The organism is Peribacillus sp. NPDC097895 (assembly GCF_050277555.1).
Lineage (GTDB): Bacteria > Bacillota > Bacilli > Bacillales > DSM-1321 > Peribacillus.
On sequence record NZ_JBNNSH010000001.1, the window covers coordinates 1797739 to 1855409 of the forward strand.

A 57671-nucleotide genomic window follows, 5' to 3' on the forward strand; every position below is an offset into this window, starting at 1 on the left:
TGGGAAGTGTTAACGAACGATATTTAACCACACACTTTTTAGAAAAAGTAATCTTAAATCAGTAGAATAATAAAGGTTAATCTTTGACTTCAGTTAGTATTTTTTAGTTAAAATCTGAATTTTTTGTTATAATCACATTAGATAAATGAACCCTTTATTCATTGAAACTGTAAACTTCCTTAATGTTTTCATGAAGGATGACGGAACAATAAAAAGACATGGATAGTCTTCGGGGGACTCATTAAATGTATTTCAATATTAGCATAAAAAAGGTGTGCTAGAAACGGTACCATTCAAACCGATTTCAGTCTAGCTTCATGGTTTTCGCGGTATACATGGCCAGAAGAATTCTTTAGATGCAAAACGCGCTAGGGCGACTGTTCGTTACTGTTTGTCCTGTTTCTTCTATATTAGAATTATTAAGGCATTTTAGCCATGGCTTACTCCCTTTTTTACCATATCTGATTCCGGCCAAATTGGTCGGTTTCTTTGTTATCGTAAGCACTATTTCCATACATGTGTAGTACTTTGCCTCCGTATCAGCAGCTTTTCATGTGTTCATTTTGTTTCGCTAAGGGAAACTATGGAAAAATTAACAGATTTTCAAAAAACAATAATTTATGAAGTGCAAGAAAACAAAATCTCATATAGAATGATGTTATTGATATAGTATTTAAAATTCCGCAAGGGGATGTGTGGTCACGAGTATGGAGTTGTCATCTGAAAATATGAAGTATAAAAAAGTATTGATTCATTATCTGGAAGAAAATCAATCCTTATTTTTAAATGAATGGAACGAGACCATTAAAATCAATGAAATAGATCCCTACAAAGACAAGATTAAAGAAAATGGATATGGCATGTACTCCATGGTCATCCAAACGTTTAAGGAGGCATTGTCTGAAGAAGTGCTGATAAAATTGGCTCATCAGGTAGCCAAAGAACGTCTTGAAGCGAATATTAACATCGGGGATTTTCTATATAATATTAATTTAGGAAGAAATATCATAATCAGAAATGTTTTTGGGGCCAATATTCCCATTGATTATATGAAGAAATTCATTAATGCCATCAACTTGCACTTTGATACTTTCAGCTATCATGCTGTAACAAAATATACGAATCTTACAAATGAATTGATTGAGGAAAAGAAGTCTTACATAAGTGAAAATCATAAAGATAAATTAGCGGTACTGGGACAAATATCATCAAGCTTTGTACATGAGTTCCGTAATCCGCTTACAGCTATCATGGGTTTCAATAAATTACTGAAAAGGGAGAACCCAAACTTGAAATATTTGGATATCATTGATTATGAATTAAATCAGTTGAATTTCAGGATAACCCAATTCCTCCATACCTCTAAATCTAATTTTAATGAGGAACAAAGAGAGGAAGTTTCCGTGTTAAAGTTAATTGAAGAAATTCAAGAACTGACTTATGCAAATATTGTGGATGCCAGCGTTAATGTAGAAATCGAGATTTATCCAAACTTAGTCATGACAGCGAGTAAGGACGGGTTAAAACAAGTATTTCTAAATCTCTTTATAAATTCCATTGATGCATTAAAGGATAAAGAACACCCGAGAATATTAAGGATTCAGTCTTTAATAGAGGGGAACGAACGAATAATTCGTATTTCAAATAATGGACCTGCCATTGCCAGTGAAATGATCGAATCAATTTTTGAGCCCTTTGTCACGACAAAAGAGTTAGGAACGGGGATCGGGCTATACGTATGTAAAAAAATCATTGAAAGTAATGATGGGTATATGAATTGTGAATCCAATGAAAATTTAACCACATTCAGCATCCATTTCCCAATCGACCGGTACTAAATTTTTATAAGGCGCTTACTTAACGAAGCTTTACATTCTTTTATTCATACATACTCGTATTACTTTTTTAGCCTGTAACTAGATCTATAGCGGAGGAACCTCTCGGGGGTTGCCGAATCATTAACTTAAAAACTAAACCATCTGGAAGATGTCAATATTCATCATTTGAATTTAGGCATCTTCTTTTTATCTCCTTCGTCTATTTTTATTTTCCACTACATCAAGATTAATGAGAAACTTTCCTTTCCTAGAACCTTTCACGCATTTCCTTACCTCATCAAATTTAACTTGAGCTAAGTCAGTAGTGAAATGCGTCGAATTTTAAAAAGAAATCAATTAATTTGAGGTTTTTGATTCAAATTTGAATCAAAAAATGAAAATAATTAATATATGAATCATAAAACGCCATAATAATTCAATAATGGATCGTATTTAATGATTACACGCGTTAAACCCTTATAAACTACCTATCCTTTTTTTGGCATGGATATTGCTTTTACTATAAATATATAAATAAAATTTTAGAGAGAGGGTGCCTTAATAAATTTAAAGGGTAAATTAGGAAAGGGTTAACATAGGATGATGTAAATAATGATAAATAAAAGGACACCATTTTGTCATAAATGGCATGAGGAATCACTGTAATTCCTATGGGTTTCGTTTATGGGCTTTGACAGCTATTGAGGAATTTTTAATTGAAAGCGATTACTAGTAAATTATAATGCTTTTCTTTTTTAACGAATGTACATATAACACTTTAATTATCAATTGTGAAATTTATCTTGTTTATAGTATTGGAGAAACAGGTAGATAGGACTGCATGAATTCTTTTTGAATGAAAGATTTCTACTAGGGTACCCATGAGCAAAAAAAAGGAAATTTAGTTTTTTTGCTTGCAAAACGGCATATTGACAGTTTTAAAGGATGGTGACAATAGTGGCTTTTCAAACAAATGAACTGAAACATGGTCTCAAGACAAGACATGTAACAATGATTTCTATTGGTGGTGTTATTGGGGCAGGCCTATTTATAGGGAGTGGAACAATAATTGGTTCCGCAGGGCCTGGTGCTATTTTATCGTATATAATCGCGGGGTTAATGATCGTGCTAATAATGCGGATGCTTGGTGAAATGGCTGTGGTAAATCCCGATAGTGGTTCCTTTTCCACTTACGCCCATCAAGCTTTTGGTCCTTGGGCCGGATATACGATCGGTTGGTTGTACTGGTTCAACTGGGTTATCATTATTGCTATTGAAACAACTTTATTGGGTAGTATGGTTCATGATTGGTTTCCTGCGATACCAATGTGGGTCGCTAGTTTATCTTTCCCTATTTTAATGACAATAACGAATATTTATTCCGTCAAAGCTTATGGGGAATTTGAATACTGGTTAGCTTTTATTAAAGTGTCTGCCATTGTAATATTTCTAATTCTAGGTGCAGCCATGATTTTTGGGTTTGTTCCTGGATTTGATTCACCGGGCCTTTCCAACATTTCTGGGGATGGTTTTTTTCCAAATGGTTTTCTTCCTGTACTCCTAAGTGTAATATTTATTACTTTCTCTTTATCGGGAAGTGAAGTAGCTGCCATTGCAGCAGGTGAGTCTGAAAACCCTGAAAAAAATATTATAAGAGCGATTAACGCTGTGGTATGGCGTCTCCTTCTTTTCTTTGTTGGCTCAGTGGCCGTGTTAGTTATCGTGATTCCGCAGGGGGCAGAAGATTTACTGAAAACCCCTTATGCCAGCGTATTTGATATGGCAGGCCTTCCAGCCGCCGGTCAAGTGATGAATATCGTAATCTTCACATCATTGCTTTCTGTTTTGAATTCGGGTCTATATACAAGTTCACGTATGTTATATTCTTTATCAAAAAAAGGCGATGCTCCCAAAATTTTATCCCGAGTGAATAAGAGGGGGATTCCGATTTGGGCGTTGATGGCAAGTGTTTTCTTTTCCTATGTGTGTACGACATTTAAATTTGTATCTCCTGATAAATTGTTTGCTTTTCTCGCAAATAGTTCGGGAGGAGTCACTATGATCATGTATATTTTTATCGCCTTTTCTCATCTGTACTTAAGGAAAAAGACTGAAAAAGAGAATCCGGGAACACTCAAAGTGAAAATGTGGCTATTCCCATACTTAACCTACGCAACTATTGCAATGTTGTTTATTATCTTTGTTGCTCAAGCTTTTATTGATTCCATGCGATTACAATTTTTACTAACAAGCCTTCTTACGATTCTAGTTATAGGTTCATACTTTCTGTTTTATCATAAGAAACAGGTTATTAATCCTGAACTAGATGAACAACTAAAAAAAATTCAATAATCAAATATTGATAAAGAAGTCAGATGTAAAGAAGTACAGTGCAACTGTAGACAAACTCGATAATAATTGAGTTTGTTTACAGTCTTTTTTAGAGTGCTTGTAAAATTTGAACGTTGATCTACACCCCAGGCGCTCGCTATCCGAGGGTGGTCCGCCCTCGGCGCTCTTTGCGCCTACGGGGTCTCCTTTGGACGCGTATTCCGTATGCGTCTCGCACACCCGTTCCAACCAACTTTGTATTGAAAAATGGAACCTCTTTTGTCAGCAATCTGGGCTGCTCTTAGTGAGCAGCTTTTTTGATTTCAACATGTCCTGGCATTTTTTTAGAACGGACGGTTGAATATGATTCGCATTCATTTGCAACTTTGAATTCCTTTGCTAGAATATAATCTATAGAAAAGATTAGGAGTGGTGATTATGGCTGAAACTCCAGCTGAAGATTTGATTCATTATATCGCACCAAAAGGAGAGTATATCCCTTTTTTAGATGATACGGACTATATAGCTAAAGGAATGGAATGGAAATTATTCACTGCCCGATCGGTAAAAAGAGAACTATTATATAAAAACGGCAGTTTTCAAGCAAAAGTCAAATTGGCAGGTTATGAACAATATGGCAACGGTCTAGACACTGTAGTCGTTGAATTTGAAAATGGTAAACTAAGTTGCATTAACCCTTCCTATTTAAAGGAAATGCAAAGCTCCAGTTTCGGAAAAGAATTGTTGAGTGGACCGGTTTCCGAACCACCCGCTGTTCCAAGTGAAACTGAGCAGGTTATAGAAGCTCCCATTACGGAAAACTCCGATCAGCTAAGTGAACAACCAAAAAAAGCAAAAACCAAAACCAAAAAGACGACAGCAAAACCTAAGTTGGACTTACCTGGAGAAAAAGTGCATTTCACCGCAACCGTCAAGGAGTTCACGGCGAAAATGAACCATTTCACTGGTGAAGAAGATGAAGTCATACTCTTGGAGAATGTCAAAGTGACAACGGAACCTGAACTGACAATCGGAGATGCTTGGTGTGGATATAGCAAGACATTAAAAAAAGCTGAGCTCGAAGAAGGGGACTCAATCGAATTTGATGGAAAAGTGGTCGACAAAAAATACAATAAAGAAATACGGTATAAAGTAAATAATCCATCTAAGTTAGTAAAAAAGGAGATGGAAGCTTAAACGCTGGAGTTCTTGCATGAAAGGGAGTAAGCCGCCGCTTACTCCCTTTTTTGTTGCATTAATCATTTACCTACCGCTCATTGTGAACTTATTAGAATAGATGAGGCCAACCCTGGAATATATTCGTTTGTGGGAGATTCAACTTATAGCCTTCTTCACTCGTATATCGTGGGGTTTCGCTTTTGTGGTTTCATATATTCCAGTGTTGGGGATAATACATTATGATAATGGATTTATAAAAAGATTAGGGGGGATTTTTATATGAAAGAATTATTCCGGTTATTAAAACAAGGTAATAAATCGGCGTTCATTGCTGCCTGTGTGAATAGTATCATCGCTGTGCTAAAGGGGATTGCTTATTTCATGACAGGGAATGTCGCTATGTTTGCTGAAACTTTACATACTTTGGGCGATGCTGCGAATCAGTTTTTCGTCTTCATTGGTTCTGCACTAAGTAAAAAGTCACCAACTGATCGATTCCCTGATGGTTTTGGACGATTGGTTAACCTTGTTTTATTAGGGGCAGTATTGGTTGTCGGAATCATGTCTTATGAAACGATTAAAGAAGGGTTCCATCATATTATGCACCCTGCAGAATCAACTGGGATCCTTATTAACTTGTCCGTCCTTTCGTTAGCCGTTGTGTTGGAATCATATGTATTATTTAAGGCGATGAAAGAAGTGGTCCATGAGACTGGAATCGAAGCTAAAGGAGCAGCAGTCATATTTAAGAGCTTCTCTGGTTTAAAAAGAGCTAAACCAGCGACGAAATTAGTATTCATGGAAGATATGGTAGCAACCGGCGGTGGATTACTTGCGATACTTGCGATTCTATTAGCAAACTTCACCCCGTTCATACAAGCAGAAGGGGTTGCTTCTGTCATGATTGGTCTGGGGATGTTTTATGTGGTTGGAAGGGTTTTTCTTGATAATGCAGCGGGTGCACTAGGGGAAGCGGATATAGAAATGCGTCAAAAAATTGGAACCATGGTCATGGATGATCCGGATGTTAGAGATATCCAGAAACTGGCTGTAATAAAGGAAGGGGAAGACTTTCATGTCGAACTTGAGGTAGAACTTGATCCCCATATTTCAATCGCCCAGGCTGATGACATAAAGGATCGTCTGTTTGATGAAATATTCAAGGAAAGAGGTGTAACGGATGTGATTATAGAATTTGATGAAAATGATGGTGTTGCTAAATGGGAAGATCAGATAAAAAAAGAATTGAATCAACTGGAAAAAGAAAAGGAATAGCAAGTATTCAGTTCAAAATTTTAAATGATTTAAATAGTATCAAACGTATTAAATCACATTTTTTCCATTCTCAATCATTAAAAACATTCGGTTTCTAAATTTCTTTATCTTAATGATGCTTGTCCCCATGGCAGCGCATACATCTTCTTTTGGAATTGAAAATTTCAACATTCCTTTACATGATAGGACCTGTTCAATTTTTCACGTTCTTTCCAAGAATATGAAAAATAAGCTATCATGTAATCAGGTACATATTGATAGATTATGAAAGGGTGAATAAAAATGAAGAAGCCGGATATTAAATTAGTTGCGCTTGACATGGATGGCACGCTTTTAAATCTCGCAGGAGAGATTTCTGAAGTAAATCGGAGAGCGATTAAAGATGCCGAAAATCAGGGGGTATTTGTTGTATTGAGCACAGGGAGATCATATGCGACATGCAGTGATTTTGCAAAGTCAATGGAACTTCAATCATATCTGATTACGGTAAATGGAAGCGAAATTTACGATAATCAAGGAAAACTGGTGGAAAGGAATATCGTCGATAGTGAGTCTATACAATGGATGTGGGAATTAAGCCAAAAACATGGTACACATTTTTGGGCAATAAGCTGTGATAATATTTACAGGGCTGAAATGCCAGAAAAAATCCATGATTCTCAATGGCTTAAATTTGGTTTTGATACAGATGATGAAGCGATCCGCCAAATCATCATGGATGAATTGGTATCAAAAGGTAATTTTGAAATTAGCAATTCAAGCCCTACGAATATTGAAGTGAATGCTATGGGCGTAAATAAAGCGAAAGCGATAAAGCTTGTTTGTTCATTGTTAAATATTACGATGGATAATGTAATGGCAGTAGGAGACAGCCTTAATGACCTAGCCATGATTTCTGAAGCTAAAGTGGGAGTAGCGATGGGGAATGCCCAGAAAATAGTGAAAGAAAAAGCGGATTGGGTCACGGTAACCAACGAAGAAGATGGTGTGGCGAAAGCCATTCATAAATGGGTGCTTACAAATTAAATCGAAACTGTATATGGAGTGCTTTCCATATGCAGTTTTTTTTATAGATGCATTCTGCGTAATGATGAAATTAAGCCCCCGGAATTAATTCTTGAAAATTGTGAATGTAAGAAGTATGATAATCTTGTAGTGTTATATTTTGGTAATATATTAAAAATGGGAGGTTTCATAGATGAGAAGAACTTTGCCTGAACATTGGTGGAATCAATTATCTTTACCAGTTATTTCAGCACCTATGTTTTTAATATCCGGTCCTGAGTTAGTGAAAGAATGCTGTTTGAATGGCGTGATAGGCTCTTTTCCAGCGCCGAATGCACGGCCGATAGAGGTACTGGATCAATGGATGGGTGACATAAACGGCACATTGATCGCTGCAAAGGATAAAGAACCAGACAGAAAGATTGCTCCATGGGCAATGAATATGGTTGTCCACCGTACTTATAGCCGCCTTGAAGAAGAGTTGGAATTGGTCAAAAAGCATCAGCCTCCCATCGTCATTACATCATTAGGTTCCCCAAAACACGTGGTCGATGTCGTACATAACTATGGCGGGTTGGTCTTTTCGGATGTCAGCAGTGTGGAATTTGCAAAAAAAGCCGCTGATTCAGGTGTGGATGGATTGATCTTAGTTGCTTCGGGGGCTGGTGGTCATGCGGGTGAGATAAATAGTTTTGCTTTCGTGGACAGCGTAAGGACATTCTGGGATGGTATCATTTTGCTGGCTGGTTCCATAAGTACAGGCCATAGCATCTTAGCTGCTCAAGCTGCAGGAGCTGATCTAGCCTATATGGGCACACGTTTTATCGTTGCGAAAGAGAGCAGGGCAAATGATGAATATAGGGAAATGCTTGTCGATTCGGATCATGATGATATCATCTTGACTGATGCATTTTCAGGAGTGAATTGTAATATGCTGAAACCGAGTATAAGTAAGGCAGGCATGGACCCTGAACAATTAACCAAAAAAGAAAATGTCGATTTTGACAGCATGTCCAAATCATCTGAGTCTAAAGCGTGGCGTGATATTTGGTCTGCAGGGCATGGTGTAGGGGCAATAAAAAAAATAGATACCGCTGCCGGCATCATTAAACAACTAGAAAAAGAGTATCAGGAATCTCTAGAGAAATTGACCGGGCAGGCGGATAAATTAAAAGGAATCATCTCCAAGTGATATGAAAGCGCTTCATTTAGATATTTGAATATAGCTTATTATAAGTGGAAAAAGGGCATCCATAATGGATGTCCTTCTTTGCGTGTTATATCAGGGTTGAAAATAGTAAATTCAGGTTGTAAAAAGTGAAAAAATATTGATAAAAAGGGTGATAAATGTTATATTACTTTCGTGTTAATGACCGAATGAACAATATAGTCATTAGTCATTTTTTGTTTGGAAAGTAATATATATAAAGGGTCAAGAAAAAAATCCAAACTATATATTGCAGAAGCAAATGACTTAATTCATGTATTCTTCAATCCATTTTTCACTGATGAAAATTATTAAATTAAACGGCATATTCGTCGTTAAGGAGGACTTGGTAGGTGTGTTAAAATCTTTAAAGGGTGAATTCTTAGCAATAATAAAACATCCTATGATACTCATTTCCATAATAGGGATCATCATGATTCCCTTGCTATACAGCGGAACGTTCCTTTGGGCGTTTTGGGATCCATATGGTAAGGTCGACCAATTGCCTGTCGCCATTGTCAATATGGATGAGGGTGCCGAGTTTAATGAATCGGAACTGACAATAGGAAAAGACTTAGTGAAAGAGCTCAAGGAAAAAAAGGATTTCGATTGGCATTTCGTCAGTCAAAAAGTAGCGAATGAAGGTCTGGAAAATCAAGATTATTACATGAAAATAGAAATCCCGAAAAACTTTTCGAAAAATGCAACGACCTTGCAAGAGGACAATCCGGAAAAACTCGATTTAATTTACACGTCCAATGAAGGGTTTAACTATATATCTACTAAGATTGGTGACGCAGCTTCCGAGAAAATCAAAGGGGAAGTTTCGGCAGCCGTTACGAAAACCTATGCCGAATCAATGTTCGACAATTTGAACGAAGTGGCTGACGGACTAAAAAGTGCAAGTGATGGTGCGGGAAAATTGAAAGATGGTACCGATACAGTGAAAAATGGTTCGAGTGAACTTGGAGATGGGATTAACTCTGCTAAAGAAGGTTCCAAAAAAGTGGATGAAGGAATAGATTCCGTCCATTCAGGTTCTGTTGAAATCCACGAAAATCTGGAAAAACTAGCTGAAAAATCACTGACCTTTTCCAATGGAGTCGGTTCGGCAGCTATGGGATCAAAAGAGCTAAATCAAGGGTTACAGCAATTTAGCACTGGTGTTGGACAAATGAAAGATGGGCAAACCAAGCTCTTACAAGGAGCCCAAAAATCTGAAGCGGGAACTGGTGAATTGGCCTCTGGACTGCAACAATCATTAGAAGGATTCAACCAGATAGAAGAAAAGCTGCCAGCCTTGACAGAGGGAGCAAATGGGGTAGCTGCTGGCGCTAGCCAGCTTTCAGGTTCATTGTCTGAATGGAGTGCAGCTTCGAGTGAAGCGAAAGCAGGAGCTTCTGAAGTTTCGGCAGGCTTGGAAGAAGTTATTTCAGGATTAAAACAACAATCCGGAGCTACGGATGATCCTGACGAGAAAGCACGTTTGGATGGAGTGATTGCTTCTCTGTCTCGTATTAGCGAAGGTAGTAGAGGTGTTTCTGAAGGGGTAGGGAAACTCTCGGCGAGTGCTTCTGAAATTGCTAAAGGCGGAAACAGTCTAAGTGATGGAGCAGAACAATTGGGAGAAGGCACAAGTGCGCTAAGCGGTGGTTTCACTCAATTAAAACAAGCTCAAGATAAACTTGCAAATGGTGCGAATGAACTGAAAAACGGTCAAGGTCAATTAGTGTCAGGATTGACAACATTTGGCGGTAGCATAGATTCAGCTCAGAGTGGGCTTGGACAGTTAACCGAAGGCAGCAATAACTTAGTCAGCGGGCTTGATCAGCTAGAAGATGGCTCCAAGCAATTATCTAGTGGAACCTCACAGCTTTCTGAAGGTTCGAAAAGCCTGATTACAGGAACAGATAAGTTGAAAGAAGGTTCATCCAGCCTAACGAGTGGTATGGGAGAACTGGCGAATGGAGCCATTAAGCTACAAGATGGAATCGCCAAACTTTCTGATGGATCGGAAGAATTACATGACGAATTGAAGGATGGGGCCAACGAAGCAGGCAATATAAAATCCAATGAAGATGTATATGACATGTTTGCAAGTCCAGTGAAAGTGGATAAACTGCCAATAAATAATGTACCTAACTATGGCACTAGTTTTGCACCATATTTAATTTCATTGAGTTTATTTATCGGGGCTATCGTTCTGACGATCATCTTCAAGTTAAGAGAGCCTGCTGTTAAGCCTGCTAATGGATTCAGCTGGTTTATTAGTAAATACAGTGTCATGGCTCTCATAGGAATCTGTCAAGCCATATTGGTGGACTCCATATTAATATTAGGACTTGGAATCAATGTCACGAGTATCCCGTTATTTTTTGCAGTAAGCATCCTTGCAAGCTGTACATTCATGGCTATCATTCAGTTCCTAGGATCAGCCCTTGATAATCCGGGTCGGTTTATAGCATTATTAATTTTAATTCTTCAACTGACGAGCAGTGGCGGAACATTCCCGAATGAATTGGTTCCCGGCTTCCTGCAAGGTTTCACACCATTCTTACCGATGACTTATTCGATAAATGCTTTTCGAGCAGTCATCTCAACAGGAGATTATAGCTTCATGTGGCATAATCTTAGCATATTAGCCATATTCCTTGTTGTGGCATTAGTATTATCACTTCTTTACTTTATTTATCGATTTAAAAAATTGAACGATGCAATGACCGAAAAACAGGAAGATGCAACAGTATAATAAAAAAACGGCGCCCCCTACGGGACGCTGTTTTTTATTATGATCGTGTTGTCTTTTGTAAGAATTTTTCACATCCGTCGTAATGAACTTTTTATATGTACTTCCGTCCTCTATGAAGGAACCATTTTATAAAAAAACGGAATGTGTCATAACTGCGTCCAACGTTTACGAGAGATTGTAAAATTAATGCAACACTACACCCTCGATTTTTGGGAAGCAGGTGCGTATTTCTTCATCGGATTTTTAGCAATGACATCTTTTAAATATGGATGACCGGAAGGACCCGGTATTTTCATAAGTTCCATAAGGTAAGATATATCGTCCATTGCCCTGTGAGTTTGGAAATTGGTGATATTATGTGCTTGCAGCAAGGTTAACAGTTTACTATTTTCAAAGCCGTATTGCTTCCAAGGTACATTCCGCATTGTGCAGAACCACTTTTGGTCATTGATTTCCGGATACATTTGGTAAAGAAAACTTCTATCGAATGAGGCATTATGTGCGAAAATCGAATCAGTACGTGCTATGAAAGATTTAATTTTTTCATCGTGAAATTTTTTTCCTTCGACTGAACTGTATGGAATACCATGAATCCTATACGCTTGATCATAATTTCTTCTTGCTTGATAGGAGAGAGGCTCTCTTAAAAACGATTCTTGATCAATAAGATTAATAATTTCCCCTGTTTCACTGCTATAAGTGAACAGTATAAGGGCAAGTTCGATAATTTCATCAGAAGTGGGACGTAAACCTGTCGTTTCTACGTCTAGCACTAAACCTAATCTATTAGACAATTTATTTTCCTCCAATTGGCTTCATTTATCTATTATAGCTGACATATGATAGCGTTTGAAAGTGTGAGGCATTGTATTAAATGGTCTTGTTGGAAAGATCCAGGTAAAGATTTCTACAACACTACTTAAAACACGGTGTAACAAGCTAGTTAAAGAAGAGATAGAACGGCTAAGACTGTAAGCAAAAGGAGTTCTATCTACCTGTTAAACAAAGTTGATTAGAACGGAATGTACGACACTCCTGGGGGAAAAGCAAGTCCAAGGGAATCCCCCCCAAAAAAACTGTAGGCAAAATCAATTATTATCGAGTATCTCTATCTTTTTTTCAATAATGAGTAAACGATACAAGCACAGCTAAATGCTATCTTGTTCTATATGTATATCTTCTTCCTTTTTTTCAACGCTGAAAATATTTTGGATTGAATTATTTTGAAAGGAAGCTGGAGATTTGAAAGGGAGGGATAAAGATAAAAAAAGAAGCGGCAATTTGCCACCCCTCACGAATTTTTATTTTCCAATGAATTGCTGGGTCCAATAGTGGCTGTACTTTCCTCCTGTCGCATGTCCAATTCCAATTTTGCTATAGTTCTTGTTTAGAATATTGGCCTTGTGTCCCGGACTGTTCATCCATGAACTCATGACGGCTTCTGCACTAGGTTGACCTGCTGCAATATTTTCCCCTGCATAATTATAGCTGACTCCAAAGGATTTCATCATTTCGAAAGGCGAGCCATAACGCGGACTTGTATGATTGAAATAATTATTATCACGCATATCTTCAGATTTCAGGATGGCAACATGGGAAATGGCTGAATCCATTTCAAGGGAAGGGAGTCCCTGTTTTGAACGTTCTTCGTTAACTAAACGAAGTATCTGCTGTTCAACTGATTGACTGTTCTCTTGGTCTGTTGTAGGAACTGTTTGATTGCTCTCATGTTTTGTTGTAGGAATAGTTATGTTTTGTCCAACTTTAATTTGATTAGAATCCTTAATTGTAGAGTTTGTTTTAAGTAAATCGGAAAGGCTAACTTCATATTCAGCTGCTATTTTCGTTAGGGTATCACCACTTGCTACTTGGTAAGTATTGGCTCCTAGGGCAACTGTCGGAGAAAATAAGGATAAGGACAGTGCTGATAAAAGGATGATTTTCTTCATTTTGTTTCCTCCTAGTAAGATATCTGGATTGGAAGTCTAGTATCCTATAAAAATCGGTGTGTGTAAAATTAGGTATTTCTCATTCTTTATCGGAATGGGAGAAAGGTATCGAATGAAAACGTACAGGATGGGGGTCCATATAACCTGAAATAAGAGTCTGGTTATGATAATAATAGGGCTTTTTGATAGAACTGAAGATTTATAACATGTAGAAAAAGAATCATTTTTACGTTTGCCAGCTATGTTTGTCAGGGTAAATAAGAAGGGTGTTAAAAACGTTAAGTAGCAATATGGACCTAAATAATGATGGAAATGATAAATCGTCGTAAAGGTGGAGCTCATATGGATTTAAAAGCAGGAAAAGTATTTTGGAAGGATACATTTAAAGAACATAGGACATATCCCATTTTGGAAGAGGATCTATCATGTGATGTATGTATTGTAGGTAGTGGATCATCGGGGGCACACTGTGCATATTTTTTAGCTGGAACAGGTTTAAATGTGATCCTGATTGATAAACGTGATATAAGTGAAGGCAGTACGGTAGCAAATACTGGACTTTTACAATATTCAAATGATAAAACATTAACGTCCCTTATTCATAGTTTTGGAGAAGATGTGGGTACACGCCATGTTCAGCTTTGTTTGGATGCCATTCGGACACTTGAGAAAGAGGTTGTTCCGAGTTTAGATGGAAATCCGGATTTTAAAATCAGAAAAAGCTTGTATTACGCATCCAGCCTTGAGGATGTATCGATGCTGAGAGAAGAATATGACAATCTTAAATCTCGTGATTTTCCAGTAGAATATTATGCAGAAAAAGATATTGAAAGTAAATTTTCATTTTCGAAATTAGCAGCGCTGGTTACAGGAAATGATGCTGAAATAAATCCATATAAACATGCACATTTCTTGATTGAAAAGGCATATCAGAAAGGCGTACGGGTCTATTCAAATACTAAAATCAATGGAAAGATTTTAAAAGAGAATCAAACCCATCTTTTTACCGAAAACGGGCATATGATACGAGCACAGTCGGTCATTTTCGCTACAGGGTATGAGGCCCAAGAAGAGGTGAGGGATAAAAATGCAAAGATTCTTAGTTCATATGCCATCGCAACGAATCAAATTGCCGATCAAGCTAAATGGCATGAAGATATGATGATATGGGAAACGGCGCGACCATATTTATATGCGAGAAAAACATTTGATAACCGGATAATCATAGGTGGTCTGGATGAATCAACGAAATATCTGGAGAAAAGGGATTCAATGATTATACGTAAAAGAGATGAATTATTGAAGCAGCTTATCATTTTATTTCCTGAATTAGAGAATCGGATCCAGGCTGATTATTATTGGGGTGCTTTTTTTGGAGAGACCCATGATGGTTTACCGACAATAGGAATATACCCTGATCACCCAAATTGTTATTTCTTATTGGGTTATGGCGGGAACGGGACGGTTTATAGTGTCATTCTTTCACAAATCATTAGGGATCTAATTACAAAAGGAGGGCATCCGGACTCCGCATTGTATCTTAAGGAGCGAAATTTCTCGAAAAGTATTGTCCATTAAGACAGGTATCTTCTCTTCTTAAATAGAATATATAGTCAGCTGAATTAACGGGGGGATTCTTCGATGGCGTTTAAGGCATTGGAAACAGAAAGACTGCGTTTAATCGAAATAGGCCACCAGCATACAGAGAGTCTGTTTGAAATTCTCTCTAAAGATGAGGTGACCAAATATGATGGGATAGAAAGTTTAATTCTTGTTGATGATGCCCGTCGCTTAATCGACTTGTTTAAAAGTGCGTATTTAAATAAACGTGGGATACGGTGGGGAGTTGTTTTAAAAGATTCCGAGAAATTCATAGGCACCGTTGGACTTAATCAATTGAGTCTCACCAACAAACGCGCAGAAATCGGGTATGAAATCCATCCGGATTATTGGAGAAAACATTTCACATCCGAAGCAGTCAATGAAGTATTACGTTATTCATTTCAAGAATTGAAATTAAATCGAATGGCTGCTTTAATTTTCAAGGATAATTTGGCATCAGCAAACCTATTGAAGAAATTTGGTTTTAAAGAGGAAGGCAGTCTCCGAAGTTATATATTTCTTCGTGACCAATCGCATGATGCCTTGGTATTTTCCTTGTTATGTGAAGAATATTTGCAGCTGCGTAATCCGGTTTAGTGTCTTATTCCATTTTTAAATCAAGGTAATAATAGATGATGAACTGGCCAATATGGTCAGTTTTTTTATTAAAGAAAATCCCATTCGTGATTGGTCATTTTAATTAAATCAGGGACAAAATGTATATTCATCATGTTAAAATTAGGGAGCGATTTCATAATCAGTCCGGGTGGACATGAAAAGGAGCATAATCATTGTGAAAATCTTATTTCCGTTGCTTGCAGTCCTAGGGGGTATCACCATTGCCATTCAAGGACAAATCAATGGTGGTTTAGGGAAAAAAGTTGGGGTCATTGAAGCCTCATTCATTTCGTTTGGAATCGGGACACTGGCTTTATTATTCATTGTTTTGTTTGCAGGGAATGGTAATATTTCAGCCATAGCGACTGTGCCTAAATGGCAATTGTTAGGTGGCATATTGGGAGCGTTTTACGTCATTGTCATTGTCCTGGTCGTACCTCGGATTGGAGTGGCCCCTGCAATGGCTGGGGTTATTGTAGGCCAAGTACTGATTGGGGCCGTCATTGACCACTTCGGTTTATTGGGAGGGGTACGCATCCCGTTGGATGTGAAAAAGGTGGCAGGAATATGTTTACTTTTCGTGTCACTATATTTATTTAATCATAAATGAAGTAATGAAAGGGGCATTATTGTAAATGAAGGGCGATTAGATAGGGGAATATACCCATCGAGATCATGAGAAACTGAACATGAAAGAGAAAGATACTATTTCTATTCCCCTATAGTGTTTTCCCTTTATATGGAATTGATTAATGAATAATTCGTTATATATTTTGGTACATGCATTATTCTACCAAAATATATAATTTGAATGAAAACAATTTTCTAGGAATCTTGTCTTAAAGAAAGATTCATCTTCGTAATTTGAATATTCAGAAAAAATTAATCATTTGATGTCGAGCGAATATATATGGATCCTGGGGTATTCATGCGAAAAAAAATATAGGAAGTAAAAGGTAGATTGGGTTATACATTCTTTTTACCTATCATCTAGATCGAAATGATTAGCAATTAATTATTATCTTGTGAAAAAGTACTCACTGGTTTATTGATTTTTTGATTTATTCGTAATATACTTAAAATTCAACATCTTTAATTCGAGGTATAGTACCCTTAGCGAGGTTTGAAAGTGGGTGGTTTTTAACTAGTAAACTACTGTAATTAGTATTTTTTTAGGAAGAAACGTAGATTTATGCAAACGGTTCGCTAGTTGTTTTGGTTGAATTTCTGCAATGAATGCTCCTGACTGTCCTCGCTGACATCAAACATGTACTATACGAAGGATTAATAGGTGGTAGAAGGATAATCCCTTTAATGGAATTATTCGAATAAAGATTAAAGATGAGGGGGAATATTTTTTGAAAAAGTCTAAATTTTCAGTGCTTGCTCTTCTTATGGCCATCATGCTAATGCTAGCGGCATGCAACGGCGGCTCGAAGGAAACTTCGAATGAAAAAGAAGGTGGATCAGGTGATTCAGCGGAATCAAAAGTATTAAACGTAAACAACTCGAGTGAACCTGGTTCGCTACACCCTGCAAATGCGCAAGGTACTCATGAATCATGGATCCTTGAACACACGTTTGAAGGTCTGACAAAGAAAACAGAAGAAGGTAAAATCGTACCAGGTGCTGCAGAATCATGGGAAATCAGTGATGATGGATTAACATGGACTTTTAAATTGAAAGATGGTTTGAAATGGTCAAATGGGGATCCGCTTACAGCGAATGATTTTGAATATGCTTGGAAGTATGCATTGAAACCAGAAACTGCTGCTGATTATGCTTACCAACTTTACTACCTTAAAGGTGGGGAAGCCTACAACAGTAACAAAGGTAAGGAAGAGGATGTAGGAGTTAAAGCGACAGACGACCTTACATTAGAAGTTACATTGGAGCAGCCTACACCATATTTCCTAGATTTGACTTCCTTCTATACTTTCTATCCAATCGATAAAAAGGTACAGGAAGAAAATCCTAAATGGGCATTGGATGCAAAAACTCACGTATCAAACGGTCCATTCAAATTAACGGAGTGGAAACATAAAGAAAGCCTGAAAATCGAAAAGAATGAAAATTACTACGATAAAGATAAAATCAAATTGGATGCAGTTAACTTTGCTCTAATTGAAGATGAAAATACAGCTTGGCAAATGTACCAGAGTGGTGAATTGGACATCGCTTATCCACTTCCAGTGGACGTGCAAGGACAATTGGTTAATTCTGGCGACAAAGAATTCAAAAACGGCGCAGAACTTGCTGTTTACTATTACAACTTTAATACAGAAGTAAAACCTTTCAACAACGCAAAAGTAAGGAAAGCGCTTTCAATGGCTATCGAACGTAAAAAAATCACGGAAAATGTTGCTCAAGGCGGCCAGAAGCCTGCCTTTGGAGTAGTCCCTCCGGGTATTCCTGATGCAACTGGAGATTTCCAGGAGAATACAGGCAACTTGTTTGAGGAAAATGTTGCTGAAGCTAAGAAATTGTTAAAAGAAGGTCTTGCTGAAGAAGGCATGAAAGAATTACCTGATTTTTCAATTTTGTATAATACATTGGATTCACATAAGAAAATTGCAGAAGCCGTTCAAGGTATGTGGCGCGATAACCTGGGTGTTGAAGTGACACTCGAAAATGCTGAATTCCAAGTTAAGCTAGACCGTGAAAAAGCTGGTGACTTTGAAATTTCCCGTGCAGGATGGGTTGGTGACTATGTTGATCCAATGACTTTCATGCTTTGGGAAACGGACGGAGCCTATAATGATGCTGGCTGGTCAAATAAGGAATATGATAGTTTACTAAAAGAAGCAAAATCTACAATGGAACCGAAAGAACGCATGGCTGCTTTACATAAAGCAGAGAAAGTTATGATTGACGAAATGCCGATCCTTCCGGTTTATTTCTACACAAAACCATATATGGTTAAATCGAATGTTACTGGAGTTTATGCACCGATAAACGCTTATCCGAACTTTATTTACGCGGATAAAAAATAACAGAAGGATTAAAGTGAAATGGAAGGTATGTCCAATTAGGACATACCCCATTTTCAATTGCGAATTTGAATATTTCATGAATTCATTTCCGTTTTCAACTCCTTAGAAAATCGATGATTGGGGTGATTACCATGTTGAGATATACATTAAATCGTTTTAAATGGGCGATTATTACTTTGTGGGCGGTTATTACATTAACGTTCATCATAATGCATACGATTCCGGGAAATCCATTTGCGAAAGAGGGAGCAATGCCTCCAGCTGTTTATGAAAATCTTCAAGTCCACTATGGATTGGACAAGCCTTTGTTGACCCAATATGGGAATTATTTATTGGAAGTCGTTCAATTTGATTTTGGCCCATCTTTGAAATCCTCATCCATATCAGTGAATGATTACATTTTGAAGGGTTTTCCAGTGTCCTTGCATTTAGGGGCGCAAGCTTTGGTGATTGCCATCTTCTTTGGGCTCATCTTGGGTGTAGTGGCTTCGTTGAAACGAAATAAATGGCCTGACTATCTATCAATGGTCATTGCCATCGTAGGGATTTCCGTTCCAAATTTTATTTTGGCAACTATATTAATCAATTATTTTGCAATAAAATGGCACATTTTTCCGGTAGCTACATGGGCGACATGGCAGCATACCATTTTACCATCCATTGCCCTGTCAATGATGCCACTTGCTTTCATCGCTAGATTAATGCGGACGAGCATGCTCGAAGTAATGGGGCAGGATTATATTTTGACAGCAAAGGCAAAAGGGTTGAAACGGAGCGGTGTCATAATCAAACATGCGATTCGGAATGCGTTATTGCCGATTATTACGATTCTAGGTATCCTTACTGCTAATATCGTGACAGGAAGCTTCATTATTGAACGTATTTTTGGTATTCCGGGCATGGGAGATATGTTCGTAAAGGGAATATCCAACCGAGACTACCCGGTCATTCTTGGCTCCACAATTGTGTATAGTGCAGTGCTTATCCTATTGATATTCATCGTTGATATAGCCTATACGTTGATTGATCCAAGAATTAAAGTGACGGGGGAGAAAAAATAATGGCAGATAAAATGCATTTTACTGAAGATATGTTCCAACCCGCTGAAGGAAACTTTAAGGAAGCTGAAAAAATTGCAAGACCAACGGTTTCATACTGGTCTGACGTCTGGCGTCGGTTTAGAGAAAATAAACTAGCAATGACCGGATTTGTTCTAATAATCCTCTTGGTCTTGCTGGCGATTTTTGGTCCATATATTAATGGATATACTTATTATGGTCAAGATTTCGAGAAAAAGAATCTTAGCCCCAATGCCGAGCATTGGTTTGGTACGGATTCATCAGGAAGGGATTTATTTACGCGAGCTTGGTATGGTGCGAGGATATCCTTGTTCATTGGTTTGATGGCAGCGTTGATAGACTTCTTGATTGGTGTCCTATATGGCGGAATTTCAGCCATTCGTGGCGGGCGCACAGATAATATAATGATGCGATTTGCAGAAGTGATTTATGCGATTCCTTACCTATTGATGGTTATCTTGATGATGGTCGTTTTAAAACCTGGTATATTGCCAATCATCATAGCCATGTCGATTACAGGATGGATTCCTATGGCACGACTAGTAAGGGGACAGGTTTTGCAGCTAAAAGAGAATGAATATATTCATGCAGCAACCATCTCTGGTGCTAATACGAGCTGGACTCTTAGAAAACACATGATTCCAAATACAATGGGACCCATCCTAGTCAATTTAACGTTGACTGTACCTACTGCGATTTTTGCTGAAGCTACACTAAGCTTTTTGGGACTTGGAGTTCCAGCTCCTCAGGCAAGTTGGGGAACCTTGACAAGTGATGCCCTGGGAAGCATTTTGGTAGGGAATTTCTATCAACTTTTAATCCCGGCAATATTGATCTCCTTAACCATGTTCGCGTTCAATGTAGCTGGTGATGGACTGCAGGATGCCCTGGATCCAAAACTACGGAAATAAATGAGTCCTAACACAAAGAATTGATATTACTAGAATAGGAGGGACGATGATGGAGAACCTATTAGAAGTGAATGATTTACACATCACCTTCCATACGTATGCAGGAAAAGTGCAGGCTGTGCGCGGCGTGAACTTTGAAGTGAAAAAAGGGGAAGCCGTCGCCATTGTTGGGGAGTCCGGATGTGGCAAAAGTGTAACTGCGAAATCAATCATGAGATTATTGGAAACACCTCCAGCAGAGTATGGAAAAGGGTCAATAAATTTTGGCGGTAAAGACCTTATTAAAATGAGTGAAAAGGAAATGCAGAAGATCCGTGGAAATGAAATCAGCATGATTTTCCAGGATCCGATGACTTCGCTCAATCCAACGACAAAAATTGGCAGCCAAATTATGGAGGGTATCCTAAAGCATAATAATAATATCTCCCGAAAAGATGCATATGACCGAGCGTTAGAAACCCTTAAACTAGTAGGGATTCCTCAGCCTGAAAAAAGGATGCAGCAATACCCACATGAGTTTTCAGGTGGTATGCGCCAGCGGGCGATGATAGCGATGGCCCTAGCCTGTGAACCGAAATTATTAATTGCGGATGAACCTACAACGGCATTGGATGTAACGATACAAGCGCAAATTTTAGAACTGATGAAAGATATCCAACGTAGAATGGATACTTCCATCATTCTAATCACTCATGATTTAGGTGTGGTTGCGGAAACGTGCGAACGTGTAGTCGTAATGTATGCAGGTAAGGTTGTGGAAACCGGTACAGTGGAAGCAATATTTTCAAACCCGCAGCATCCATATACAAGAGGGCTGCTTAAAACGGTGCCAAGGCTGGATATGGAAAAAACGGCTCCATTGGTACCCATTATCGGATCACCACCGGATTTGTTGGATCCGCCTAAAGGATGCCCATTTTATCCAAGATGTGAATCAGCAATGAAAGTGTGTAAAGATCATGATCCGGAACTTGAGGTAGTGGAAGATGGACAGACAGCTGCATGCTGGCTTCACCATCCAATGGCAAAGGCAGCACTGGCACAAGCACAGACTAATGTTTAAAGGAGGAGAGACAATGGTTTCACTAAAAAATAAGTCAGTAAAAGAAAAGGCATTCAACGAAAATTCTCCTCTTGTTGAAATAAAGAACCTGAAGAAATATTTTCCAGTTGGTTCTCAGTCGCTAAAAGCGGTTGATGGTTTGGATCTCAAAATCTACCCAGGGGAAACTGTTGGTCTAGTTGGGGAAAGCGGATGTGGTAAATCGACTGCAGGGCGTACAATCACCCGTTTGTATGAACCGACGGAAGGAGAAGTTCTTTTTCAGGGGAAAAATATTTTTGATTACAAACCGGGGGAAATGTCACATATCCGCCGTGAAATTCAAATGATTTTCCAAGATCCGTACGCATCCTTGAATCCAAGGATGAAGGTCGAGGAATTGATTGGGGAACCGCTTGCCATTCATGGGATATCTAAGGGTAAAGAGCGAAAAAAACGGGTGGAAGACCTGTTAAAACTTGTTGGTTTAAGTCCGGAACATATCACTCGTTTTCCACATGAATTCAGTGGTGGTCAACGCCAGCGTATTGGTATTGCAAGGGCATTGGCATTAAATCCTAAATTCATCGTTTGTGATGAACCGATTTCTGCACTTGATGTATCGATTCAAGCTCAGGTAGTTAATTTATTAAAAGAGCTACAAAAAGAAATGGGCTTGACTTATTTATTCATTGCCCATGATTTATCAATGGTCAAGTATATTTCTGATCGTATTTTAGTCATGTACCTTGGGAGAATGATGGAACTTTCGGATAGTGATTCTTTAACGAAGGATCCGCTTCATCCATATACACAAGCCTTGCTCTCTGCCGTTCCGATTCCAGATCCGACTATTAAACGGGAAAGAATCGTACTAAAAGGAGATGTGCCAAGTCCGATCAATCCGCCGAGTGGCTGTGTATTTCGAACTAGGTGCCCTAAAGCGATGGAGATATGCTCAAGTGCTGTACCAGAATGGAAAGAACAAAAACCCGGGCATTTCGTTGCTTGTCATTTATATTGGTAAACAAAAAAACCAGTTGCATATTGCGGCTGGTCTTTTTTTTACATCTAACATCGCTTTAAATATAAGTGATATTCTTGCAAACTTAAAATTTTTATCGGCTTATTAAAATAATAGCTAGGAATATGAAAATAAAACATATAAAATGTAATTATATGTAAAAATAGAAAGTTTGTAAAGTGTGTTCAATTTGTGAGAGAAGGAGGGGCTGATATTGTATTCCACGATAACAAGTGAAATCGTCAATCATGTCATGATTGTTACTCTTAATCGTCCAGAGAGAATGAATGCTTTCAATGAAAAGATGTGTCAGGAATTAATTCAAGCTTTTGATGAAGCGGATGAAAATGATGACGTACGTGCTGTTATATTAACTGGCGCCGGAGATGCATATTGTGCAGGAATGGATTTGGAGAAAGGCGCAGAAACCTTTATGGATCACACTCCTTTGGTTGAATACCGCGATGGTGGTGGGATTTTGTCTTTAAGGATTTTTGAGATGAAGAAACCCATGATAGCGGCGATTAATGGAGCGGCAGTCGGAATTGGAATAACCATGACTTTACCAATGGATATTAGAATTGCTTCAACTGATGCAAAAATGGGTTTTGTGTTTGCGAGGCGAGGAATTACAATGGAGGCCTGCAGCGGGTGGTTCTTACCTAGACTTGTCGGGATGGGTAAAGCTTCCGAATGGATTTTTACTGGTAGAATGATCACCGCCAGCGAGGCGTATGAAGGCCGGCTGGTAAACAAGATTGTCGAGCCGGAAGAATTGATGACAGCGGCAATGGAAATCGCATCAGAAATTGCAGAAAATACATCTTCCGTCTCAGTGACGTTATCCAGGCAGTTAATGTGGACCATGCTAGGTGCTAACCACCCAGTTGAATCTCATAAAATTGAATCGAAAATGATTCATTGGACAGGAAAACAAGCGGATGCACAAGAAGGGATCGATGCTTTCTTGGAAAAAAGGAAAGCTGATTTTAAAATGAAAAGCAGCTCGGATATGCCTCCGTTTTATCCATGGGGCACGGATCGAACCTATGAAGTCGATAAGAAATAAATGATTGATGCATTTAGGAAATCGGTGTGGAAGTGCTTGATAATTTTTACTTTTCGGATAAATTAGGGTTTCCATTCTTAGTGTGTTATACTGTGTTTACCATTTACTAAACTTGTTTCATGTTCCCTATTCCTTGTGAATGGGGCTTTTTTATTTGGATTTTTTTTATTTTATAAAACAAAAAAACAGACCCTACAAGTAGAGTCTGTTATATATTGTATTTAAAATTATGCTTTTTGAACGTTTGTAGCTTGAGGTCCACGTTGACCTTGCTCAACTTCAAAAGTAACTTCTTGACCTTCGTCTAATGATTTGAATCCTTCGCTTTGGATAGCTGAGAAATGTACGAATACATCGTCTCCGTTTTCGCGTTCGATGAAGCCAAATCCTTTTTCTGCGTTAAACCATTTTACTTTACCTTGTTCCATTGTTGTTGCCTCCTAGTGTGAATCCACACATTGTGTTACTACCCTTGCTCAATCATTAGACGAAAAGTGTTTCACTTATCAATCTTCCCGAACAAAAATAATTCTTATTAAATATAACAGATAATGTCGGAATCTGCAAGTAAACAAAGCAGAATATTTATTGTGAACCTAAGAAGAATAGGTATTAATAGCCTTTTTTGTAATCAAGTAAATTTATTGAAGGGTTTTTACAGTCCAGATAGTCCTTTAAATTCGGGATGAAAATATCCTGAATCAGCCGTTGATCGTAAAATTCCGTATTTCCGGATGTATGTGGCGTAATGATGACATTGTTCATTTCCCATAACGGACTTTTCTCCGGAAGTGGCTCCGTTTCAAACACATCCAGTCCAGCTCCTGCAATTTGATTGTCGTTAAGCGCATGGACCAATTCGTTTTCGACAACGAGATTTCCTCTGCCTATATTAATGAAAAAAGCGGAAGGCCTCATTAACTGGAATTCGGTTTTGCCGAACATCCCCTGTGTTTCTGGGGTCAAGGGTAAAGTCACGACGATATAGTCGCATCTTGGAAGGAGAGTGTTCAATTGTTTCTGTGTGAACATCTCGTCGACATATTCTTCAGATTTCCCAGAATGGCGCATTCCCAAAACAGTCATACCAAAAGCTTTTGCAATCTTAGCTGTTTCCTTTCCGATTTTTCCAACTCCGATGATTCCTATGGTCTTCTCATGAATTTCCTGCTTCATATTCGCATGATGCCAAGTCTTTTCCTGCTGTTGCTTTATATATGTATCTATTTTTCTAGTTAAGGAAAGCATTAGCGCAAAAATGGTTTCTGATATGGGATAGGCGTGAACGCCATTTGCCGTTGTAATCCGCACCTTCCTTTGTTTTAACGTTTCCAAAGGTAGAGCATTAACTCCAGCACTCCATGTCTGGATCCATTTCACTTCGCTTGTGTGAACGGACGCAGACATGGACGATTTCCAGCCAGCGATCACTTCCGCATCAATTATATGTTCCTTCCATATTTCCGGTGATCTTCCAGTGATAACAGTCCACTCAGGGATCAATTCTTTAACTTTTTGTAATAAAGGTTCATTCAAATTTTGGCTGATTACGAGTTTTCTATTTGACATAAGCATCCTCCTTCGTCATTTTTCTGAATTATACGTAGATTTAGATTATTTTTCAATTGGGAACTGTGATTGTTTATCAATCTTGTTATAATACAAATAAATGGAATGGGGTGTTATCATGAATGTGAAAGAAATATATGGACGTTTGCCTACTATAGAATCAGAACGTTTAGTTATGAGGAAAGTCACCATGAATGATGCCGAAGGAATGTTCGCTTATGCATCCAATAGGAAAGTTTCCCGTTTTGTCACATGGGAAGCACATCGTTCCTTATGTGATACTAAGGACTTTATCCAGTTTGTCTTACAGAGCTATGAGGATCAGAAAATCGCACCATGGGGGATACAACACAAAGAAAGTGGCAAGCTGATTGGAACGATTGACTTCGTTTCATGGCAGGTGAATCATCATAGTGCTGAAATAGGGTATGTGCTGGCACCCGAATACTGGGGAAGTGGCTTGATGACAGAGGCAGCCAAAACGATAATCGCCTTTGGTTTCGAAAATATGAACCTTGTGCGCATACAAGCACGATGCTTTGTTGAAAATTTGGCTTCGGAGCGTGTCATGCAAAAGGCTGGAATGTCTTTTGAAGGAATCATAAGAAAAGGGATGTTTGTTAAAGGGAAGCATGAGGACCTTAAGCTATACTCCATCATTAAATGAAGCGTTCGAAATCCTGATTTAGTTTGGGATCGGATGAATGAGGATTTCATCCCATGATTCTTATGAATATAGGAAAATCAAAAAACAAACAATATGTGCAAATATTGAATCAAAAACTATACAAAACGTCTAATGAAAAATATTCAATTGAAAAATATAATAAAACTATGAAATCGGGTTGAAAATGGAGGGTTTCAAAATGGCCGTTATTAATGATGTAGAAACGTTGAAAAATTATATTGGTGGAAAGTGGGTAGATTCCACAACGTCCAAACATGAAGAAGTGCCTAATCCTGCAACAGGAGAAGCATTGGCAATCGTACCTCTTTCCACAAAGGAAGATGTCGACCAAGCTGTGCAGGTTGCAAAAAAAGCATTTAAAGAGTGGAAAAAGGTAGCCGTGCCTAAAAGAGCACGTTTCTTATTCCGTTACCAGCAGTTGTTGATCGAAAACTGGGATGAGCTAGCAAAGCTTGTCACGATCGAAAACGGAAAAAGCTATACAGAAGCATATGGGGAGGTCCAGCGTGGAATTGAATGTGTGGAGTTTGCCGCAGGTGCACCTACACTAATGATGGGTAGCCAACTTCCTGATATTTCTCCAGGAATTGAATCTGGAATGTACCGTTATCCATTGGGAGTCGTTGCAGGGATAACACCTTTTAATTTCCCAATGATGGTGCCATGTTGGATGTTCCCGCTTGCGATAGCTTGTGGAAATACATTCATCTTAAAACCATCTGAACGTACGCCGCTCCTTGCCAATCGTCTTGTGGAATTATTGACGGAAGCAGGTGTCCCGGATGGTGTTGTCAATATTGTCCACGGTGCTCACGATGTCGTGAATGCGATTTTGGAACATGAGGACATTAAAGCGGTATCTTTTGTTGGATCCCAGCCTGTTGCTGAGTATGTCTACAAAACGGCAGCTGCCAATAAAAAACGGGTCCAGGCTTTATCGGGTGCGAAAAACCATTCTATCGTAATGCCTGATGCCGATCTCGACAATGCCGTAACGAACATCACGAATGCCGCCTTCGGATCTGCAGGCGAGCGTTGCATGGCTGCTTCGGTCGTAGTGGCAGTAGGAGAAGTGGGAGACTTGCTTGTTGAAAGATTAAAGGCTGCAGCCGATGACATCAAGATCGGAAATGGGATGGATAAGGACGTTTTCCTAGGACCTGTGATCCGTGATTCTCATAAAAAGAGAACAGAACAATATATTGAGATCGGGGAAAAAGAAGGAGCTGTTCTCCTTCGCGATGGCAGGAATGAAGGAGATCAGGAAAATGGCTATTTTGTTGGGCCAACATTATTTGATCATGTAAAAACAAATATGAAAATATGGAAGGATGAAATTTTTGCCCCTGTCTTATCCATAGTACGGGTTAATACCCTAGAAGAGGCAATTGAATTGACCAATCAATCCGAATTTGCCAATGGTGCCTGCCTCTATACGGATAGCGCAAAAGCCATCCGGGAATTTCGTGAAGAAATTGATGCAGGGATGCTTGGTGTTAACCTTGGTGTACCGGCACCGATGGCATTTTTTCCTTTCTCCGGCTATAAAAGTTCATTTTATGGAGACCTTCATGCCAATGGGAAAGACGGCGTGGAATTTTACACTAGAAAGAAAATGTTAACGGCAAGATACTGATATGGAAAAGGGGGTCGGCGCAATCTTTGGTCGACCTTCCTTTATACATTATTTTAGGAGGAGTGTGGCTTATGCAGGTTGAAAAAAAGGGTCAGGATCTTAAAACGACGGATGGGAAATATATTTGGCATCATATGAAAGGGGCTGAACCGAACCCTGGGACAATGGTGGTCCAAAAAGGGCAAGGAGCATGGATTACCGATATTGATGGGAATCGGTACCTAGATGGGATGTCAGGTTTATGGTGTGTCAACGTTGGTTACGGTCGGACTGAACTTGCGGAAGCGGCATACGAGCAATTGAAGGAACTTCCTTATGCCCCTTTAACGAACAGTCATATCCCGGCTATTAAACTAGCAGAAAAGTTAAACGATTGGCTTGGCGGGGATTATGTCATTTTTTTCTCCAACAGTGGTTCAGAAGCAAATGAAGCTGCTTTTAAAATAGCTCGCCAATATCATAAGCAAAAAGGCGAACATGGACGTTATAAAATCATTTCCCGCTATCGCGGGTATCATGGGAATTCAATGGGAGCCCTGGCTGCTACTGGGCAGGCACAACGGAAGTATAAATATGAACCACTTGCCCCTGGATTTCTTCATGTATCGCCACCGGATTCTTACCGAAACCCAGAGGATGAAAGCGGTGAAAAAAGTGCGGCGGAAATTGATCGTACCATTACATGGGAATTGAACGAAACGGTTGCAGCGGTCATTATGGAACCAATCATCACTGGAGGTGGAATTCTGATGCCACCTGATGGATATATGAAACGGGTCAAAGAAATTTGTGAGAAAAATGGTGTCCTTCTTATTGCCGATGAGGTTATTTGCGGTTTTGGGCGAACAGGAAAGAAATTCGGCTTTATGAATTACGATGTAAAACCGGATATCGTCACAATGGCTAAAGGGATCACCAGCGCTTACCTGCCATTATCCGCGACAGCAGTCAAACGTGATATTTATGAAGCATACATTGGTTCTGATGATTATGACCGCTTTCGACATGTGAATACATTCGGTGGTAACCCTGCTGCATGTGCAGTAGCTTTGAAGAATATTGAAATATATGAAAATGAAAAACTGATAGAACGGTCAAAAGAATTAGGAATTCGTTTTTTGCAAGAGTTTGAAGAAATCAAATCTCATCCTAATGTTGGAGATGTACGTGGGAAAGGTATGCTGGTAGGAATCGAACTAGTGGAAGATAAACAGACAAAACAACCGATAGCTCTCTCCAAAATCAATAAAGTAATTGCATCATGTAAAGAAAAGGGGCTTATCATCGGTAAAAATGGTGATACAGTTGCAGGTTTCAATAATGTCCTTACTCTTTCTCCCCCATTAAGCATTACAGAAGAAGATTTCTCTTTCATCGTAGCGACGGTAAAACGTACGCTGGCTGAATTATAAAATAAAAAACCTTTTGGCCAAGAAGTTTAGTTATTTTTATAAGAGTCTTTATGTGTAACTGTTGTTTTTTCTTAGCGCTTTTTTATCTCCTTGCACCGTTCAAAAATTTGTACGGTGTTTTTCCTGTGGATTAAAGTCTATGGGTGGCCAAAGATCATCGGATTGTCCATACATCAATTAGATTATTATAGAGGTTAATGAGTAAAATAAATTCGATTCAATGATTTTAGTAGGAGAGCGGTTTATGCGTGGAATAACATTTTATTCATGAACTGTGACTTTTTCATTATGCAAAGGGGTAGTTTAAAACTAAGGCAATTCTGGATGAAAGAATTCAAATGCTGGGTTCCCCTGCGCAATATAGAGAACCTATTGGAATCGTTTTCCTTGATTAGTTTTAACGGATGTTTGAAAATGGAATGATAAGGAGTGGGTGAAGGTAAACCGATCTCATATCGTCAATATTATCCGTCAGAAGAGGTGTGGGAAATGAACAGTGAAGATATATCAAAAAAACTCAATTTACATAATCCTGAAATTTTAGGGAGTGGGAATTTTTCCAAGTATGCTGTATTGGTGCCGCTTATAGAAAAAGAAGACGGAATCCATGTTCTTTTTGAAGAGCGTTCACACAAACTAAGGAGGCAGCCAGGGGATATCTGCTTTCCTGGTGGGAAAATCGACAAATTTGACCATGATGAGCAGGCGGCGGCCCTAAGGGAAACACATGAGGAGCTAGGTTTGAAAAAAGAAGATATCTATAATGTCTTTCCAATTGATTATTTGGTATCCCCTTTTGGGATGATTGTATATCCTTATGCAGGATTTGTCCGTAACCATCAACGGATAATGCCTAATCCCGCTGAGGTAGAAACCATTTTTACGGTACCGCTTTCCTTTTTCATGGAAAAACCGCCAGAGATCTATCATGTGAATTATAAAATCGAACCGCATGAAAACTTCCCCCATGATTTAATCGTTGGCGGGGAGAATTATAAATGGCAGCCCAAACAGATGGAAGAATATTTTTACTTATATAACGATCGAGTAATCTGGGGGATGACAGCCAAAATCCTTACTCATTTTATTGAAATTCTTCGTTAGACCCTTCTAAAGCACCTTTTTTTCTCATTTGATTTCTATTAAACTTAAATTATGGTAAAAGTTAGGTTTAATAGAAGCGGGGGGATGAGTGGATGAATAATAGTTTTGAAGTACTTGAAAAAGAACGGGAAATGGCAATGGCTGCACTTGTGAACTACAGTGAAAATCGCGAATACTACAATGAAACCGAAGATCAGGAACTTAAGCGAGTATACTACCAAGATGGTTCCTTGGACCGAGGTGACTTGAAGGACCTACTAGTAGCCACCCATAAAAACCAGCTTAACTACTCACCACATCGTCATGTTTACCCTTGGGTGGACTTGCAGGAAAATGGCAAACTGAAAAGTCTGTATTCCGGTAAAGGGATGGATCCTGTGAAAGTCATTGAGGAAGATATTCGGATACTTGAAATGTTGACAAAAGGAGTCCAATCAACGAAGAATGAGGACATGCTCGTTAACTGTGAACATGTCGTACCTCAGTCATGGTTTAATAAAAAAGAACCAATGAGAGGGGATTTGCATCATCTGTTCGCCTGTGAACCAACTTGTAATAGTAGCCGAGGTAACTATCCGTACCATGATTTTGAAGATTATAAGCCAGAGGCATCTGCTGCAGGCATAAAAGAAGGTTGCGGGAAATCAGAGGAAGGCAAATTCGAACCTGAATACGGCAAAGGTGTCGTAGCTAGGGCAACCATGTATTTTTTACTCAGATATGAGGGAATCATTGATACCAGCAAAGTTAACATGGCGCTGCTTCTGGAATGGCATCGGCTTTTTCCGGTCAGCACGTATGAAAAACATAGAAATCAAGCGATACATGAAATTCAGGGCAACCGAAATCCATTTATTGATTTCCCTGAAATGGCGGAGAAATGGAGCTAAAAAACGACTTATGAAAAAAAGGATTGAAGCATGGTTACATGCTTCAATCCTTTTTTATAATAAGAGCTTTAGAGGAATTTAACGCAAACAGGAAAGGGAACTTGAATATCTTGTTGCAATAAAGTTAATTTTCCACTATTTTCATTCCGAGAATAAAGTGTCAGGTTTCCGGATTGTTCATTTGAAGCAACCAGGAATTTTCCGCTAGGGTCGATTGAAAAATCACGCGGCCAATGTCCTTCGGTAGAAACAAGTTCGACGAATGTTAGTTTGCCTGTTTCTTGATTGATTTTGTAGACGGCAATACTATCATGTCCGCGGTTTGCTGCATATACGAATTGCCCGTCTTCAGAAATATGAATGGCACTTCCTTGGTTATTTTCCTTGAAATCTTCCGGTGTGGTCCGAACCGTTTGTAATTCAGAAAAGCTCCCGGTTTTACTATCGAAGCTTAAAACAATGACTTCGGGTACAAGTTCTGCCATCACATACGCGAATTTTTCGTTTGGGTGGAAGGTTAGGTGCCGCGGTCCGCTGCCTGTCGTTACAGATAAACTGTTTACTTCTTCCAATATCCCATTATGTAATTTATAGGTTATCACTTTGTCGATTCCGAGATCGACTACAGCAATGAATCTTTCATCCGGTGTGAAACCAGCGAAGTGAGTATGCGCCTTTTCCTGACGATCTTCATTCGGTCCGTGGCCTTCATGACGAATGGTGGATGCTACAGGCATTGGGGTCGCATCGTCCTGAAGCTGATATGTTTCAATCAGACCTTCGCCATAGCTGGAAGTGACTAAGACTTGTTTCTTGCTGTCAACACTAATGTGGCAGGAAGAACCATTGGGTGTCAGTTGCTTGCCAAGGTAAGTAAGCTCACCTGAATCTTCATTAATGGAATAGGCTGAAACACCACCGCTTCCTGCTTCTTTTAAGATGGCGTATAGATTCTTTTTGTCCTGGCTGATTGTGATATACGTCGGATCGGTTAATTCTGCTGCAAGAACCGGTGTACTGAGTTTTCCTTCCGCTGTATCTAAAGTAAAGCGGTATATGCCCTCGCTGTTCCCTTTTGTGTACGTTCCAATATATCCAATTATGGCGTGTTGATCATGTTTTACCATATTTATCTCCTCCAAGAAAGATTTGTGTTTATTTTATATTTTAACATAGATGGCATCCATTTTATTCTTTTCCCGGTTCAAGTTGAGTTGGAACCTTTTTTTATTTAGAAAATTTTGGGGTGAATAAGAAAATCCCCCTAATAGGGGCAGAGTTTGTAGACAAAAGGGTTTATAAATTTTAAAACAAAGTTGATTGGAACAGGTGTGCGAGACTTCTGCGGAAAAACCGTGTCCAAGGAAGACCCCGCAGGCGCAAATAGCGCAGAGGGGGGATCCCGGACCGCCCGCGGAAAGGGAGTGCCTGGAGAGGAATTCAATGTTCACCATTTAAAACCCTTCAAAAAAACTGTAGGGAAAATCAAATATTATCGAGTTTGTCTACAGTCTTCCCCCTTTTCTAGGAGGGCAGATTTACTCCATATTATCGACTGGTACGGCTTCGATAGGAACATGCGTAAACTGAGAAACGGAAAATAAGCCCTGAACCGTCAGTTTAATTTCCGGAATGACAGGTAGCGCCAAGAAAGCGAGTGTAAGGAAAGGGTTGAAATTCCGGTTTGCACCGAGTTTCAATAGGGCTCCATCGATACATTTCAATGAATGAACTACATCCAGATATGTACATTCACTCATCAATCCAGAAATAGGTAGCGGAAGGGAGGTGAGTATAGTTCCATTTTGAATGACGACCAATCCACCCTGCATTTTTTTTATTTCATTTGCTGCCATAAGCATATCTTGGTCATTCGTACCCGCAATGATTAAATTATGGGAATCATGGGAAACCGTCGAGGCAATAGCACCTGATTGCAAACCGAGTCCTTTGACGATTCCAAGACCTATTTGATTAGTCATATGATGCCGTTCAATAACAGCAAGTTTAATATGATCAACCTGTTCAGAGAACAGGAAATGATCGTCTTTTAGTTTAACTGGTTCAATTGAATGTTTTGTAATCAAACTGTTAGGTGTTATTTCAATAATATTAGCCAGAGCCAGATTACCTTTGAAGGATATCTCCAAATCCTTTTCCGTCAATTCATGAAATTTAACAGAGTGCCTTAAACCATCGTCAATAACTTGTTCCTTTTCTGCCGGAAAGTTAAGTAATCGATTATTTTGAACAATAAGTTCCCCGTCTTTAAAGACCGAGTGGATGGTGACTGAATCAAGTTCCTCTAATAGAAGGAAGTCTGCCTTGTATCCAGGCGCTATGGCACCGTGTTCTTTTAAACCAAAACATTCTGCAGCGTTAATGGTCGCCATTTGAATGGCGGTAATGGGTGGGACTCCTTTTTCAATGGAAAGGCGAACGTTATGATCGATACTTCCTTCAGCTATAATATCATCCAGGTGACGGTCATCTGTGACGAATAAACAACGGCGGGAATTTTTCTCGTTGATGGCTGGAACCAGGTTTATTAAGTCTTTGGCAACAGTTCCTTCCCTGATCATTAGATACATTCCTTTTCGTAGTCTTTCTTTTGCCTCTTCCACTGTAGTGCATTCATGATCTGTTTTTATGCCGGCACTGGTATAAACATCGAGTTGTTGTTCACTTAATCCAGCCGCGTGGCCATCAATGCTTTTGACAAGTTTATTAGCATCGTATAATTTTTGCAGCATATCCTCTTCGGCATGTGAAACGGCAGGGAAATTCATCACTTCGGCTAAACCAAGCACTCTCGGGTTTTGGTAAAAGGGAAGTAAATCTTCGCTTTTTAGGACAGCACCAGAATGTTCAAACTCCGTAGCTGGTACACAAGATGGCATCATGAAATAGAAGTCGAAAGGAAGCTGATCAGATTGTTCTAACATATATTGAATGCCCTTTTTACCAGAAACATTGGCGATTTCATGAGGATCTGCAACAATGCAGGTCACTCCGTGTAAAAGGAGGATTTTTGCGAGTTCAGAAGGCCGAACCATTGAGGATTCAATATGGACATGACCGTCAATGAAAGCAGGGGCAACGAATTTTCCAGTAGCATCGATTTCTGAAATTCCCTCATAACTCCCGATGCCAGCGAAAAAACCATCTACAATTGCAATGTCGCCTGAAAAGGTCTCACCATTGAATACATCTATGATTCGAGCGTTTTTAATGACGCAATCTGCAGGTATAGTCCCTGCAGCCACGTTTATTCTTTTTTTAAGCAAATTTTTTATCAAATGCAAACCTCCTTTGATAACTATTGCAGATTAGTATTTCACTTTTTCAACATAGGTCTCCCAGGTCCGGAAAGGTAAATCATGGTTACTGAATGACATTTGTTCCATTTTTATGGAGCGGTTTTCCATCGGTATGGCAAGTTCTTGGTATATAAAGTGGTCATCAAAGCCAATTCGTGCAGCATCTTCCTTAGTACATGCATAATAAATGGCTTTTGGACGGGCCCAATAAATTGCACCGATGCACATGGGGCAAGGTTCGCAGCTTGTGTATATTTCACAATCAGTAAGCTGGAAGCTATTGAGAGTTCTGCAAGCATCACGAATTGCCTGTACTTCGGCGTGAGCTGTAGGATCGTTGGCAGTTGTCACATTATTACATCCTCTTCCTATAACTGTGCCATCTTTAACGATTACAGCACCAAATGGTCCTCCGTTCTTTGCCAATACATTTTCGTGTGCAAGTCGAACAGCCATCTCCATGAATTTTATATCCATATAACAACACCCCTTCGTATATTTATAGTTTAAAAGTTCGGTGTTACGTTTAGTCACGTAAATATAATAAATAATATACCATATTTAGGTGAAAATGGAATGTTGTTTCCTGAAAATAAAGAAAAATCATATAACGTTAGAATACATGACATTACACCAAGGGCTGCGTTTAAAAAATTTTTACAAATAATATGAAAACTGATATTGTAAGAAGAAAATCATTAAGAGTATGAAGGTGAAATGTATGGGGTTTTTGGGAGTGCTTTTACCGATATTCGGTATTTTTGTTTTAGGGTTCGTCGGTCAGAAAAAGTTTAATCTTGATACGAAATCCATTTCCACAATGGCATTATATTTAATGTCACCTTTTCTTGTGTTCCGAACATTTTATTCCGCAGAATTTACGATTAATTATCTTTACCTGTTCTTATTTACGATACTACTCTGTCTATCTCTTATATTGGCGGTCTATATCATATCTTTTTTCCGTAATTATTCTGTGACTGAAACGAGCGGCATGATATTGGCTTCCGCATTCATGAATAACGGGAACTACGGAACACCAGTCATTTTCCTTTTATTCGGAGCAGCAGGACTCGATTATGCAATCATCCTTATGGTAGGCCAGCAGTTAGTGATGTGCACGATCGGCATTTATTTCGCAGCGAAGGGCAGCCCGGAAGGTAATGGAGTTAAAACTGCGCTAAAAGCAGTGTGCAGGATGCCAACTGTGTATGGTGCCATTGGAGGGACGGTTTTTCAGTTTGTGAACATACCTCTAAGCAATTCGGTTTTGGAAGCCATTAACCTTGTGGCAAGTGCGGCGATTCCAACGATCATGATTACTCTTGGGATGCAACTTGCCAACATTTCGCTGAAAAAAATTCCTTATCGAAAGCTATCGGTTTCACTTCTGCTTAAACTTGCCGTCTCACCGGCCATTGCTTTCCTCTTATCACTTGCTTTGCCAGTGAATGAAATGGTCAGGCATATCATGATTATCGTAGCTGCCATGCCAACGGCGGCTAACACTACGATGTATGCGCTCCAATTCAATACAGAGCCTGAATTCGTTTCAAGTGCTACATTCATAAGTACATCATTAAGCCTGATTACCCTTCCAATCATCTTTTTCTTCGTTTTATAAGAGATTACCATTTAAAATATGTGGGCAAACTTATTGAATAGACAATAGTGAGTGGACAGGATTCGTGAATATCTTGCACTTCCCGGTTACGGGACGAACTAGGGAGATTGGAATTCATTAGAATGTAAGGGTAACAACGAAACTAGTTTTAACAGTTTATAATAGTACTCAGTTAAGCTTGCTTTTATTACATTTCGTTCAGCTGGCTCAGCCATTGTACTAAATTGGGGGAGGGATTTTGTGTTTCAAACAAAAATTAAACTATCTAATCCTGAAAAGATTGATGCCATTTTGAAGAAAATCGTTCAAGAATCCTATGATGAGGCACTGGAAGAAAAACTTCTGCTTTGTATGGAGTGTGGCGATGTTGATCTTTATATCGCATCTTCAAATAATGAAGAACTTCAAGATGCCATTAATGAAAATTTTGAAATTGATGAATGTGGTGAAATTATTAAGGTTGATGAACATCAAGAACTGATGGATGATTTATTCGATTATTTCCAAATCATACATAAGGAAAGTGATATGTTTGATTTTTTTCCTGCAGGCATATATTCGATTGCTGGGGAAAGTCGTGAATCCGATACGGATATGCTTGCACCAAGAGGCTTATTTTCAGCGCCATTTGAAGATGCTATAAATGAATAAAAAAGACAGCCATTGCTGTCTTTTTTTTATTGTTCATTATATATATGTGATTTTTAGCCTCCATAAGGATTACGGGAAATAAATACTTTTATATTTTAATAAAAGAAGTGTTCATGAAAAATCGACTTGAATATGAATATAATATCATTTTTAACAATTTAAAGTTTATATGGTAATTTTAAGCAATATTAGATATAATTAAAAATGTGAATATTGAATAAATTATTTAAATTACTAGTTTAAAATAACAATATAAAGTTGCCTTTTCACTAACGTTTCGTTTTAATTGGGAAATAATAACTTAAGATAGGTTAAATACATAAGGTGAGAGAATGATAGTTTATACATGTTAAATTCTGATTATTATAAATTTTAAGTTTAATAGGATTGATTATGGGGCAGGGAGGCTAATTATGATTGTTTTTAATCAAGTGAATAAGTATTTTGGTGACTTTCAAGTTTTGAAAGATATTAACCTGACAATTAATAAGGGGGAGGTGGTAGTTGTCATCGGTCCGTCCGGGTCAGGGAAAAGTACACTGCTTCGATGTATTAATCGCCTAGAGACCATTTCTGAAGGTTCCCTTTCCATCAATGGTTTAAATGTCGCGGATAAAAAAACGGACATAAACAAACTGCGTCGGAATATCGGTATGGTTTTCCAGCATTTTCACCTGTATCCCCATAAAACAGTGCTCGAGAATATCATGCTTGCTCCGCGGAAAGTTTTAGGACAATCCGAAGCGGAAGCGAAAAAGATCGCACAAAAGTATCTGGAGAAAGTAGGGATTGGAGATAAAGCAAATTCCTTTCCTTCTCAGCTTTCAGGAGGGCAGCAGCAACGGGTTGCCATAGCTAGAGGTTTGGCAATGGGGCCTGATATCATGCTGTTTGATGAACCTACCTCAGCCTTGGATCCAGAAATGATCGGCGAGGTACTGGATGTAATGAAAACACTTGCCCATGAAGGGATGACGATGGTGGTGGTCACGCACGAAATGGGATTTGCCCGAGAAGTGGCTGATCGAATCGTATTCATGGACGAAGGCAGGGTTTTAGAAGAGGCAACACCGGCTGAGTTTTACGCGAATCCTCGTGAGGAGAGGGCCCGTTTATTCCTCAGCCGTATATTAAATCATTAAATAAAAAACAGGGGTGATTTTTCATGTTGAAGAAAAAGAAATGGTTGAAGGCATCTTTGCTATCCCTACTTGCTGTCATTTTATTAGCTGGTTGCGGCGGAGGGAAAAGCACGGACGAAGGTAAAGAGGGTGGAAGTAAGGAAAGTGGTAAAGATGTCCTTGCACAAGTGAAGGATAAGGATGAGATTGTTTTTGGGGTTAAAAATGATACAAGATTATTCGGTTTGAAAAACCCAAGTACTGGTGAAGTGGAAGGCTTTGATATTGATATCGCCAAAGCTCTTGCTGCTGAAATTCTTGGTGATGAAAATAAAGTTAAATTTAAAGAAGTGACTTCAAAAACAAGGATGGCATTGTTGAATAATGGGGATATCGATGCGATTGTAGCAACCATGACCATCACGGAAGATCGTAAAAAAGAAGTTGATTTCACTGATGTTTATTTCGATGCCGGACAATCTTTGTTGGTCAAAAAAGGCAGCGATATAAAGGGTATTGATGATTTAAAAGGTAAAAAAGTATTGGCTGTAAAAGGCTCTACCTCTTCCATAAATATTCGTGAAAAAGCACCTGACGCACAAGTGCTAGAATTTGAAAATTATTCAGAAGCGTTTGCCGCACTTAAATCCGGGCAGGGGGATGCATTGACTACGGATGATTCCATCCTTTATGGAATGGCAGATGAAGATCCAAATTATGAGCTTGTTGGCGGAACATTTACAGACGAGCCGTATGGAATTGCTGTTAAAAAAGGTAATGAAGAATTTGTTGCCGAATTGAACAAAGCGCTAAAGTCACTTAAAGATTCTGGCAAGTATGATGAAATCCATGATAAATGGATTAAACATTAATTCATTTTACCAAATATGTACGGATAAATGACCTTAAAAACATTTGAACATTTTTGTATGTGAGGATGAGCGATTTGCTCATCCTTACTAGTTAAAGGAGTGTATGCCGTGCTTGATTTCTCCATTTTAACAGAGAATATGGATATGTATTTATTAGGCTTTAAAAATACGATCATGTCGAGTTTAATCGCGCTGGTAGCAAGTTTGATACTTGGTGTGTTTGTTGCTATCATGCGGATTGCGCCGATAAAGCCTCTAAACTGGCTTGGAACCGCCTATGTCGAGTTCATTCGCAATATACCTTTATTGATTATTACCTTTTTCTTCTTTCTTGGTCTAAAACTAAGTGGATTATACGCAGGAACCTTAGCCTTAACCATTTACACTTCATCCTTTATAGCTGAGGCCATTCGTGCTGGCATCCTTTCCGTTCCTAAAGGCCAAATGGAAGCTGCCCGTTCATCAGGACTGACATATGGGCAGGCAATGAGGCTCGTCATTTTGCCACAGGCGGTCAAAATAGTCATCCCTCCACTTGGAAACCAATTTATCAATCTAGTTAAAAATTCTTCCATTTTAGCCGTGGTTGCAGGACTTGATCTCATGTACCATGGAGATTTGATTTCTTCAAGGACATTTGTCGTGTTCGATGTCTACATTTTCGTTGCAGCGTTTTACTTAATACTTACCATTCCTTTAAGTCTTGGCGTTGGTTATTTAGAAAAACGTCTGGCTAAGAGTAATTGAGGGAGGATAAGATATGGATTTTGCAGGTGCTTATTCACCGGATAATCTAAAGTTTTTATTAGAGGGATTTTGGGTAACGCTCCAGGTAGCTTTTATATCCATTATTCTAAGTTTCATTATTGGCGGGCTAGTGGGTATAATACGTTACGCAAAGGTGCCGGTTTTATCACAAATATTAGCCTTGATTGTAGAAACGGTTCGTAATTTACCGTTGTTATTAATAATATTCTTTACGTATTTTGCCTTACCTGAGGTACGGATAAAATTAGAAATCATTCCAGCAGCTATCGTTGCCTTGACAATTTTCGAGTCAGCCATGCTTTCCGAAGTCATTCGAAGTGGTTTGAAATCTGTTGATAAAGGCCAAATGGAAGCTGCCCGTTCATCAGGCTTGAGCTATACACAGGCATTGAAATACATCATCCTGCCCCAAGCGCTGCGCCGCATGGTTCCTCCTATTGTCAGCCAATTCATTTCTTTGTTAAAGGATACCTCTTTAGCGGTTGTCATCTCATTACCGGAGCTGACACATCATGGACAAATTATCTATGGCCAAAGTCAAAAGTTTTTGATACCCATCTTAATCCTGGTTGCTCTCATGTATTTCATCGTTAACTATAGTCTGTCTTTAGTAGCACAGAGACTTGAATTGAAACGAACTTAACAAAAACGACTCATTTATATGAGTCGTTTTTGTTAAGTTTGAGGTCCAGTGCATGTATTTCTACAGCATAAGAGGCAAGGAATCATGAATACTTAATAAGTACATAAAAAAAGAATCTTTTGCTTTCAATAACCGTATATATAAGCATAAGAAAGAAGGTGGAATAATATGTCGGAAATGAAAACGAGCAATAGCAAAGCGATCGTAGCCCTGATCCTGGGGGTATTATCCCTGCTTATTCCAGTCTTAGGCATCATAATAGGAATTGTAGGATTAATATTTGCATCGAAGAGTAAACAAGAAATCAATCTTAGTGGGGAAACCGGGAAGGGATTAATGACAGCTGGAAAAGTGTGCAGTATTATTGGAATAATCTTGAATGTTATCATGATTTTGATTTTCCTGGTGTTTTTTACTTTTATAGTAAATGAGGGAACAACATTTTGATTGTATATCTAAACTTGACAATCAAAGAAAATATCAGTTAAACCTATTTTTAATGAAATTGTATGCTATAATTAACTTAAAATTCTAAATATTCAAGAAGGGATGATATTTTGACCATTCAAATCTTTGAGTATCCAGCTGTATTCTATTATGAAAAACACCCGTTGATTATTGACTCTTTTTCCGTTCAGGTTTGTTTCCCGGACTTTAAGCGAAAAGGATTTATTTCATCAGTTAGCGGTAAGAATCGGATAGATGCTCTAGCTTGTGCTCAAGAACTGTTGGAAACCATGGTCGAACATTTTATTCACGATAAAAAGACAATACCAGATGCAACTGAAATGGAAAAGGTAAATCTTGATAGGGGAATTAATATATGTGAGGCAGCCCCATTCCGAATTGAAATAGAAAATATCACATATGAAAAATAAAAAAACCTTGCCGAGTAGGGGACAAGGTTTTTATTTTGGATTTTTGAAGGATCTGAATCTTTTGTTTAAGGGACATTCAGTTATTTTGGAATGAAAAAGAAAAAACGCTTACGACCGGACAGCGACATCCGTTGATCAGAAAAATTAGTAAAGGGATTACATAAATTAATTTAAGGCGAAGGTACTTGTATTTGAATCTAATTGAGTACTAATGCAAGAAGATCCGTGAATATCATATTTTGAAACATTAAACCGTCATTACTTGTATAGGGTGATGGTTTTGTTTTGCCTTAGTGACTGTGACTTATATTAAATTTTTTTATTTTTGGGGAAAGGATATTGAGTTCTTTATAACGAATATGTATAGTATAGGTAACGTAGGTAAAAAGTATCAATAGTTATAGATTTAGGAGGTGTGTGTGTGAAATATTATATAGCATCAGACGAAAAAAACAAGAAGCAAGTAAGGTCATTGATTAAGAAATTGACTTCAAAAGGGTTTACATGTGTGAATGACTGGAATTTAATTGCGGATGATGAAGATAATCAAATGACAGAAGGAATAGAGGATTATGAAAAAAAGGGGATTGAGGAAGCTGACTTTATGTTAATCTTCCTGACAGCCGGAAAAGGTAATCTTTCTGAGCTTGGATATGCGCTTTCGTTAAATAAGAAAATCGTTGTATATTCACCAGAGAAAGACAATTATCATATTAATAAAAAATCAATTTTTCATAATCTGCCCGAGGTAACCATTTGCAGCGGGACATTGTATAAGCTGGTTAAACTGATACATACGCTCGCTCCGGAAGAATCTGAAAAAAACGGTTCATTTGCACCGTAAATAAAATGTCAAATGTGGAAATTAAAAGGCTACCCTCTAATAAAATATCTTTTGAACGAATTGTATAACATATTAAAAATGAGGGTAAAGACCAATTAAAAAAGGGGAGGACTGTTTTGGCCATTATTGATATAGACCAACTATTGCTAGCTACTGAGGAGATTGCAGAAGAATCAGCTCCATTCCATCTTGATACATTTGACATTGATCAGCTTTTGGATAAAACGGATAACTGGAATTGGTAAGGTAAAGCATGCCCTGTGAGGATATGCTTTTTTTCTGAGGGAAAAATAACCTGATTACTTGTAACAGTAATCAGGCGATGAGGATGTTAAGTAGTGGATAAACTAAAACTTGCGTCCTTTTACGAATCCTAAAATCACAAACATCGCAATGGTACCGATAACAAAAGTTGCCTTAATGATCATTATGAGAAGTTCATCGTACATTTGTATTACCTCCTTGTATGTAATGATGGACAGTGCGATTATGATTAGCTGTTTATGTATAAATTATAACATAAAGCTTATAAGCGATGGTGGAAAATTACTGTAAGTATGGATAATAAAGTATCGATTGTTATAGTTTAGACAAAAAAAGATATCCTCCAATAAGAGGATATCACTAGCATCTATCATTTAATATTAAGCGCTTTTTTCGTTTGAGGTCCGACGACCCCATCAGCCGTAAGATTTTTTGCTCTTTGAAATTTTTTTACTGCTGTTTCGGTATTTTTCCCAAATGACCCATCTATTCCTTTCGTGCTGTATCCAAGTTCAGTTAATCTTTTTTGTAGTTCACTTACTTTAGGACCGCTGCTTCCTTTTTTTAAATTTGAGTTGGGATTGTGTACAGGGAGACTAGAGGATCCAGTAACCTTATATCCATTCGTGGCAGCTATGGAAGCAAATGATTTATTCGAACTGGCTATTAAGACTACAGTGTTCATTCTCACCCTATCATACATCCATTGAACATCCTCGTTATACATGCGAATGCAACCGGCACTTATATATTTCCCGATTGATTTAGGGTCATTATTGCCATGTATTGCATACGTATTACCTGGTGTATTTCGTGCATTTATCCCCAGCCATCGTTTTCCGAGAGGATTTCTTGGGTCACCGCCTCTAATGTTGCCTTTATAATAAGGACGATTCACAATCATTGTCACTACCTTGAACTTTCCTTCTGGAGTATAGGAGGCCTTCTTTCCTGTCGCTACGAGAAACACCCTCACTAATTTATCATTTTCATAATAGGCCAGCTGATTATTGGCTTTATTGATGATAATCAGTTGTCTAGGTGCCGCACTTGAAGAATGACTGAACCCAACAAAACTAAAGACGAATATCAATACACATACAATCAGTTTTTTCATGTTTTTCCCCGTCCCTTTTTTAAGCAACCTCATATTCACGCATATACTATCCTATGCATGAAGTGAAGTAGAAGTGACAATTTTTTAAAGGAAGGGTAGACTAAAAAAGGGAAGAGCTGGCCCAAACTAATTTTCACATGTTTGCTTTCCTAAAGATTGGTGGGCACTGTTTGTGGCCACATTACATACATTATTGAAGTGAAAGCGGAGGTGGGTAAGCATTGTCACGCCTAAAAGTGGAGGACTATCTAGAACAAGGGATTTATGGTCCTAAAGAAATCAAACCTGGTGAACGAAGGGAATTTCTGGGCACATTACGGGAGCGCGTCGTGATCGTCCTAAAAAAAAATCAAGTATTTGAAATGAATGTATATCCGGAAATTGAGCAAATGATGAAGCGGCATCCCCGTTCAAATTTGTTTTTAAATGGTCAGATGGACTATCAACATCTTGGGAAATATATTAAATTGGCTATGAGCCATAATATTCCTTACAAAATTGTCCTAAACAAAGACCATAACTCCGAATTGGGTCTAGTATTAGCAGAAAGTAATGCCATAAACAAAGAAAAAATATATATAGAGAAGCAAAAACAAGTGTTTGAAGTTAAAAAAAAGAGGAGTGTCAAATCGTTTTTCAAACGATGGGTTAAAAAAATCTTGAACAAACGCTAAGAGATTCATCAACGCGTAAATTAAAAAGGAGGCCTATCCACTCAAGGGTAGGCCTCCTTTTATTGATTACGTAACAGGGATCATATAGCCATTTTATGTAACCTTCTGTCTTAATCTATAAAACTTCCTAAAGTTACCGATTATCGTTTTTACTACGGAATAAGTAGGAATAGCTATTAAAATGCCAATGAAACCGTATATCGAACCTGCAGCAAGCAACAATAAGATAATGGTCAATGGGTGTATGTTAAGACGTTTTCCCATAATGTTCGGTGTAACCAAGTGCCCCTCGACTTGTTGAACGACAGTAAGGACAATGAGTACTTTCACTGCCAACCCTATGTCTTGCTGAAGGGCAATGAAAAGGGCAGGGAGAATGCTTATTAACGGTCCTAGAAATGGAACGACTGTAAAAATCATGGCGAAAAGGGCTAGTACGAGGGCATAATCAAGATCAATAATTAGGTAGCCCACATACATCAAAGTCCCAATTACGATGGATACGATGAATTGACCGATAATATAAGTTGAAAGTGTTTTATCGACGTCTTTTAAAATTTTGTTTCCCTCTGGTTCAACATCTGTCGGAATATACTTTAATAGAAATGGTCTAAGTTTTTCTCCATCCTTCAAGAAATAAAATAAAATGAAGGGAGTAATGACCAAGACTGTTAATACACTAGTAATCGTGGAGAAAATAGTACTGACATTCACCAAGAGTTTTTCAGAATAATCCTTCAAGTGTGTAACGACATTTTCCTTCAAATCATCAGTGTTAACCATTCCAAAATCATTTTTTTCAATCATGACTTCAGACTCTTTAGAAAATTCCTTGACTTTGCTCGGTAATTTTTCGGATAATTTTTGAAATTGATCCACAATTACAGGGCTTCCAAAATAGCATCCTGTCCCAATCAAACCAAATATTATCAAAAAGACAGTGAAAATGCTTAATGTCCTAGGGATAAATTCAGTCAAAAAGTTAACGACTGGTCGTAAAATGTAATATAAAAGACCAGCCGCTATAATAGGGAAGAACATAGCAGCCACGACTTTTTGTATCGGTAGCAGAACATAATCAATCTTACCAAGTAAAAATATAATGATAATGATCAAAATAATCGCGCATGCATATTTAAAAAACGGTTTATTGATCCACAAGAAAATCCCCCCTCATTCCAGTCTTTATTTAATTCCCTGAATCGTCTAGATATTAAACTTTTTAACAGATTAAGCTGAGTTTTATTAGTGAAATAATGACCTATCTTTAAAAGGAGTGTACTTAATTCAATTTTGAATCAATTAATGAAGTACTTAGCTGACCGATAACAATAGGCAAAAAAATGCTTTTATAAAAAAGATGGAAGGCTACGAAATTCCCATCATCGGAAACGTAAGAAGAGAACTCCATTGATAGAAAACAAGGGCTTCATGATCATGAAGCCCTTGTTTTAAAATATTATTCATTTTGCTATTTCTAATGTTTACGTGCAAAAGCTCCATAATAAATACCGCCTGCAAGAATGGCAGCACCGTCAACTGAATTGCCTGGAATACGGGGAATGAAAGGTCGTGAACTATACACTTATTGCGGGGTATTACATCTCACTTTGCTCCTTTTTTTCATAAGTTTCAAAAAGTTGAAAATGTATATAGTGGTGTTTGCTCACTAGCATAACAACTTTATAAATGTTAAAAAAGTTATGATGAAATAATAAATTTGCGATTTTTTAAAACTCTTGGTCGATCCTATGTTGTGCATTTATAAATGCGAAGTAAATTAGCAAGCTCCAGTACTATATTATTTTCTGCAATCATGGATAAAATGATGGTCACAAAACTTTTCGAGGGAAAAAAAGGTGTAATATTGTATGTTGCTTTCATGGTCCGATTCATTTGTCAAAAATATAATTGAAAAGGCATCATCATAGTTAACTCCGAGTGTGGAAGTTTACTTGATAATGCCTTTATATTAGCTTATAAGAGCTGGTTTACATTACGATATTTTACTTAATGTATTCTTTAATCCCTGCTTCTGATCTCTTTGCATTTTTTTAATGTCTAAACGTAACCAGATGGAGATAATGAAAGCAATCGTGATTAATACAGCGAATACATAAAAGACTGGAATGTAGCTGTTTGTGCTTTCTCTTATTGCAGTAACCAACATTGGTCCGCAAACTCCACCAAGAGACCATGTAGTTAAAAGGTAACCGTGGATGGCTCCAATTTCTTTTGTTCCAAATAAATCCCCTGCAAATGCAGGAAGATTAGAAAAACCTCCGCCATAACAACTAACGACTAACAAGATAAGTCCTTGGAACAAAAGTGTGTTTGTAGTAGTTGGAAGTAGTAGGAACGCCCCGATTTGAATGATAAAGAAAATGACGAAAACATTTGGACGACCAATATAATCCGAGGCTGCAGCCCAGCCAAGTCTGCCTCCACCATTAAAAATTCCCATGATTCCGACTAATGTTGCTGCTCCGGCTACAGATAATCCAACTACATCTTGGGCCATTGGAGAAGCGACAGAAATCATCATGATCCCTGCAGATGTATTGATCAGTTTCATTGACCATAGCATCCAGAAATGTTTAGTTTTAACCGCTTCCTTTGCAGTTAACTGTCTTAGATCTTTCTTCAGTTCTTTCTTACCTGACTCAATATCTTTCTTCATGCCTTCAGGCAGCCAGTTTGCCTTTGGAGGTGCAATATAGGAAGCACCTAAGAACATAAGAATGAAGTAGCCTGCACCTAAAATATAATATGTAGTATAAATGCCAACGGATTCCATAAGGCTTGCAGCGACTGGGGCTGTTATAAGAGCTCCGGCACCGAAACCTAATACAGCCATTCCTGTTGCTAATCCCCTGCGATCGGGGAACCATTTGACTAGTGTGGATACCGGTGAAATGTACCCGATTCCCATACCTAGCCCACTTAAAACCCCATATGTTAATAGGTAAAGTGGCAGTGAATCAATCATTACAGCTAAACCAGAGCCAGCTTGCCCTAAACCGAATAATACGGCTGCAACCAATGCTGATTTTCTGGGACCATTTTTTTCTACGAATTTCCCAAAGAAGGCTGCAGAAGTTCCTGCAAGCGCCATCATTATTGTGAAGGCTAAAGTGACTTCAGTTTCTGACCACCCCATAGTCTCAACCAAAGGCTTTTTGTATACGCTATATGCGTATGCTCCACCAATGGAAAGGTGAATAGCGATTGCGGATAAAGCAATTAACCACCTGTTTTTTGTCATGTTGTTACCCCTTTTCGTCAAAAATAAGAAAGTTGCATGCATTTTATCTATAATATAGTAAGTTGTATGCATTTTATCTATCTTGTGGAATAAGTATATAAGAATATTTTTTACTAGTAAACTACTAAATTAATTTTATCTAAAAAAATTGTCGCTATATTCTAGAATGTAATAAAATTTGAAATATTGCCAAAATCAATAGTGATCCATTTTTATGGATTGATGAAATTAGATGAAAAATGGTAAAAAGGCAATGATATGACTTGTTAATATGGTTTAATCCCAAAAGGGTCATGGTATATAAAGTCAATTAGTTCATTATTTATAAGTGGATTTCTATTACATTGGCATTATTGCAGATGATTTGTTAAAATAAACAGAATGACTGGGGTTGGGTAATCGAACAACCGGAATTGTTATTTATTTGAGTGGTTTTAGGAATAATCAGTTCTTTTTTCAGGAATCATACGTAAGGAAATCAAAAAAATCCCAAATATTTTGAAAAAATTCCGAAAATTTAGTCTTAAGGGCTTGAACTATGATTCCTGATAGGAGTAAACTAATTATAGATAGATTTTATGGAAGTGAAATCTTGTAAATTTTATTCAACAAGGAGTTTTGGTAATGAAGGAACATGACATGCAAATCACGCTTAGTACAGCAAAGAAAGAAAAACCACAGGCGGACCAGCTTGAGTTCGGTAAGCAGTTTACCGATCATATGTTTATTATGGATTACACACAAGGGCAAGGGTGGCATGATCCAAGAATTGTTCCTTATCAACCGCTCACATTAGAGCCTTCCGCGATGATTTTTCACTATGGTCAATCTGTTTTTGAAGGATTAAAAGCATATGCAACACCAGAAAGTGAAATTATTTTATTCCGTCCTAAAAAGAATTTTCAACGTTTAAATAGTTCAAATAGTCGATTATGTATCCCGGATGTCGATGTCGATTTTGCGTTGAATGCTTTAAAAACTTTAATTAGCGTGGATAAAGAATGGATTCCTCAGGAAGAAGGGACATCTCTATATATCAGGCCTTTCATCATAGCTACTGAGCCTTATCTTGGAGTTTCCCCATCAGATAAATATCAGTTCATCATCATCATGTCACCTGTAGGTTCTTATTATAAGGAAGGCATTCACCCTGTTAAAATAGCAGTTGAATCAGCTTTCACACGTGCAGTGAATGGTGGTACGGGAGAGGCTAAAACAGGTGGCAATTATGCATCAAGCCTCAAAGCCCAGGAAGTATCCGAAAAGCTCGGTTACTCTCAAGTTCTTTGGTTAGATGGAGTGGAGAAAAAATATATTGAAGAAGTTGGAAGCATGAATGTTTTCTTCAAAATTAATGGTGAAATTATCACACCAGCGTTAAATGGCAGTATTCTTCCTGGTATTACTCGTGATTCCATTATAGAATTGCTGAAACATTGGAATCTGCCCGTGACAGAAAGACGCATTTCCATGGAAGAAGTTTATGAAGCCTATAAATCAGGTCACTTGGAAGAAGCTTTCGGAACGGGAACAGCAGCGGTAATATCTCCAATTGGTGAGTTTTTGTGGAATGGTGAAGAAATGGTGGTTCAAAGCGGGGAAACTGGCGAACTATCTAAAAAGCTTTATGATACATTGACAGGTGTCCAAACAGGCAAAATTGCTGATGAGCTAAACTGGACTACGAAAGTGGAAGAAAAAGTTACCCAATAATACTGAAGGTTTCAGATAAGGTTTCGGAATGAAGTCATTCCGAAGCCTTTTTGATTTTTTATTGGATTTATGTGTATGATCTTTTGTTACAATCATCCTACTACAAAACCGGAGGCAGTAAGGAATGAATAAGCAAACTGTTTTGTACATTCGTCTTTGAGCGTAGTACCTCTGGATTGGTTACTTTCACTTCTTCCTTATCGAACTTTCTGGAGAGATTCGCCTTTTTTCGTGATCTTCGCGATCTTGGTTCAACTCATTTTGGAGACGTTTCTTGATATGACTGTAAGGAAAAGGATTCTTATCTAAAGGAAAAACAAAGTTGATTGAAACGAAAAGGGCGAGACTCTTGCGGGAAAAGCGCGCCAAGGGAGACCCCGAGGCGCAAAGACCGCCCGCGGAAATTCCCGGCAATGTTCAATTTTACACCCCTCAAAAAAAACTGTAGGCAAACTCAATTATTATCGAGTTAGGCAGTGTCTTTGCTTTATAAGTTTGTCTAGTCTGAAACCTTCATTAAAGGTTCTTTTGTTTATTCCCTTTTACATAATCATTTTTTGTCTTAAAGCAACAGCTACTGCCTCAGTCCGGTGTGTGACCCCTAATTTCCTGATTGCAGAAGAAATATGATCCCTAACGGTATATTCACTTACTCTCATTTTTGGTGCCATTTGCTTTATTCCTAAACCATTAGCTAAGTATTGTAAGACTTCCACTTCACGTTTACTTAGAAGGTAAGTGGGAGAAGCGAAATCGATTGTTGAACTTGCAGCAAGTTTCAAATAATGGGAAAGCTTCATTAAATCATTCTTGGTAACAGGCTCGTCAGCATGTATAGGGTCAACTAGAACTAAGCCAATGACCATATCGTTCACGATTATCGGGATGATTGCCAGTGAAGAGAGGGCAAACCTTTTAACATATTTCGCAGGGATGGAGGATTTCGTATGTTGGATTGTTAAGTATATGGGTTGGTTATTGATGACTGCCTGGTGAATGGGGTATATATCATGTATATTTTCTTTAACATTATGTAATGAAAAGATATCTTCACTTGTACAGGCACATATTCCTTCACCCATTCCTGTTAAGCATGAGTAACTGAATAAAGATGCTCGTTGAAATGAAAAAAAATCCACACAGCCCCTTACTATCATTTGTGTTTTATTTGCCATATCATTTTGATGGGAAATCTTTTTGACATGATTCATCAGAGTTTCCTCAAGCATTCGACATTATTCCTCCCTACATTTTCAGTGCTAGGATAAATACTACTAATATCTTACAATGAAATGAAAACTCTTACAAATTTTTAAATGATTCCTTAGTGGTTCAGAAATTTAGCATTCCTAAATTCAAGGAGGCAATAAAATGAAAAGAGAGACTTTATCGACCACCACCCGGAGTTTTAGAGAAGATACCCTTCCATTTAAACTTTATCAAAAGGCCAAGAAATTCGGTATTTGGAATCCTCGTGATATTGATTTCGGCCAGGATAAAGAAGATTGGAAGTCATTTACCAATATTGAAAGGGAAGTGTTATTACGGATCATTTCCCTTTTTCAGGGTGGAGAGGAGGCCGTGACTTTGGATTTGCTGCCGCTCATTATGACGATTGCCAAGGAAGGCAGGATCGAAGAAGAAATGTACTTAACGACATTCTTGTTCGAGGAAGCGAAGCATATGGAGTTCTTTCGTTATACATTAGATCAAATTGGTGAAACAGGTGATCTGACGGTCTATCACTCAGACACTTATAAATCCATTTTTTATGAAATATTGCCTGAAGCAATGGGTAAACTTTTAACCGATCAATCCCCTGAAGCAATGGCGGAAGCAGCCACGGTTTATAATATGTTTACCGAGGGAGTTCTTGCGGAAACAGGATATTTTGGGTTTTATCAAACACTCGAAGCAAATGAAATGATGCCTGGCTTATTAAAAGGTGTGGGTCTTTTGAAGAAAGATGAATCACGCCATATTGCTTATGGGACATTCCTGCTGCAAAGAATTATAAGTGAACATCCACATATTTTTACGCAAGTCGAGAAGAGAATGGCGGAACTTTCACCATTGGCCATCCAGTTAAATACAGAGGGATATGATTTGTTAGGCAATCCATTTGGTCATGACAAACAGGCTGTGTTGAATTTCACGATGAAACAATTATCAGTAAGGATGGAGATTTTGGCAAGGGCAAAAGGAAAGGGGATTGAAGAAATCTATCGAAGTACCGAGATGGAATATGGCGTCTTGTAATGAATGCCTGAAGGTTACGTTACAAACCTACCGTGATGTTTCCAGTAATTAAACATCGATGGATGATCTGCTGAATGCTTCTATGTTAAAGCGAATATTGAACTTGGACGCACTAATTGTACAACCTTATCTTAAACGTCTAATTTATCAGAGGTGAAAGAAGATGGCAGTAAATACTCATTCTAATTTTTGGTTAAGGTCTTCGGTTTACAGTGGTGCTAATACACGTTCACTCATTCCGGAACTTTTTATTGGGCTTGGAGCAAAAAGGATTCTTCTCGTAAGTGATGAAGGTTTAGAAAATGCAGGAATCGTTAAAAAAGTTGCCAACGTTTTTGGGTCATCAACTTTGGGGAATGGGGCGAAAATAGTAGGAGAATTTCTCGAGGTTACACAAGATGCAGCAAGTAATTGTGTAAACGAAGCATTGAAATATGCACGCGAAGTGAATGCAGATGCGATACTTGCTGTTGGTGGCGGAAGTGTCATAGATACTGCGAAAGCATTGAAATATGGACTATATAAAGGAATTTCCGATATAAACGATGCAATCCCAAATGGATATCTGTATGAGGGTGTCCCAAAAGCGCAACCAATGAATATACCGCATATCACGGTTGCAACAACAGCAGGGACCGGTTCAGAAGTATCTCCGATTGCTGTTATATATAATGAACATAAAAAAGTAAAAATGAATATATACAATGTCTTTTTAAGCTCGGATGTGGCCATTCTGGATCCTGAGTTAACAGTCGGATTGCCACCTAATATCACTGCTTTTACTGGTGCAGATGCACTGACACATGCGATTGAAGCGATTGTTTCACCTGCTGCAACATCAATAACAGATGCTTATGCATTTCAAGCCATTCGAGTTATCGAAAAAAATTTACCAAGGGCAGTAAAGAATGGAAGGGATATTGAGGCCAGAATGGAAATGCTGCATGGGAGCATGATGGGAATCACCGCTTTTTGTAGTGCATTAAATGCGATACCGATTCATAACTTTGCCCACGCATATGGAGCTTTATTCCGTATTCCTCATGGATTGGCCAATGCTGTTTTCCTACCTGTTGTCATGGAGTCCATTCCAGAGTTATATCTGCCTAAGATACATCTGATAGCGGAGGCCTTTAAAGTGAAAATCCACGATGAGGATGCAAAAGGGATACTGGCGAAAGTAATTGAAAAACTGCGTATCTTCCTGAATGATCTTGGCCTGTCTTCTGGGTTCTGTGACTATGGTGTTACCCAATTGGATTTGGAAAGAATCCTTACAGCCGTCAAGACGGATCCGGCTGCCGCTAATTTTCCGATATCATCCGAAATAATACTGTCAATAGCTTCTCAAGTTTCACCTGTCAGAATAAATTAAATTAAAGCAAAAAGGGCCTGCCAACTCGGTTGGCATTTTTTGCTTGCATTATCCCTACGGTTAAGTCCTTTCCTGCTGAAGGAAAACGAACATCCATTCTTTAATGTTTGCAGCCATGATCCAAATAAGATCACTTTTGTTATTATTTTTTTCCCAAGTTTTCCTGAGCCATTTTAATAAGTTCTTTAACCATGCTTCCACCCAACTTTCCGCCTATTTTTCCGTTTTCTTTCGCTGTCAATAGACCGTTATAGTCTCTTTTCAACGGTACGCCCATTTCTTTTGCTGCTTCAAACTTTGCCTCTTCTGGATTTTTCGTACCAGCAACTTTGGCCTTTAAATCATCAAGTCCTTTTCTTGCTTCTGGTACCAGGATTCTTTTTCTTCTAGCCATCAAGCATCACTCCTAAGTTTTTTTTAGTTTACCCTTTGGTAAAGAAAATGATTATCACAAGATTGTTGATTTTAGTTGAATTTCCCGAATAAGCAATCATTAAAAGTAAATTAAGAAATATGCTTATGTAAAGAGAAGTATGGTATTTACATATTGATTGAGGTGATATGTAGTTGGAGAAAGTTTTAGTTTATTTTAAGCGGGTAATAAATAGTAAAAAGATTAAGGAGAACAGTGATGCAAACTGCAAATTCTAGTTTATTGACGAAAGAGGATATGACAAATCCCGCTCGGGTGCCACAATGGCTAATTAACGAATATCAAACTTTCCATAAAACAGTGACGGATAAAACATTTCCTTGTTATTTTGGTATGAAAGCTGAGAATAAAGGGGAACTTCGTTATGCGTATATCACACAGGAAGATTGGACCAACCTCCCAAAGGCCGTGGAAAGCTTTCTTGAGTTATTTCAAGAACCACCATACATCAGGCATGGCCTGTTTGTCTTTATGGAGCCTGAATCGATTGAAGGGGATATAGAACTTTACCGAAAACGATTTTGGGATATTCTGCAATTCCTGCATAATGAGGATAAGAAACCTTGGCCTATTGAAAAGCCTAAAGATCCTGAACATTATTTATGGGACTATCATTTTGCAGGTGAACCCATTTTTGTTTTTGGAAACGCACCTGCTTATAAACAGCGTAAAACCCGTGATTTAGGAAATAGCCTTGTTCTTGGTTTCCAACCCCGTATGATCTTTGAAGGTTTAGAAGGAACGGAAAAAGGCGGTATCATGTCACGTGAAAAGGTCCGTGAACGGGTGGGAAAATGGGATAATCTCCCTAAACATCCTGATATCAGTCACTTTGGTGATGTAAACCATAATGAATGGAAACAATTTTTCATCGGGGATGATATTGAACCGATAAAAGGTCAGTGTCCCTTTCATCATAAAGAGTTAACTTAAACGAGAGCAAATTGCTCTCGTTATTTTTTTTGCAGAACTAAAATTAAATGGAAGGAAGGGGGGAATCCAGGACAAACATTATTGCAAATTCGAAAAATGACCCTTAAAAATAAAAAACTTTATGAGAAACATATTTCTTGCCTTATTTGAATTTCAGTCATATAATGTGAATGTATCAATTGCAGTTAATTCGAGATATATGGATTAAATGCTATTTGAAATACTAAACAAACTATTGGGGGAACAGATCATGTCTAAAGTATTATTTGTTAAATCAAACGACCGCCCAGCGGAACAAGCTATTAGTGTGAAAATGTATGAAACGTTTTTGAACACATACAAGGAAGCAAATAGTCAAGATGAAATAACTGAATTGGATTTATTTAAACTTAACTTACCTTACTATGGTAATACAGCAATTACTGCGTTATATAAACGTAGCCAAGGCATGGAACTGACTGAAGAAGAAGTGGAAATTGCTGATATCGTGCAACAATATTTGAATCAATTCCTTGCTGCCGACAAAGTAGTATTTGCCTTCCCATTGTGGAATTCAACGGTTCCTGCACCGCTTGTAACTTATATTTCTTATCTTGCTCAAGCAGGTATAACATTCAAATACACAGCTGAAGGTCCTGTCGGTTTAGTTGGAGATAAAAAAGTGGCTTTACTAAATGCAAGGGGATCGGATTATGCATTGCCAGGCATGGATGCTGGCGAAATGGCAGTGAAATACGTAACGATGAATTTAAGATTATGGGGTATTACAAACCCAGAAACTGTCGTTATCGAAGGACATAATCAATATCCAGATCGTACACAAGATATCGTTGCAGAAGGATTAGCGAAAGTTGCTGAAACTGCAGCAAAATTCTAATTAAAAAAAAGAAAAACCAGTATGTAATTTTAGCATACTGGTTTTTCTATGCAGATTTTTCTGAAAGTCGATTATAATAAAGGGTAAGCCTATAAGCATGAAAGGAAGTGCGGATAATATGCAAACGTATAAATCGCGTGACGAAATAAAGAGTGAAGAAACATGGAATTTGAAGGATATTTACGGTGATCAGGCTAATTGGGAAAAAGACTATCAAGAAGTCCTGGAGATGACAGAAAAATTAAAAACTTTCGATGGTCATATTCAATCTGCTCAAGATTTATTTGAGTATTTACGTTTAAGTGAGGAGCTTGGTTACATTTATAACAAGTTATATGTGTATGCCATGCTGCAAACAGACTTGGATACACGGGTTACATCATCACAGGCATTACTTGATCGAGCTGGTCAGCTAGGACAGAAAATTAGTAATGCATCTTCATTTTTCATGCCGTTTCTCTTAAGCTTGGAGGAATCAACATTAAAAGGGTACATAAAAGAAGTTGAGGGTTTAAAATATTTCGAAGAAGATTTACTTGATTCATATCGCTATAAAGACCATGTGTTAACGAAAGAACAAGAAGAGGTACTTTCCCAAATAGGCGAGGCATTTTCAGCACCTCAAAAGACATTTGGAATGATCAACAACGCGGATATTAAATTTGGAGATGTCACAAATGAAGAGGGAGAAAAAGTAGAGCTTACTCGAGGGATGTACTCTAAATTAATTGAAGACGATGATCGTGACAAAAGAAAAGAAGCGTATATCGCTTATTATCAGCCATATATACAATTAAAAAATACTATCGCATCCACACTTTCCACTGCCATCAAAAATAATGTGAACCTTTCGAAACTAAGACATTATCCGTCTGCATTGGAAAAATCCTTATTTGGCGATCAAGTACCAAAAGAAGTATATGATAACTTGATTATGTCTACTAAGCAAAATATCGGTCCGATGCATAAATACATTCATTTAAGGAAAAAACTGCTGGGAGTAAATGAATTACGGGCTTATGATTTAAGTGTACCGTTGGTCGAGGGTGCTAAAGAGGAAATTTCTTATGATGATGGTTTTGCTTTGATGGTGGAGGCACTGAAGCCTCTTGGCGAGGAGTATATCACGATTTTGAAAACTTTTAAGGAAAAAAGATATATCGATGTTAGGGAAACACCTGGAAAACGCTCAGGGGCTTATAATTTAGGTCTTTATGGTGTTCATCCGTTCATCTTATTAAATCACCGTGATGATTTAGATAGTGTATTTACACTTGCACATGAATCTGGTCATGGCATGCATTCCTACTATAGCTCAAAATACCAGCCGCAAATAACTGCAGGGTATTCCATTTTCGTGGCGGAAGTAGCATCAACCGTGAATGAAATTCTGCTTATACGCCATTTAATTAAGACAACAAAGGACGTGCAAAAGAAAAAGCACTTACTTAACCATTTCATAGATAGTTTCAAGGGTACATTCTTTACACAGGTGATGTTCGCGGAATTTGAAAAGATCGTACATGAGAAAGCTGAAAATGATGAACCCTTGAATGCCGAAGTTTTTAATACAGCTTATGAATCGATATTCCGCACTTATAATGGAGATGAAATAATTTTCGATGAAGAAGTGAAGTATGGCTGGTCAAGGATTCCTCACTTTTATCGACCGTTTTACGTGTATAAATATGCTACGGGTTATGTTTCAGCGATTACGATTGCAGATAAGATCCTTTCCGGGGATCAAAAAACACTTGAAAGTTATTTGGCCTTCTTGAAAAGCGGGAGTTCGGATTTCCCATTGGAATTGCTTAAAAAAACGGGCGTAGATTTAACTAAACCTAAACCGATCGAAAATGCAATGAGGATTTTCAGTGAACTGGTCGACCAATTCACGGATTTGACAAAGGTCTAATCAAAACCATTTCTTCCAAAAGAGCCCATGGTATGTGTGTTTAAAAAATGTTATAGTTAGACTATTGGTGTAAAGAGAGGCCCAATCTTTTTGATTGGGCCTTATTTTATATGTTAAAGAAACACGTACCTGCACGATATAAGTCATAGGGATCAACGTATTTTCTACATCGGAGCCCAGCTAAGGGCCAGTTTCTTTATACATTAAATGGCATATATTGTGAGGAAAGTGAAAAATGAATTCGACAGTTAATTATATAAAAGAATGGCAGCAGGCCCTTCAACTTGAAATCCTGCATTTGAAAAAATACGGCAGCACAAAATACTTGGTTTCTAACGGCCATCTACTTACTAGTGATGGTTCTTTCAGCTATTACTTTGAAACAGGTTCATCGATAAAAATTCCTGTAGGTGCGATCGTTCGACTGGAATGGGGAGGAATTAAACAGGATGGAAGGATTCTCTCTTCGGAAGGGAAAAGTATAATCATTGTTTTTGAACGCTCGTTAGGCGATATGATCAGCGAAGCATTTTTATATCATGATCCTTGGGAATTGCTTGAACAATTGATTATCCGCTTGGATGAAATCAAACGAAGCAAAAAGAAAAGGCTTAGGATCAAACGCCTGATGGATCCTTCCATGCCGCAAAAGCATCCTGTAATCGAAAGTCAAAGCAGTGTCAAAGAATTATATGCCCGTTCGAAGTTCAATCCGGTCACTTTTGTCTGGGGACCACCTGGAACCGGAAAAACCTATACATTGGCACGAACAGTGGCCAATCATTATTTACAGGATAAAAAAGTGTTGGTCTTGTCTCATAGCAACCAGGCTGTTGATGTTTTGATGGCTGAAATTTCTTCCTTCATTAAAAAGAAAGATCGTTTCAAAGAAGGTGATGTGCTTCGCTATGGGTCTCAAGCAGGTGAATCTTTAGCCCTTCATGAAGATATTGTTACGGGGCAATTATTAGGGAAA

At 38.2% G+C, this 57671-nt stretch carries 51 protein-coding genes (1 of these 51 running past the window's edge); 39 read left to right on the top strand and 12 right to left on the bottom strand.

What is annotated here, in order from left to right; translation table 11 throughout:
* Nucleotides 1-707: 707 nt before the first annotated feature.
* The 7 genes from ACQKMH_RS08670 to ACQKMH_RS08700 all read left to right on the top strand — a co-directional run bounded on the left by ACQKMH_RS08670 (nucleotide 708) and on the right by ACQKMH_RS08700 (nucleotide 11563).
* Nucleotides 708-1838 (top strand): histidine kinase N-terminal domain-containing protein, encoded by a 1131-nt coding sequence (locus ACQKMH_RS08670; RefSeq protein ID WP_427586977.1) that lies wholly within the window; start codon nucleotides 708-710, stop codon nucleotides 1836-1838.
* Between the two features lie 927 nt (nucleotides 1839-2765).
* Nucleotides 2766-4169, top strand: coding sequence for an amino acid permease (locus tag ACQKMH_RS08675; protein ID WP_427587553.1), 1404 nt, complete (start codon nucleotides 2766-2768; stop codon nucleotides 4167-4169).
* A gap of 417 nt (nucleotides 4170-4586) precedes the next feature.
* On the top strand, nucleotides 4587-5345 hold the full coding sequence (locus ACQKMH_RS08680; protein WP_427586978.1) for a hypothetical protein: 759 nt from the start codon (nucleotides 4587-4589) through the stop codon (nucleotides 5343-5345).
* Between the two features lie 261 nt (nucleotides 5346-5606).
* The gene (locus ACQKMH_RS08685; RefSeq protein WP_427586979.1) at nucleotides 5607-6602 is read left to right on the top strand and encodes a cation diffusion facilitator family transporter; all 996 of its coding nucleotides are present in this window, start codon (nucleotides 5607-5609) and stop codon (nucleotides 6600-6602) included.
* 282 nt (nucleotides 6603-6884) lie between these two features.
* Complete coding sequence (locus ACQKMH_RS08690; protein ID WP_427586980.1) at nucleotides 6885-7628, top strand: Cof-type HAD-IIB family hydrolase; 744 nt, start codon at nucleotides 6885-6887, stop codon at nucleotides 7626-7628.
* A 172-nt stretch (nucleotides 7629-7800) separates the two neighbouring features.
* Nucleotides 7801-8799, top strand: coding sequence for an NAD(P)H-dependent flavin oxidoreductase (locus tag ACQKMH_RS08695; RefSeq protein WP_427586981.1), 999 nt, complete (start codon nucleotides 7801-7803; stop codon nucleotides 8797-8799).
* Between the two features lie 370 nt (nucleotides 8800-9169).
* Nucleotides 9170-11563: a YhgE/Pip family protein gene (locus ACQKMH_RS08700; protein ID WP_427586982.1), complete on the top strand. Its 2394-nt coding sequence runs from the start codon at nucleotides 9170-9172 to the stop codon at nucleotides 11561-11563.
* Between the two features lie 194 nt (nucleotides 11564-11757).
* Here the strand turns inward: ACQKMH_RS08700 and ACQKMH_RS08705 are convergent, their stop codons facing one another.
* Nucleotides 11758-12357: an exonuclease domain-containing protein gene (locus ACQKMH_RS08705; RefSeq protein WP_427586983.1), complete on the bottom strand. Its 600-nt coding sequence runs from the start codon at nucleotides 12355-12357 to the stop codon at nucleotides 11758-11760.
* Between the two features lie 507 nt (nucleotides 12358-12864).
* The gene (locus tag ACQKMH_RS08710) at nucleotides 12865-13512 is read right to left on the bottom strand and encodes a CAP domain-containing protein (RefSeq protein ID WP_427586984.1); all 648 of its coding nucleotides are present in this window, start codon (nucleotides 13510-13512) and stop codon (nucleotides 12865-12867) included.
* A gap of 342 nt (nucleotides 13513-13854) precedes the next feature.
* On the opposite strand from ACQKMH_RS08710, the gene ACQKMH_RS08715 reads away from it, so the two are divergent.
* From ACQKMH_RS08715 to ACQKMH_RS08755, 9 genes are all read left to right on the top strand, one after another.
* A complete protein-coding gene (locus ACQKMH_RS08715) occupies nucleotides 13855-15090 on the top strand; it encodes an NAD(P)/FAD-dependent oxidoreductase (RefSeq protein WP_427586985.1) in 1236 nt (411 codons plus the stop codon).
* A gap of 63 nt (nucleotides 15091-15153) precedes the next feature.
* Nucleotides 15154-15711: a GNAT family N-acetyltransferase gene (locus ACQKMH_RS08720; protein WP_427586986.1), complete on the top strand. Its 558-nt coding sequence runs from the start codon at nucleotides 15154-15156 to the stop codon at nucleotides 15709-15711.
* Nucleotides 15712-15907: 196 nt separating this feature from the next.
* Nucleotides 15908-16342: a DMT family transporter gene (locus ACQKMH_RS08725; RefSeq protein ID WP_427586987.1), complete on the top strand. Its 435-nt coding sequence runs from the start codon at nucleotides 15908-15910 to the stop codon at nucleotides 16340-16342.
* Nucleotides 16343-17090: 748 nt separating this feature from the next.
* Nucleotides 17091-18725, top strand: a complete 1635-nt coding sequence (locus tag ACQKMH_RS08730) for a peptide ABC transporter substrate-binding protein (protein ID WP_427586988.1) — start codon at nucleotides 17091-17093, stop codon at nucleotides 18723-18725.
* Nucleotides 18726-18856: 131 nt separating this feature from the next.
* Complete coding sequence (locus tag ACQKMH_RS08735; protein ID WP_053346403.1) at nucleotides 18857-19786, top strand: ABC transporter permease; 930 nt, start codon at nucleotides 18857-18859, stop codon at nucleotides 19784-19786.
* Nucleotides 19786-20715, top strand: a complete 930-nt coding sequence (locus ACQKMH_RS08740) for an ABC transporter permease (RefSeq protein WP_427586989.1) — start codon at nucleotides 19786-19788, stop codon at nucleotides 20713-20715. Before ACQKMH_RS08735 ends, ACQKMH_RS08740 begins: the two co-directional genes overlap by 1 nt.
* Before the next feature lie 49 nt (nucleotides 20716-20764).
* On the top strand, nucleotides 20765-21778 hold the full coding sequence (locus tag ACQKMH_RS08745; RefSeq protein WP_427586990.1) for an ABC transporter ATP-binding protein: 1014 nt from the start codon (nucleotides 20765-20767) through the stop codon (nucleotides 21776-21778).
* A 13-nt stretch (nucleotides 21779-21791) separates the two neighbouring features.
* Nucleotides 21792-22784 (top strand): ABC transporter ATP-binding protein, encoded by a 993-nt coding sequence (locus tag ACQKMH_RS08750; RefSeq protein ID WP_427586991.1) that lies wholly within the window; start codon nucleotides 21792-21794, stop codon nucleotides 22782-22784.
* Nucleotides 22785-22995: 211 nt separating this feature from the next.
* Nucleotides 22996-23850 (top strand): crotonase/enoyl-CoA hydratase family protein, encoded by an 855-nt coding sequence (locus ACQKMH_RS08755; protein ID WP_427586992.1) that lies wholly within the window; start codon nucleotides 22996-22998, stop codon nucleotides 23848-23850.
* 227 nt (nucleotides 23851-24077) lie between these two features.
* Here the strand turns inward: ACQKMH_RS08755 and ACQKMH_RS08760 are convergent, their stop codons facing one another.
* A complete protein-coding gene (locus ACQKMH_RS08760; protein ID WP_029714163.1) occupies nucleotides 24078-24278 on the bottom strand; it encodes a cold-shock protein in 201 nt (66 codons plus the stop codon).
* A gap of 184 nt (nucleotides 24279-24462) precedes the next feature.
* Nucleotides 24463-25419: a D-2-hydroxyacid dehydrogenase gene (locus ACQKMH_RS08765; protein ID WP_427586993.1), complete on the bottom strand. Its 957-nt coding sequence runs from the start codon at nucleotides 25417-25419 to the stop codon at nucleotides 24463-24465.
* A 118-nt stretch (nucleotides 25420-25537) separates the two neighbouring features.
* On the opposite strand from ACQKMH_RS08765, the gene ACQKMH_RS08770 reads away from it, so the two are divergent.
* The 5 genes from ACQKMH_RS08770 to ACQKMH_RS08790 all read left to right on the top strand — a co-directional run bounded on the left by ACQKMH_RS08770 (nucleotide 25538) and on the right by ACQKMH_RS08790 (nucleotide 31149).
* On the top strand, nucleotides 25538-26086 hold the full coding sequence (locus ACQKMH_RS08770) for a GNAT family N-acetyltransferase (protein ID WP_427586994.1): 549 nt from the start codon (nucleotides 25538-25540) through the stop codon (nucleotides 26084-26086).
* A 199-nt stretch (nucleotides 26087-26285) separates the two neighbouring features.
* Nucleotides 26286-27743 (top strand): CoA-acylating methylmalonate-semialdehyde dehydrogenase, encoded by a 1458-nt coding sequence (locus ACQKMH_RS08775; protein ID WP_427586995.1) that lies wholly within the window; start codon nucleotides 26286-26288, stop codon nucleotides 27741-27743.
* A 71-nt stretch (nucleotides 27744-27814) separates the two neighbouring features.
* Complete coding sequence (locus tag ACQKMH_RS08780) at nucleotides 27815-29155, top strand: aspartate aminotransferase family protein (RefSeq protein ID WP_427586996.1); 1341 nt, start codon at nucleotides 27815-27817, stop codon at nucleotides 29153-29155.
* A gap of 489 nt (nucleotides 29156-29644) precedes the next feature.
* Nucleotides 29645-30259, top strand: coding sequence for an NUDIX hydrolase (locus tag ACQKMH_RS08785; RefSeq protein WP_427586997.1), 615 nt, complete (start codon nucleotides 29645-29647; stop codon nucleotides 30257-30259).
* Nucleotides 30260-30351: 92 nt separating this feature from the next.
* Nucleotides 30352-31149: an endonuclease gene (locus tag ACQKMH_RS08790; protein WP_427586998.1), complete on the top strand. Its 798-nt coding sequence runs from the start codon at nucleotides 30352-30354 to the stop codon at nucleotides 31147-31149.
* Between the two features lie 68 nt (nucleotides 31150-31217).
* Here ACQKMH_RS08790 and ACQKMH_RS08795 read toward each other — a convergent pair whose 3' ends face one another.
* The 3 genes from ACQKMH_RS08795 to ACQKMH_RS08805 all read right to left on the bottom strand — a co-directional run bounded on the left by ACQKMH_RS08795 (nucleotide 31218) and on the right by ACQKMH_RS08805 (nucleotide 34946).
* Complete coding sequence (locus ACQKMH_RS08795; RefSeq protein WP_427586999.1) at nucleotides 31218-32276, bottom strand: lactonase family protein; 1059 nt, start codon at nucleotides 32274-32276, stop codon at nucleotides 31218-31220.
* A gap of 411 nt (nucleotides 32277-32687) precedes the next feature.
* Nucleotides 32688-34454: an adenine deaminase gene (ade, locus tag ACQKMH_RS08800; RefSeq protein WP_427587000.1), complete on the bottom strand. Its 1767-nt coding sequence runs from the start codon at nucleotides 34452-34454 to the stop codon at nucleotides 32688-32690.
* A gap of 24 nt (nucleotides 34455-34478) precedes the next feature.
* A complete protein-coding gene (locus ACQKMH_RS08805) occupies nucleotides 34479-34946 on the bottom strand; it encodes a nucleoside deaminase (RefSeq protein ID WP_427587001.1) in 468 nt (155 codons plus the stop codon).
* A 244-nt stretch (nucleotides 34947-35190) separates the two neighbouring features.
* On the opposite strand from ACQKMH_RS08805, the gene ACQKMH_RS08810 reads away from it, so the two are divergent.
* From ACQKMH_RS08810 to ACQKMH_RS08855, 10 genes are all read left to right on the top strand, one after another.
* A complete protein-coding gene (locus ACQKMH_RS08810) occupies nucleotides 35191-36093 on the top strand; it encodes an AEC family transporter (RefSeq protein WP_427587002.1) in 903 nt (300 codons plus the stop codon).
* A gap of 240 nt (nucleotides 36094-36333) precedes the next feature.
* Nucleotides 36334-36744: a hypothetical protein gene (locus ACQKMH_RS08815; RefSeq protein ID WP_427587003.1), complete on the top strand. Its 411-nt coding sequence runs from the start codon at nucleotides 36334-36336 to the stop codon at nucleotides 36742-36744.
* Between the two features lie 413 nt (nucleotides 36745-37157).
* On the top strand, nucleotides 37158-37886 hold the full coding sequence (locus ACQKMH_RS08820) for an amino acid ABC transporter ATP-binding protein (RefSeq protein ID WP_427587004.1): 729 nt from the start codon (nucleotides 37158-37160) through the stop codon (nucleotides 37884-37886).
* A gap of 23 nt (nucleotides 37887-37909) precedes the next feature.
* Complete coding sequence (locus ACQKMH_RS08825) at nucleotides 37910-38737, top strand: transporter substrate-binding domain-containing protein (RefSeq protein WP_427587005.1); 828 nt, start codon at nucleotides 37910-37912, stop codon at nucleotides 38735-38737.
* A 108-nt stretch (nucleotides 38738-38845) separates the two neighbouring features.
* Nucleotides 38846-39484 carry an amino acid ABC transporter permease gene (locus ACQKMH_RS08830; RefSeq protein WP_427587006.1) on the top strand — a complete coding sequence of 213 codons (639 nt, stop codon included), beginning with the start codon at nucleotides 38846-38848 and terminating at the stop codon, nucleotides 39482-39484.
* A 13-nt stretch (nucleotides 39485-39497) separates the two neighbouring features.
* On the top strand, nucleotides 39498-40148 hold the full coding sequence (locus tag ACQKMH_RS08835; RefSeq protein WP_427587007.1) for an amino acid ABC transporter permease: 651 nt from the start codon (nucleotides 39498-39500) through the stop codon (nucleotides 40146-40148).
* Between the two features lie 168 nt (nucleotides 40149-40316).
* Nucleotides 40317-40595, top strand: a complete 279-nt coding sequence (locus tag ACQKMH_RS08840; RefSeq protein ID WP_427587008.1) for a DUF4190 domain-containing protein — start codon at nucleotides 40317-40319, stop codon at nucleotides 40593-40595.
* A 110-nt stretch (nucleotides 40596-40705) separates the two neighbouring features.
* On the top strand, nucleotides 40706-41026 hold the full coding sequence (locus ACQKMH_RS08845; RefSeq protein WP_427587009.1) for a type II toxin-antitoxin system HicB family antitoxin: 321 nt from the start codon (nucleotides 40706-40708) through the stop codon (nucleotides 41024-41026).
* Between the two features lie 421 nt (nucleotides 41027-41447).
* On the top strand, nucleotides 41448-41870 hold the full coding sequence (locus ACQKMH_RS08850; protein ID WP_427587010.1) for a nucleoside 2-deoxyribosyltransferase: 423 nt from the start codon (nucleotides 41448-41450) through the stop codon (nucleotides 41868-41870).
* A 116-nt stretch (nucleotides 41871-41986) separates the two neighbouring features.
* Complete coding sequence (locus tag ACQKMH_RS08855; protein WP_427587011.1) at nucleotides 41987-42115, top strand: hypothetical protein; 129 nt, start codon at nucleotides 41987-41989, stop codon at nucleotides 42113-42115.
* A 389-nt stretch (nucleotides 42116-42504) separates the two neighbouring features.
* Here ACQKMH_RS08855 and ACQKMH_RS08860 read toward each other — a convergent pair whose 3' ends face one another.
* Nucleotides 42505-43251, bottom strand: coding sequence for a L,D-transpeptidase family protein (locus ACQKMH_RS08860; RefSeq protein ID WP_427587012.1), 747 nt, complete (start codon nucleotides 43249-43251; stop codon nucleotides 42505-42507).
* 221 nt (nucleotides 43252-43472) lie between these two features.
* Between ACQKMH_RS08860 and ACQKMH_RS08865 the strand changes: the two genes are divergently transcribed.
* Nucleotides 43473-43925, top strand: a complete 453-nt coding sequence (locus tag ACQKMH_RS08865) for a YueI family protein (RefSeq protein ID WP_427587013.1) — start codon at nucleotides 43473-43475, stop codon at nucleotides 43923-43925.
* Between the two features lie 93 nt (nucleotides 43926-44018).
* Here ACQKMH_RS08865 and ACQKMH_RS08870 read toward each other — a convergent pair whose 3' ends face one another.
* Nucleotides 44019-45086 (bottom strand): AI-2E family transporter, encoded by a 1068-nt coding sequence (locus ACQKMH_RS08870; RefSeq protein ID WP_427587014.1) that lies wholly within the window; start codon nucleotides 45084-45086, stop codon nucleotides 44019-44021.
* A gap of 835 nt (nucleotides 45087-45921) precedes the next feature.
* On the bottom strand, nucleotides 45922-47190 hold the full coding sequence (locus ACQKMH_RS08875; RefSeq protein WP_427587016.1) for an L-lactate MFS transporter: 1269 nt from the start codon (nucleotides 47188-47190) through the stop codon (nucleotides 45922-45924).
* A gap of 624 nt (nucleotides 47191-47814) precedes the next feature.
* On the opposite strand from ACQKMH_RS08875, the gene ACQKMH_RS08880 reads away from it, so the two are divergent.
* The gene (locus ACQKMH_RS08880) at nucleotides 47815-48903 is read left to right on the top strand and encodes a branched-chain amino acid aminotransferase (RefSeq protein WP_427587017.1); all 1089 of its coding nucleotides are present in this window, start codon (nucleotides 47815-47817) and stop codon (nucleotides 48901-48903) included.
* Nucleotides 48904-49445: 542 nt separating this feature from the next.
* Here the strand turns inward: ACQKMH_RS08880 and ACQKMH_RS08885 are convergent.
* Nucleotides 49446-50132 (bottom strand): helix-turn-helix transcriptional regulator, encoded by a 687-nt coding sequence (locus ACQKMH_RS08885; protein WP_427587019.1) that lies wholly within the window; start codon nucleotides 50130-50132, stop codon nucleotides 49446-49448.
* A 142-nt stretch (nucleotides 50133-50274) separates the two neighbouring features.
* On the opposite strand from ACQKMH_RS08885, the gene ACQKMH_RS08890 reads away from it, so the two are divergent.
* Both ACQKMH_RS08890 and ACQKMH_RS08895 read left to right on the top strand, forming a co-directional pair.
* On the top strand, nucleotides 50275-51162 hold the full coding sequence (locus ACQKMH_RS08890; protein WP_427587020.1) for a R2-like ligand-binding oxidase: 888 nt from the start codon (nucleotides 50275-50277) through the stop codon (nucleotides 51160-51162).
* Between the two features lie 163 nt (nucleotides 51163-51325).
* The gene (locus tag ACQKMH_RS08895) at nucleotides 51326-52537 is read left to right on the top strand and encodes an iron-containing alcohol dehydrogenase (protein ID WP_427587021.1); all 1212 of its coding nucleotides are present in this window, start codon (nucleotides 51326-51328) and stop codon (nucleotides 52535-52537) included.
* Between the two features lie 142 nt (nucleotides 52538-52679).
* Here the strand turns inward: ACQKMH_RS08895 and ACQKMH_RS08900 are convergent, their stop codons facing one another.
* Nucleotides 52680-52931 (bottom strand): small, acid-soluble spore protein, alpha/beta type, encoded by a 252-nt coding sequence (locus ACQKMH_RS08900; protein WP_427587022.1) that lies wholly within the window; start codon nucleotides 52929-52931, stop codon nucleotides 52680-52682.
* A 237-nt stretch (nucleotides 52932-53168) separates the two neighbouring features.
* Here ACQKMH_RS08900 and ACQKMH_RS08905 point away from each other — a divergent pair, with 237 nt between their 5' ends.
* From ACQKMH_RS08905 to ACQKMH_RS08920, 4 genes are all read left to right on the top strand, one after another.
* Entirely contained in the window at nucleotides 53169-53903 is a 735-nt protein-coding gene (locus ACQKMH_RS08905) for a YqcI/YcgG family protein (protein WP_427587023.1), read from the top strand.
* 208 nt (nucleotides 53904-54111) lie between these two features.
* Nucleotides 54112-54780: an FMN-dependent NADH-azoreductase gene (locus tag ACQKMH_RS08910; RefSeq protein ID WP_427587024.1), complete on the top strand. Its 669-nt coding sequence runs from the start codon at nucleotides 54112-54114 to the stop codon at nucleotides 54778-54780.
* 118 nt (nucleotides 54781-54898) lie between these two features.
* The gene (pepF, locus tag ACQKMH_RS08915; protein ID WP_427587025.1) at nucleotides 54899-56695 is read left to right on the top strand and encodes an oligoendopeptidase F; all 1797 of its coding nucleotides are present in this window, start codon (nucleotides 54899-54901) and stop codon (nucleotides 56693-56695) included.
* A 235-nt stretch (nucleotides 56696-56930) separates the two neighbouring features.
* On the top strand, nucleotides 56931-57671 hold the start of the coding sequence (locus ACQKMH_RS08920) for an AAA domain-containing protein (protein ID WP_427587026.1). It continues 1506 nt past the right edge of the window; 741 of the gene's 2247 nt are visible here — the first part of the coding sequence; the start codon lies at nucleotides 56931-56933; its stop codon lies off the right edge, out of view.

Coding starts and splice junctions, on each gene's coding strand:
- ACQKMH_RS08685 (WP_427586979.1), top strand. CDS start 5,607: ATGAAAGAATTATTCCGGTTATTAAAACAAGGTAATAAATCGGCGTTC.
- ACQKMH_RS08795 (WP_427586999.1), bottom strand. CDS start 32,276: ATGGTAAAACATGATCAACACGCCATAATTGGATATATTGGAACGTAC.
- ACQKMH_RS08680 (WP_427586978.1), top strand. CDS start 4,587: ATGGCTGAAACTCCAGCTGAAGATTTGATTCATTATATCGCACCAAAA.
- ACQKMH_RS08715 (WP_427586985.1), top strand. CDS start 13,855: ATGGATTTAAAAGCAGGAAAAGTATTTTGGAAGGATACATTTAAAGAA.
- ACQKMH_RS08905 (WP_427587023.1), top strand. CDS start 53,169: ATGCAAACTGCAAATTCTAGTTTATTGACGAAAGAGGATATGACAAAT.
- ACQKMH_RS08805 (WP_427587001.1), bottom strand. CDS start 34,946: ATGGATATAAAATTCATGGAGATGGCTGTTCGACTTGCACACGAAAAT.
- ACQKMH_RS08895 (WP_427587021.1), top strand. CDS start 51,326: ATGGCAGTAAATACTCATTCTAATTTTTGGTTAAGGTCTTCGGTTTAC.
- ACQKMH_RS08820 (WP_427587004.1), top strand. CDS start 37,158: ATGATTGTTTTTAATCAAGTGAATAAGTATTTTGGTGACTTTCAAGTT.
- ACQKMH_RS08695 (WP_427586981.1), top strand. CDS start 7,801: ATGAGAAGAACTTTGCCTGAACATTGGTGGAATCAATTATCTTTACCA.
- ACQKMH_RS08785 (WP_427586997.1), top strand. CDS start 29,645: ATGAACAGTGAAGATATATCAAAAAAACTCAATTTACATAATCCTGAA.
- ACQKMH_RS08720 (WP_427586986.1), top strand. CDS start 15,154: ATGGCGTTTAAGGCATTGGAAACAGAAAGACTGCGTTTAATCGAAATA.
- ACQKMH_RS08910 (WP_427587024.1), top strand. CDS start 54,112: ATGCTATTTGAAATACTAAACAAACTATTGGGGGAACAGATCATGTCT.
- ACQKMH_RS08840 (WP_427587008.1), top strand. CDS start 40,317: ATGTCGGAAATGAAAACGAGCAATAGCAAAGCGATCGTAGCCCTGATC.
- ACQKMH_RS08885 (WP_427587019.1), bottom strand. CDS start 50,132: ATGCTTGAGGAAACTCTGATGAATCATGTCAAAAAGATTTCCCATCAA.
- ACQKMH_RS08890 (WP_427587020.1), top strand. CDS start 50,275: ATGAAAAGAGAGACTTTATCGACCACCACCCGGAGTTTTAGAGAAGAT.
- ACQKMH_RS08875 (WP_427587016.1), bottom strand. CDS start 47,190: ATGACAAAAAACAGGTGGTTAATTGCTTTATCCGCAATCGCTATTCAC.
- ACQKMH_RS08775 (WP_427586995.1), top strand. CDS start 26,286: ATGGCCGTTATTAATGATGTAGAAACGTTGAAAAATTATATTGGTGGA.
- ACQKMH_RS08760 (WP_029714163.1), bottom strand. CDS start 24,278: ATGGAACAAGGTAAAGTAAAATGGTTTAACGCAGAAAAAGGATTTGGC.
- ACQKMH_RS08750 (WP_427586991.1), top strand. CDS start 21,792: ATGGTTTCACTAAAAAATAAGTCAGTAAAAGAAAAGGCATTCAACGAA.
- ACQKMH_RS08710 (WP_427586984.1), bottom strand. CDS start 13,512: ATGAAGAAAATCATCCTTTTATCAGCACTGTCCTTATCCTTATTTTCT.
- ACQKMH_RS08690 (WP_427586980.1), top strand. CDS start 6,885: ATGAAGAAGCCGGATATTAAATTAGTTGCGCTTGACATGGATGGCACG.
- ACQKMH_RS08825 (WP_427587005.1), top strand. CDS start 37,910: ATGTTGAAGAAAAAGAAATGGTTGAAGGCATCTTTGCTATCCCTACTT.
- ACQKMH_RS08860 (WP_427587012.1), bottom strand. CDS start 43,251: ATGAAAAAACTGATTGTATGTGTATTGATATTCGTCTTTAGTTTTGTT.
- ACQKMH_RS08780 (WP_427586996.1), top strand. CDS start 27,815: ATGCAGGTTGAAAAAAAGGGTCAGGATCTTAAAACGACGGATGGGAAA.
- ACQKMH_RS08745 (WP_427586990.1), top strand. CDS start 20,765: ATGGAGAACCTATTAGAAGTGAATGATTTACACATCACCTTCCATACG.
- ACQKMH_RS08670 (WP_427586977.1), top strand. CDS start 708: ATGGAGTTGTCATCTGAAAATATGAAGTATAAAAAAGTATTGATTCAT.
- ACQKMH_RS08835 (WP_427587007.1), top strand. CDS start 39,498: ATGGATTTTGCAGGTGCTTATTCACCGGATAATCTAAAGTTTTTATTA.
- ACQKMH_RS08765 (WP_427586993.1), bottom strand. CDS start 25,419: ATGTCAAATAGAAAACTCGTAATCAGCCAAAATTTGAATGAACCTTTA.
- ACQKMH_RS08740 (WP_427586989.1), top strand. CDS start 19,786: ATGGCAGATAAAATGCATTTTACTGAAGATATGTTCCAACCCGCTGAA.
- ACQKMH_RS08770 (WP_427586994.1), top strand. CDS start 25,538: ATGAATGTGAAAGAAATATATGGACGTTTGCCTACTATAGAATCAGAA.
- ACQKMH_RS08900 (WP_427587022.1), bottom strand. CDS start 52,931: ATGGCTAGAAGAAAAAGAATCCTGGTACCAGAAGCAAGAAAAGGACTT.
- ACQKMH_RS08880 (WP_427587017.1), top strand. CDS start 47,815: ATGAAGGAACATGACATGCAAATCACGCTTAGTACAGCAAAGAAAGAA.
- pepF (WP_427587025.1), top strand. CDS start 54,899: ATGCAAACGTATAAATCGCGTGACGAAATAAAGAGTGAAGAAACATGG.
- ACQKMH_RS08735 (WP_053346403.1), top strand. CDS start 18,857: ATGTTGAGATATACATTAAATCGTTTTAAATGGGCGATTATTACTTTG.
- ACQKMH_RS08790 (WP_427586998.1), top strand. CDS start 30,352: ATGAATAATAGTTTTGAAGTACTTGAAAAAGAACGGGAAATGGCAATG.
- ACQKMH_RS08810 (WP_427587002.1), top strand. CDS start 35,191: ATGGGGTTTTTGGGAGTGCTTTTACCGATATTCGGTATTTTTGTTTTA.